This window comes from Vibrio sp. L5-1 (genome assembly GCF_021728315.1).
GTDB classification, from domain to species: Bacteria; Pseudomonadota; Gammaproteobacteria; order Enterobacterales; family Vibrionaceae; genus Vibrio; species Vibrio splendidus_K.
Map to the genome: position 1 here is coordinate 115,344 of NZ_JAKKCQ010000005.1, position 57,671 is coordinate 173,014.

Below are 57,671 nucleotides of genomic sequence, written 5' to 3' on the forward strand. Positions count from 1 at the left end.
GGCCGCAAGGTTGGTGTGTTTGCAAGTTTGGGTAACGCGACTTCTGGAATTATCCTGACAGTATTGGCAGCAATGGGTGTTTCAGCATTGATTGCAATGAGTCCAGTGGCTTTAAAAGCCCTTCATCTGTTAGGCGGTACCTACTTATTAAAAATGGGGTGGGATTGTCTTCGAACAGAGCAGGGCAATGCGCCTGAGTTAAGTGACAACTTTGCTGCAAAAGCCTACTATCAACGAGCATTGATTAGTAACCTGCTTAACCCTAAAGCGTTGGTTTTCTTTGTGATGTTCTTACCACAGTTTGTGTCGACGAATATTGAAGCGACTTCTGGTGAACAGATGCTCGTTCTGGGTTTATTGTTAAATGTTCTCGGCTTAACGTTCAACTTTTTGCTGGTGGCTTTAGTGGGTACGATTGGTAAGTCTCTCGTAGAGAATGCTAAGTTTCGTACCTATCAACAGAAAGTGATGGGCGGAGTCTTCATCGTGCTGGCTATCTGGATGTTGTCCTCTTTCTTTACTTCGTAGACGAATCAACCCAAACATCTTCTCGCGGTTAGCCGCTGAGACAAAAATGGACGCTTTGAGCGTCCATTTTTTATTCCTAGCAGTTACATATTGCACCTTATAGAACGATGTTTTGAAAACGATGATTCACTAAGCGTTCAACTCTTGCTGGTGTTGTTCAATCAGTTTATTCATGTCTTCTTCACCGCGTAGGCGAGTGTCTTCGTATGTTTCTGTCCCTTCGAACTTTGTTACCGTCTCATAATAGACTTTCACTTTTGGTTCTGTGCCTGAAGGTCGGACGATAATGCGTGTGCCATCTTCTAGGTGATAGATGAGAACATCACTTGAAGGCTGGTTAATCGCTTCAGTATTGCCACCAATGACGAAGCGCAAAGAAGACTGCAGATCTTCAATCACAGAGATAGCAACACCGTTTATTGCTTTAGGTTGTGCCGCTCTGAGTTTAGAACCTATTGATGGTGAATCTGGGTCAAGAGCAATGCTTCGCTGCGCGTTGGTATGAACACCATGTTCAAATGAAATTTGAGCGAGAAGATCCCAAACGGTTCGGCCTTGAGATTTTAACTCCTCAACTAATTGAGCAAACACGACGATAGCCGATAGCCCATCTTTATCTCGTACCTGAGTGCCGATTGTGTAGCCAAGGGCTTCTTCATAGGCGAACAAGAACTCATTCTGCTCATCCTCCAACTGCATCCCAATATTCGCCAACCATTTAAAGCCCGTTAGCGTTTGGAAGTAAGTCGCACCGTGGGATTGAGCCACTTTTTCAAGCAGAGTTGAAGACACGATGCTGTTACCAACTAACTGGTTTTTGGTATGCGGCTTCGACAACAAGTAATGCGCGAATAGCACGCCGACTTGATCGCCCGTTAGCATTTTATAGGAAGCATCATCAGTTCTAGCTGTATCGTCAGTTCTGACCGCAACGGCGAATCGATCTGCATCTGGATCGTTGGCACAAGCTATGTCGGCATCGACACTTTTTGCGAGGTTAATAACGAGATCCATTGCCCCTTTTTCTTCGGGGTTCGGGAAGTTCACGGTTGGGAAGTTACCATCAGGCTCTCTTTGTTCAGCCACACTGAATACCTTGTGGAATCCAGCATCGTGAAGAAGATCTTCCGCCATTTTTGCCCCCACCCCATGCATTGCAGTGTAGGTGATGGTGGTATTCGCCGATTCAAGAATGTTATTCACGTGCGGACTTTGATTAATAGCAGCACGGTACGTTTGATAATAACCTTCAGTTAACCACACCAGCTTACCTTGCGCTTCAGCATCACTTAGGCTCATTAATGGGATTGGCTTGGTTGAAGCGACATCGATTTCGCCGGCAATGCCTGCATCGTGAGGGGGAATGATTTGAGCGCCATTCTCCCAGTATACTTTGAAGCCATTGTATTCCGGCGGGTTGTGGCTCGCCGTAACAACAACAGCGCCAGCTGCGTTGAAATGCTCAATACCAAAAGCAACAATAGGGGTTGCTGCGACATCGGAGGTTAGGTACACCTTAATGCCCAATGCGGTAAGCACAGAAGCTGTATCAATGGCGAATTGTTTTGAATCTAAACGCCCGTCATAACCGACAACGACGCCACGAATCGAGGCATTGGCGACATGTTCAATCAAGTAATGGCCAAGGCCTGTTGCCGTTTCTTGTATCACCAAGCGGTTCATTCTGTTTGGACCGCATCCTACTTTGCCTCTTAACCCTGCGGTTCCGAATTCTAATCGTTGAGTAAAGCGGTCTTCTAGTTCGTCGTGCATTCCCTCATCGATGAGGTGTTGAAGCTCTTCACGAGTTCTTGGGTCTGGGTCTCTCGCTAACCAGTTCATAGCATCTTGCATAATTACTAAACCTTTTCATATCGGGATGTCTTTCTGTTGATTTAATTTAAGTGATATTGATTATCATTTCCATGAAAGCAATCGTAAAACTCGATTTAAAATAAATTCCAACAGCAAGGGAAGGGCATATGGATAAAGCAACTTCAAATAATTGACTGTTTAGTAAGTAAACTTACCTTGAACAATTGGATATCACTAACTAGCCTTTTACATAAATATAACAAAATTTAACAAATTCGCCGTTTTTGAATCTTTCATGGAAACTTCCAACGCTTATGAGCCGTATTAGATCTTAGGTTGATATGAGGTCAGCAGCCCGTTTACAGGCTAGTTCCATGTGAGTTGTAGATTGAGATTCAGCCTTTCATGTGCAGCCGGGATAACAATGAATGTTGTTCAGCTCGCAACGACATTTAGGTCGCAAGTATCCAATTAGGAAGGATAAGGAGAGATCTTTTGAAAAGATTACTGGTTAGGCTAGGGTGGCTTTTGAAAAGTTTTGTTGTGGTTTTGGTATCGCCTTTGGTGCATGCCAGCACTGAATACAACATGACTCAAGGTGTCACTGAGATCAGCGGTAAGGTGTATGAACTTCATATGTTGATCTTCTACATCTGTTGCGCGATCGCTTTCGTTGTTTTTGGTGTGATGTTTTATTCGATTCTGAGACACCGTAAGTCGAAGGGCGCGGTTGCAGCTCATTTTCACGAAAGTACCAAAGTCGAAATTCTTTGGACCATCATTCCTATTATCATCCTCATCGCTATGGCGATACCCGCCACTAAAACCTTGATAGCGATGGAAGACACCTCCCAATCAGATCTGACCGTTAAAATCACAGGGTCACAATGGAAATGGCATTACAGCTATTTTGGTGAAGACGTTGAGTTTTTCAGCCTCCTAGCAACCAGTGACAAAGAGATTGAAGGCATCGAAGTGAAAGGCGCGCATTACCTGCTAGAGGTTGATAAGCCGCTTGTACTGCCTATCAATCGTAAAGTCCGCTTTTTGATGACTTCCGATGATGTTATTCACTCATGGTGGGTGCCTGCTTTTGCGGTTAAGAAAGATACCATTCCCGGTTTCATTAATGAGGCGTGGACAAAGATCGATGAGCCTGGCGTATACCGAGGTCAGTGTGCTGAATTGTGTGGTCGTGCTCATGGCTTCATGCCGATTGTGGTACGTGCTATGGAAGAAGACGATTTTGACGCATGGTTAGCGGAGCAGAAAGAATTGGCGATAGCCGCACAACAAGCTGCACAAGATGCGCTAGATGCGTCACTTTCCTTAGAAGAATTGAATGCCATCGGTGAAGAAGTTTACAAAACCCGTTGCGCCGTTTGCCATCAAGTCAACGGAGAGGGTATTCCCGGCGCATTTCCTGCCATTAAAGGAAGCCCTATAGCACTTGGTGATGTGGGTGTTCATATCGATACCATTGTTTATGGTCGCGGAGGCACCGCAATGCAGGCATTTGATAATCAATTAACCGAGAAAGAGATCGCAGCGGTAGTGACCTACCAACGAAACGCTTGGGGTAATGATACGGGTGACATTGTTCAGGCTTCAGATGTAAACGCTTATAAAGCCAAGCAAGAAGGCGGAGGCCAAGCAGCTGACGAACAAGGCTCAACGGATGAAGCACAAAACGATGCTAAGGGGCAGTTATGAGTTCACCAATCAATAAGCCGGTGAAATCGGCTCCTGCAGAAGACCAAGTTCTGAGCCATTCTGTGGAAGGTATGCTGGGCAATGATGATTTGCCTGTTGACGATAACGACTCACATGCGGCACCTAAAGGCTGGGCTCGTTGGCTTTACTCAACCAATCATAAAGACATCGGTACACTTTATCTGTGGTTCAGTTTTGCGATGTTCTTAACGGGTGGTGCCATGGCGATGGTGATCCGTGCGGAGTTATTCCAACCGGGGTTACAGCTCGTTGAGCCAGATTTCTTCAATCAGATGACTACAGTCCATGGTTTAATCATGGTATTCGGCGCCGTGATGCCTGCATTCACAGGTTTGGCTAACTGGATGATCCCAATGATGATCGGCGCTCCAGACATGGCGCTGCCGAGAATGAACAACCTCAGCTTCTGGATTCTGCCTTTTGCTTTTCTAATCTTGATCGGATCTTTGTTTACTGAGGGAGGCGGCCCAAGTTTTGGTTGGACCTTCTACGCGCCACTCTCGACAACTTATGGTCCAGACAGTACCGCGCTATTCGTATTCTCAGTTCATATTATGGGGATCAGTTCGATCATGGGGGCGATTAACGTGATCGTAACCATAGTGAACATGCGTGCGCCGGGAATGACTTGGTTCAAGCTACCGATGTTCGTATGGACTTGGTTGATTACCGCTTTTCTGTTGATAGCCGTCATGCCCGTGCTCGCGGGAGCCGTAACCATGGTACTGACGGATAAGTACTTTGGGACGAGCTTTTTTGATGCCGCGGGGGGCGGGGACCCGGTGATGTTCCAGCATATATTCTGGTTCTTTGGACACCCTGAAGTATACATCATGATTTTACCGTCTTTTGGTATTGTCTCTGCGATAATCCCGGCATTCAGTGGCAAGCGTTTATTTGGTTATCACTCGATGGTGTACGCAACATGCAGTATCGCACTGCTGTCATTCTTAGTGTGGGCGCACCACATGTTCACTACCGGTATGCCAGTATTTGCCGAGCTGTTCTTCATGTATTGCACCATGTTGATCGCAGTGCCTACGGGAGTGAAGGTGTTTAACTGGGTGGCGACGATGTGGCGGGGTGCTTTGACCTTTGAGACACCAATGCTGTTTGCGATTGCCTTCATTGTTCTATTCACGATTGGTGGGCTATCTGGATTGATGCTCGCTATCGTACCTGCCGATTTCCAATACCACGATACCTACTTTGTTGTGGCTCACTTCCACTATGTTCTGGTGACAGGTGCTGTGTTCTCAATTATGGCCGCCGCCTATTATTGGTTGCCGAAATGGACAGGGCATATGTACGACCACAAGCTCAGTCTGTGGCATTTCTGGACATCGGTAGTATCGGTCAATGTGTTGTTTTTCCCAATGCACTTTTTAGGGTTAGCCGGAATGCCGCGTCGTATACCGGATTATGCGATTCAGTTTGCTGATGTTAACCAAGTTGTGTCGATAGGTGGTTTTGCCTTTGGTTTGTCTCAGTTGATCTTCTTATGGTTAGTCATCAAGTGTGTGAGAGGCGGGGAGACTGCGCCAAGCAAGCCTTGGGACCGAGCTGAAGGTCTAGAGTGGACAGTTCCTAGCCCTGCCCCTCACCACACCTTTACTCATCCACCTAAAGTTGATTAAAGGGAAGAGCCATGAGTGATAAACAAAGCGGCCTAAATCAAGAGAAGCAGCAGCCAAAGCACCCTTCTAAGAAGCGATCGACTAAGAAGTTGACAGGTTATTTAGTATTGGGTGTGGTTGCGATGTTTGGTTTCGGCTTTGCTTTGGTGCCGCTCTACGATGTGATGTGTGATGCTTTGGGGATTAATGGCAAGACTAATAGCGTTTCTGTGGTTCAACCTCAAGGAATGCAGCCTGACTACTCTCGTACTGTTCGAGTGGAGTTCATGTCGCACATTAAGCCAGATATGCCGTGGCAATTTTCGCCCGAAGTTCGTGTTTTAGAGGTTCACCCCGGTGAGGTGGTTCAGACTAACTACATTGCCAAAAATCTTTCTGGATCCTCATTGGTTGGCCAGGCTGTACCATCGGTTTCTCCCGGGATGGGAGCGACTTACTTTAATAAGATGGAGTGCTTCTGTTTCAATCAGCAGCCATTGGACGGGCACAAAACCGCCGAAATGGGGTTGATATTTTACATTGAGCCCGATATTCCAGAATCGATACATACGCTTACGCTCTCTTACACGCTGTTTAACATCACGAGTCAGGTGAGTGGAGAGGCAAGTAAGCCTGAGCCTAACGCACTCGCAAGTAACTAGGGATTTACAGAACCAGTATCAACATAAGGAGTTGGCGATGAGTTCTAAAAAGGAAGTTTATTTCGTTCCACATCAAAGCCACTGGCCATTGGTGGGTGCCGTTGCATTGTTTTTGGTCGCGGTTGGGGCCGGTTTAACGGTGCAAAACATGGGTACCGATGCGGCTGGTGGTGTGTTTGGAAAAGCAGTGCTGTTAGTTGGGTTTTGTGTGTTGCTTTACATGCTCGCAGGTTGGTTTAGCAATGTGATCACAGAATCATTGAGTGGTCTCTATTCTGAGCAGATATCTCGATCCTTTAGACAGGGCATGAGCTGGTTTATTTTCTCCGAAATCATGTTCTTCGGCGCTTTCTTTGGCGCGCTTTTCTATGCTCGCATGATTTCTGTGCCTTGGATTGGTGGGGCTGGCAACAATGCTATGACTCACGAAGTGCTGTGGCCGATGTTTCAGTCGATATGGCCGCTGACCACCACTCCAGATGGTGTGACGACGCAAGCAATGCCTTGGCAAGGTATTCCGCTAAAGAACACCATTATCCTACTGCTTTCCTCTGTGACGCTGCATATGGCACATATCAGTCTTGAACAAAATAAGCGTATGGCTTTGATCGTGTGGTTAGAGATAACCATTGTTCTGGCTGGCTTCTTCCTGTTCTTCCAAGTTGAAGAGTACCTTCACGCTTATCAAGAGATGGGGCTGACGCTTCAATCCGGCATCTACGGCAATACCTTCTTCTTACTGACCGGATTCCATGGTTTGCATGTGTGTTTAGGAACGATTTTTTTGATTGTGTTACTGGCGAGAGTTGCGAAAGACCACTTCACTCCGAAAGACCACTTTGCGTTCCAAGCGGGCAGTTGGTATTGGCACTTTGTCGATGTGGTTTGGTTAGGTCTATTTGTGTTTGTTTATGTGCTCTAACGAAATATATCGGTCTAGCTGTTAGGTTTGTATGGGCTTAATAAGGGCGAGGGTTGGGAGTTATCATTCCTGAACCTAACGCCAGTAATAACAGTAGCACGACAACGGCTGACCACATGACTCGACGACCCAAGAAGTGACTCAGTCTTTTGCCATTGTGTTTACCTGATGCGATTTGGATTAGACCTTTCATCAAATTGAAAGCGATAAAAAACAGCAAAGCGACCAATACAATTTTAAACAACAACACAAAGGTAGATGACGCCATAGTGATAACTCCAAATCGATTGATTGATGATGAACACAAGTTCCGCAGTAAAGGTTTTTGGATAGCGGTTGTTTTAACTGTGGTTTCAGTCGGCATTTTAATCAAGTTGGGTTTGTGGCAGTTAGAACGAGGTAACGAGAAATTGCGTTATGAACAGCAGCTATCAGAAAGAGCCCAGCAATCGTCTAGGTCATTGGATGCGGTTATCTCTGAATGGAAGTACTCGCGTATACAAGCGCAAGGTGCATCTGAACAGCCGTCTTTAAATGGTTTGAAGGTTGATGTGGATCTGGAAATGCCAAGTGGTTTAGTGGTCTTGTTAGACAATCAGATTAATCAAGGAACAGTGGGGTATGTGATTTACATGTTGGGTGAGGTTCGCTTTAAAGATGAAAACGAGTCTTTAGTGGCCGAAAAGCAGCTATTGATCGATCTGGGGTTCGTTGCGGCAAGTAATGACAGAAGAGAGCTACCGCAACTAGGAAATATCACATTACCAACCAATATGTCAGGGCGTTTGTACACACGTTCGGTGAACCCTCTAAGTCATGAGTTGGCTTTAGAAAACACAACGCCTAAAAGAATTCAAAACATCAACATCACAGCGTTATCAGAGTACACAGGGCAAGAAGTGCTGCCCTTTGTTTTCCAACCTCAAAGCTTAGATTCATGGCCTTATGAGTTGTTGTGGCGACCAACGGCGATGAAATCTGAAAAGCACTTCGGTTACTCATTTCAATGGTTTGTAATGGCAGCGGTACTTTTGTTTTTGATGTTGTTAATTGGCTATCGGTACCTAAAAGCGACACCTATCACGGAGAACAACGATGGATAAATCTCAAGCACAAGTGAACAGGGAAAGTACCGAGGCAAACATGGCTGAGCTTAGAAGCCGTCGTACTAAGGGACGTTTGGTATTAATCGGACTCGTTCTAATTTTCGCTTTGCCAGCGCTTATCGCCAAAACTGTGTTGGACCAGAATTGGTATACGTCAGGTGTCACTAACTCAGGCGAATTAGTAGAACCAAGAGTCACGCTAGCGGATTTTGGCGTAACGGTACCCATGGCTGGAGAGGGTTGGTTCGTGGGTTATATCGCACCGATGGAGTGCGAAAGCTTGTGTGAACAACAGCTTCATTATTTGAATCAAAGCTACTTAGCGTTAGGGAAAAACAAAGAGCGCGTGACCGCCGTTGTTTTTGTTTCAGAAGGTAACTCGTTGTCGGGGGCGCTCAACAAGCCTGATTTGTCGTTTTTAGCTGGTGGTGATCAACTTAGTACTGTGTTTGCGCCTGCTTCAATTGTCATTATCGATCCTCTTGGGCAACTGGTGATGGAATATAAGAGCGTTTCGGACTCTTCGGAGTTAGTCAGCCAATCGAAAGGCATGATTCATGATTTACGAAAACTACTCAAGCTGTCTAGAGTGGGGTAATGGCGAGTAATCATTAGGTGTTGATGGTTCGTATAGGGAGATAAGCGATGCAAAAAGGAGCTCCAAAGTTACTCATGTTTATTATGAGAGTGACTATCTTGCTAACTCTGACTGTTATTGTGCTCGGTGCTTACACGCGTTTGTCTGATGCTGGCCTTGGCTGTCCTGACTGGCCTGGGTGCTATGGAAAGATCACCGTTCCCTCGAATACCCAAGCCGTTAATCAAGCCAATCTACAATTTCCAGAACGAGCTCTCGAAGCAGACAAAGCTTGGATAGAGATGATACATCGCTACTTTGCAGGAACATTAGGGCTGCTTATCTTAGTCGTTGTTGCTTGGTGTATTAGTAAGAACATCACACCAGTTGGTCTTCCGTTACTTATCTCTGCAACCGTGATATTTCAGGCTTTGCTTGGAATGTGGACGGTGACTCTCAAGTTGATGCCCGTTGTGGTTATGGCGCATTTGATGGGGGGCTTCACGTTGCTGTCACTGTTGTGTCTGCTCTACTGTCGTTTGTCTCAATTCCAAAGCCGTTTCGGCGAGGCTTCCTATTCTTCACCACTTAAAGTCTCGGCACTATTCGGATTACTCATTGTGGTTGGGCAGATACTGCTCGGTGGCTGGACATCGTCAAACTATGCCGCTCTGGTGTGCACCCAATTACCCATCTGTGAGGGAAACTGGACAAGTTACCTCGATTTCAAAAATGCGTTCGATTTTGCTCAACGCGGACATGATAACTATGAGTTTGGTGTGTTGGCGTATCCAGCAAGGCTCACCATCCATGTCATGCATAGGTTCGGGGCTATTGTGGCGACGTTAACGGTGCTGATGATCGTGTACCAGCTATGGAAATTTGGCCAAGCGCCTCAACAAAAGTTGAGCGTGATTGTCGCAATAGTCCTGTTTACCCAAATCAGCCTTGGGATCAGTAATGTATGGTTTCACCTGCCAATATCAGTCGCGGTTTTGCACAACCTAGTCGCAGCGATGTTGCTCATCAGCATGGTTGTCACCAATTTTGTCGTGTGGCAACGCAAACCAAGTCAGAGCTTGGTGAAAAACAGTGTATTACAAGGAGGTAATCATGGTCAGTAGAACGTCAATACAACATGAAGTGGTGGTTAAAGACGTAGCCTCAAGTCATAAGATAGCAGCCAACAATGACATAGCTTTAAGCCATGAAATGGCTGCAAAAAACAAAGCTGTTTGGAAGGTCTATTTAACCCTGACCAAGCCCAAGGTGGTGGCTTTGATGCTGCTAACTGCACTGGTTGGAATGTGTTTGGCTGTACCTAATGGATTACCTTTACAGCAAACTGTGTTTGGGATGATTGGGATAGGGCTGATGGCAGGTTCGGCAGCTGCATTCAACCACTTGATCGACAAAAAGATTGATGGGCAAATGACTCGAACAAATCGACGCCCTTTACCATCCGGTGAACTGAGTAGTGTACGTGTGTTCAGCTTTGCCGCGGGTATCGGCTTACTTGGGTTTGCCACGTTAGTGGTGTGGGTCAATCAACTGACCGCTTGGTTAACCTTTGCAAGCTTATTAGGTTACGCAGTGATTTATACCATGTATCTGAAGCGAGCGACGCCGCAAAACATTGTGATTGCAGGGATCGCAGGCGCAATGCCACCTCTACTGGGCTGGACGGCGGTCACCAATGAACTGCATTCAAACGCTTGGTTGTTGGTGATGATCATCTTTATCTGGACGCCTCCGCACTTCTGGGCATTGGCGATTCATCGTCGTGATGAATACGCTAAGGTGAACATTCCGATGTTGCCTGTGACTCATGGTATTGCCTACACCAAAACATCGATTCTGCTCTATACCTTGCTGCTAAGCATCGTATGTGTGCTTCCAGTATTAGTTGGGATGAGTAGTTGGATATACCTGAGCGCGTCTTTGGTACTAAACGGTGGGTTTGTCTATCACGCGTGGGTTTTAAAATATCGTGATGAACCCAACATGGCGATGAAGACATTCAAGTTCTCCATCTATCATCTCATGATCTTGTTTGTTGCTCTGTTGGCAGACCACTATCTACTTTAACAACTGGCGTTTCTACTTTTACTGAACAAGAAAACGGATGCTTTGGGCATCCGTTTTTGTTTGGTTGATGACTAAAACTCACTTAATACAAAGTAAGTATCTAGCGAGTACTTAGTCCACTTTGTTCCAAGCACTTTGCCAGTGTGAACCGACACCTGGTTCGTACTGAGTTGCTGTTGGAGCCCATTGAACACAGTAACCAGAGTATGGGAACTCTTTACACTGATAAACGCCGCCGTCGCTGCTCAGAACCTTTGTTCCTGCTGTGTAAGACTCAATGCTTTCTGGGAATATGAAGTCATAATCGCCTGCTGGTGGCGGTGTTTGCTCGTCCATTAGGTGGAAATCAAGCGTGTTCTGATCCACCAAGTTACCTTGGTCATCTTTCGTCACGACCACAAGCATGTGGTGGCCAGCTTCCGACTTAGATAGAGTGAGTTGAACATCTTCAACTTGTCCGTCTGATAACTCAGATTTCTGAGATGCAAGTGCTTCACGATGATGGTTGTACACAGTCAATTCAGCTTGAATATCGCCTGTTGCTGCAAGAGTAAGATCAAGCTGTGTCGGCTGGTTTTCATCAATAATGTACTCAGACTCTAAGCCTGTGACTTCTAGCTCATGATCTGGCTCTGGAGTATCAATCTTGTATCCGATTTCTACGCTCTTAAAGCCTGAACCTGATTTTAGATAAACAGGGTTCGTGCCGTACACTGGCGCGAAATCGTTTTGATCGTTTAACTGGCCCGCTTGGATTTGCGTTTGCTCTTGATTGATCTTCGAAGCAAGCGCGTAAGACCAGTTGTTTGCTTTACCTTGTTCGTTGTTCTCAATCACTAGCTCTGTACTGTATGAAGCGTTCTCACCAGATTGGTCGAAGACACGAGTGTAAACTGCGTCGCCTACATTCAGGTCTTGAGTTGGATTGATTTGACCGCCTTGATCCCAATCAGGAATGATAGGGCCGTCGCCATCAAACTTCACATCGATAACATTGTAGAAAGCCGCTGCAGTGTCACCTACATCCCATACCGCAAGGATCACTTGATAACCTTCGCGTTCTGGCACATTACACAAGTGGCTGACTTGCATCGGTGGTTGTTCCATGTTGCCTTCAATAACACAGAATGGCGTTAAGTCGAAAGAGCTGCGCGCCAAAGGTTGGTTCGGGTTCCAGTCGGGTTGCGTAATATAGTATTTCCAGTCGCGAGTTTTGTGGTTCGCTGTGAACGTCCACTCAAAGTATTGAAAACCAGACTTGATCGGGCGTTTAACCCAGCGATCGGCTGTTTGCTCGTCTAGCGCTGCTGCTAAAGAAGATTGCGCACTGGCGATTTTACCATCGGCAGGGCCGCTTTCAGGGAAGCCCTCAGGGCCTTCTACACTTTGTGGTTCATATTGAATACCACCACAGCCTGTGTTTTTTTGTTGTGTATCACTCGCTGGGAATTTACACAACGCGACACGGCTTTCTGCTACGCCATTATCGTATGCCGAGACATAACCGTGACCGAAGCTTGCTCCACTGACGCTAAGTAGCGATAGCGCGATGAGCGATTTTTTTGGGAGTTGTTTCATTATTTGTCCTTACTGTATTTGGCCGACAAAAAAGAGAACACTCCGGCATGCATTTACACTTAAATTCTATTAAGTGGCGGCCCCGCTATCATAGACAGAATATATGTCGACAGACCGGTGGCTTTGCGTCCTATTCTTTCAAATAGTTTGCCAGAAGTGCGTTTGAGCAAGCGAAATGTAGCCAACCAGTTTTATAAATGCGAATCAATAGATTGAAATGTGGAATGCCAATCTCGAACTTTTAATTCTTAATACAAATTAACTTGCTATATGTTTAGTTCGCTAACGTATAAATTATTGATATAAATGAAGAAAGTATTTGCTCTAATCGCTTTTGTGAATGTTTTTCGATTGTGATGTTTTGTTCTGCACGACAATTGCGCGCATATCAAAACCAAACCTTTGGTTTCCACTAACCAAACCCTGACATGCTATGTATGAAAAGCCGGACAATTGATTGGTATGAATTATATAAAGGAGTCGGTATGGAATTCACAGAACTAGATAGAGACGCGTTATATCAAACGTGGATGTCACAAAAATCGAGAATGCGTATTACGCAGATGGAGTTTTCAAAAAAGCTTGGAATGAACCAGCTTGATTTCTCTAGAGTGCTAAGAGGCGAGACGCCATTAACGATGTCTTTCGTTAGTCACTTTTGTCGTTTACTTCATTTAGAGCCTAGGAATGTGTTTCCTTCACTTAAAGAAGGTAATGAGTCAGGGCCAAAAGTGGTCTACCTGAAAAGTAGAATGAGCGTTGATGGTGAGATCCAAAATGCTTATATCGAAGGAAATCAGGTAATCGTAGAGTATGCACACACCGTTCAGCATGATTAATTTTAAAGCTAGCTCTGAGTTTTAACTCCCCCTTTTCTACAAACTTTTCATATAAGGTATGACTTACTCAATTAAATTCCTTAATTTTAACTAAGTGCGTCATGAAAACTCTAAAAGTCTTTTTGCTTGTTGCAACCAGCATCTTCTTGTTTGGTTGTGCAGGCGGCCCAATTAAAACCGCAACTAAATTCACCAGTTATGAAGATTTTCAACCATGATTGACTCGCTTGGTGATGCCAAAGATGCGATCAACTATTGGGTTGAACGTTTAGGTGATACTCTACAGAATATCGATGACGCTTAGAAAGAGCCTGTAATGCTAGAGAAAGAGAACCTGATTAAACTTGCTAGAATGCAAATGCCATTTGGTAAATACGCTGGTCGTACGTTGATTGACTTGCCTGAAGAATATTTGCTGTGGTTCGACAAAAAAGGGTTCCCCTCTGGTGAGCTAGGCGACTTATTAAAATTGTGCCTTGCGTTGAAAATCGAAGGGCTTGATAGTGTCGTCAAACCTTTGAAAAGAATGTAATTTAATTGAAGCTCACGCTAATAACGTGAGCTTTTTTATTTTAGATTATCATTAGATATTACGTGTATAGTGGGATTTGAAAAACAATGGACCTTATCCCGAGATAAATTGCGCAATCGATAGCGTGTAAATAATGTTATACGGGGTGTTTTAAATATAAAACACAAAAAAAATTGCGTTTTTTTTGAATTAGTGATTGAAACTAGAGTTTTTACTAGTTAAGTTACAGGGAACAAGAAGATAAGTGCTGATGGAAAGTTACGTGAGATAACCTACATTCAGCTCAAGGATAGAAAATAGGAAGAAGTAAGCGATGTTTCAGACTGATGATGTAAGAATTAACAAAGTAAAAGAGTTATTACCACCTGTTGCTGTTTTAGAAAAGTTTCCAGCGACAGAAATTGCTTCTTCTACAACCTTTGAAAGCCGTAAAGCGATTCATAATATTTTAGAAGATAGCGACGACCGCTTACTTGTTATCGTAGGCCCATGTTCTATTCATGACACAGAAGCTGCACTTGAATATGGCAAACGCTTGAAAGTGTTACGTGATGAACTAGGCGACAAACTTGAAATCGTAATGCGTGTTTACTTTGAAAAGCCACGTACAACTGTTGGTTGGAAAGGTCTGATTAACGACCCATACATGGATGATACGTTTAAGCTAAACGATGGTCTTCGTCTAGGACGTAAGCTACTGCTTGACCTAACTGATATGGGAATGCCGACGGCAAGTGAATTCCTAGATATGATCACGCCTCAATACGTTGCTGACTTAATCAGCTGGGGCGCAATTGGCGCACGTACGACTGAATCTCAGGTTCACCGTGAACTTGCTTCAGGTATTTCTTGCCCTGTAGGCTTTAAGAATGGTACTGATGGCAACATTAAGATCGCAACCGACGCGATTCGTTCAGCGAGTGCTTCTCACCACTTTTTGTCTGTAACTAAGTACGGTCACTCCGCTATCATTGAAACTGCAGGTAACCCTGATTGCCATATCATCCTACGTGGTGGTAAAGAGCCAAACTACAGTGCAGAGCATGTAAGCAAGATTAAGGAAGAACTAAAAGCTTCAGGTCTTCCAGAGAAGGTGATGATTGATTTCAGCCATGCGAATAGCTCTAAGCAGTTTAAACGCCAAATTAACGTATCTGATGACGTAAGTGCACAGATTTCAGGTGGTGATAAAGCTATTTTTGGTGTGATGATTGAATCTCATCTTGTTGAAGGTCGCCAAGACTTGGTTGACGGCAAAGCAGCGACATACGGTCAGTCTATTACCGATGCTTGTATTGGTTGGGAAGATACTGAAACAGTACTTCGCCAACTGGCAGATGCTGTTGAAGCTCGTCGCAACAAGTAAACTAATTACAGTCAGCGACTAAGCGACTGAAAATTCAAAGCCCTTATTAGCAATCGCTAGTAAGGGCTTTTTTGTGGCTCTTAGTTGAAAATTAGTTAAAAACTGGAAGTGCTTTGTATTCTTAAATGAAAAAAGACAGTAGCTCGTCGACTTTAAGTGACAGTAAAGTTCTATCTTGCTTGGTTTCCACGTTGAGGCGTATCAACGGCTCTGTATTGGACTTTCGTAAGTTGAAGCGCCATGTCCCCATATTCATGCTGAGCCCGTCTGTGTGATCGATATCAACGGCATCAACTTGATAGTGCGACAACACATAAGCGATGACTTGTTCTGAGTCTGAAGCTCTGCGATTTATCTCTCCGGAAGAAGGGAATCTATCCATACTTGCGCTGGTCAATTGGTGAAGAGATTGTTGGGTTTTCGACATCAATTCAATAACCAGTAGCCAAGGAATCATTCCTGAATCGCAGTATCCAAAATCACGAAAATAATGGTGCGCACTCATTTCACCACCGTACACAGCGTTTAATTCTCGCATCTTCTCTTTGATGAGCGCATGCCCAGCTTTGACTGCAACAGCCTTCCCACCAAGCTTATTGGCGACTTCAATCGTGTTCCATGTCATACGCATATCGTGCAACACAGTCGAGTTAGGTTCTTTTAACAAGAAGGCTTCTGCTAGCAAGCCAACAATATAGTAACCCTCAATATAATTGCCTTTTTCATCAAAGAAAAAGCAGCGGTCAAAATCACCATCCCACGCAATCCCTAGATCGGCCGAATGTTCTAACACAGCATTTCGAGTCGCTATTTGGTTTTCTATAATCAATGGATTGGGAATACCATTAGGGAAGTTTCCGTCAGGAGTATGGTGAACCTTGATGAAGGTGATAGGGGCACTGAGCTCTTTAAATTTCTTCTCTAAAGCATCAATGACATGTCCTGCAACCCCGTTTCCTGCGTTAACCACAATCTTCATGGGTGAAAGTTTAGAAGGTGTTATGTAGGAGAGTAGGTGGTCTACATAAGGGGCGAGAATACTGGTCGATATGCCTGAGTTATTTGATTGAACATGAACGATCGGCAAATCGGTGTTCAGCTCTTGATTCAGTACTTTAATACGTCGTTTGATTTTATCTAAACCACTGTTTTTACTGATGGGGCTAGCATCTGCACCGACCAATTTCATTCCGTTGTAATTGATTGGGTTATGGCTGGCTGTGATTTGTATTCCGCCAATCGCTTTTAGGTGACGAGTCGCAAAGTAGACTTCTTCAGTGCCAGTCATCCCAAGATCAATGACGCTTATCCCGGACTCGATTAAGCCTGCAGTAATGGCTTCTTGCAGTGACAAAGACGTTTCACGGTTATCTCGACCAATAACGACTGGAGGCCATGCACTTGGAGTCTTGGCATTTCCTGACAGGATATATTCACCAAACGCCTTTCCAAGCAGATAGGCAAACGGCTCATTGATTTGGCTACCAATGATGCCGCGAATGTCGTTGTTCTTAAAGCAGCTAAGATCTAATGTTGGTTTCATTTGATTGAAGTCGCTTCTATTTCTATTTTTTGTTCTGAGACGAAGAAGCTTGTTCGCTTCGAACGTCTCGCCCATAGCTGTCTTGATATCGAATGATATCGTCTTCACTTAAATGGCTGCCGGTTTGAACTTCAATCATTTCAAGAGGTGTCTCGCCAGGGTTCTCTAAGCTGTGGATGTGACCTAAAGGGATGTAAGTCGATTGATCTTCTTCGACGAGATAGGTTTTCTCATCGTTGGTCACCTTCGCAGTGCCAGCTACTACTACCCAATGTTCCGCTCTATGATAATGCATCTGTAGTGAAAGCTGATGACCCGCTTTTACGGTGATACGCTTAACTTTGTCTCGCTTTCCTAAATCAATCACATCGTATTTACCCCAAGGCCTCAATACCTCACGATGATGAATATGCTCCGTTCGACCTGCTTGACTTAGTTGACTAACAATCGATTTTACACCCTGAACCTTGTCTTTATCTGCGACTAATATGGCGTCTTTGGTCTCGACAATAATCAGGTTATCGACACCTACAGTAGCAACTAGCTTGTTTTCAGCATGGATGTAGTTGTGTTGAGAGTCGACGGTTAACACGTCACCTTCAATGACGTTGTTATGCTCATCTTTGTCGCTTACATCCCAGATAGCAGACCATGAGCCAATATCATTCCAACCGACATCCATCGGGATCACAGCTGCGTGCGAGGTTTTCTCCATCACGGCATAATCGATGGAATCGCTTGGGCTACTTTTGAATGCTTCAGCGTCGATACGGATAAAGTCGAGGTCGGTATTTTGCTTTGCAAGAGCGAGTTTACAAGCCGCTAATATATCGGGGTGGTGTTCGGCGAGTTCTTCAAGATAGCGTGATGCCTTAAACATGAACATGCCACTGTTCCATAGGTACTGTTCTGAGCGGATGTATGCTTCTGCGGTTGCTTTATCGGGCTTTTCTACAAAGCACTCAATGTCGTAAGCATAATGGGTTGGTTGGTCTGTAATGTTGGTTTCTAGTTGTAGGCTAGAGATAAGAGGTTGCCCTTGTTTGATGTAGCCATAGCCAGTCTCTGGAGCATTTGGGGTTATACCGAATGTCACCAGTTTGCCTTGTTTTGCGTAATCAACACCACGGTTAATCGATTGTTGAAATTCAGAGGTTTTAGCGATGTGATGGTCGGCAGCAAGCACTAATAAGATTGGGTCAGCCGCTTCTCTTTTAGTCTCATGAGATTTGGTCAAAGCTTGCAAGGCTGCAAGTGCGATGGCTGGCGCAGTATTTCTACCGACAGGTTCTAACAGAATGCCACTGTGCAGGACGTTAGCTGAGCGAATTTGTTCAGCAGCGATAAAACGATGCTCTTCATTACAGATGATGAATGGCGCATCGCAGCTGCTATCCGTTAGGTGTGCGTCGATACCTTGCAGGCGTTGAAGTGTCTGCTGAAGCATCGACTGTTCGCCAGCAATATTCAGGAATTGCTTAGGATAGAGCTCTCGAGACAGTGGCCAGAGGCGGCTTCCAGAGCCGCCAGCTAGGATGACAGGTAAAATCATAGAGTGGTAATTGTGTGCATTAGAATACTGCCATCATATTACCACGCTTCACGCTTATTACTTATCGATAACCAAGAAGGATGCTGACTATCGATGACCTTCCGTAGGAGAGTTCAACATATCTTTGGGATCGCTAACATTCTGATTATCACCTAGGCTCTGAACGCTGTTATGACCTTGAACATTAGAAAAGTCTTGAGGGTCAATCTTGAGTGTCTGTGTTGGGAACGCGATGTCTGCATTGTGTTTATGAATAATCGCCAGAACCTGTAACAGAACGTCTTGCTTCACTTTGTGGTACCTGATCCAGTTGACCGTTTTTGTGAAGGTGTAGATAAAGAAGTTCAGTGTTGATGGTCCAAATTTGTCAAAGTTAACGATTAACGTCTGTTTGGCATCAATATCTGGGTGGGCCTCGAGCATGGTTCTTACATCATCAACAATGAGCGCCAATTTGTCTGCATCTTGATAACGAAGACCAAAGGTTTCATTGATTCTACGATTTAACATTCTCGATGGGTTCTCTACCACAATACTACTGAACACCGAATTTGGAACGTACAAAGGACGCTTATCAAAAGTGCGGATAATCGTCATGCGCCATCCAATGCGTTCGACCGTACCTTCGATTTGACGATCGGGAGAGCGTATCCAATCTCCGACTTTAAAAGGGCGGTCGAAGTAAATCATCATACCGCCAAAGAAATTCGACAGTAGATCTTTAGCGGCTAAACCGACGATTAAACCACCGACACCACCAAAGGTAAGCAAGCCCGATAGGCTCAGCCCAAACGCCTGCATGATGGTTAAGCCGCCCATCACCATAAAGAACAGTCGAGCCACTTTCGCGATAGCTTGTACTGTGGTTTCGTCTCTGGTTTTCTGCTCTAAGACATACTCTTCAGAGTTACTGATCATTCGCAGCGTAAACCAAACAAACGTAGATATGATCAGTATGTGTTTGAGTGTTCTTAGCCAGTTGATTTCATTACCAAACTGGTCTTGAAGGATCAAGCCAACAGACACGGTAGCAGGCCAACACCAAAGCAACGTACTGACAGGTGTTTTTAAGGCCTCTAGCAGTAGGTCATCCCAATGAAATTGGGTCTTTTTGACCAAGATTTCTAGGCGATTATGGACAATTCGCCAAGCGACCCAAGCGAAAAAGCTCGCAATAGTGATGAATAGGACGCTATTTGCCCAATCGCTATGGCTCTGGTTGATGTAGGTTTGTACTTGGGTTATGAATTCATTCATTGTGTGTACTGCCGCAGAAATTATGGGTTAGAAATTAGCAGAAATCACTTTTGTTCTCTACCTTTATAAATCAATCGATTAGCTGACAATTGTATCTCTATATGGATATATAGTCGTTTTTTTGTATGAAGACAATTTTGTTATTTGTTTTCGATGCTACGTAGCTTTGTAAGTGGAGCAATAAATGAGTGACAAACAATATGCAGTTATCGGCTTAGGGCGTTTTGGGTTATCTGTATGCAAAGAGCTACAAAGTTCAGGGGCGCAGGTGCTCGCTGTCGATATTGATGAAGAGCGAGTGAAAGAAGCGGCCAATTTTGTTTCACAAGCGATTGTTGCGAACTGTACGAGCGAAGAGACAGTTAAAGAATTAAGGCTGGACGATTACGATATGGTGATGGTGTCGATTGGCTCTGATGTTAACTCCAGTATTCTAACGACGCTAGTGGTAAAAGAATCAGGCGCAAAAGCCGTTTGGGTGAAGGCGAACGATAAGTTTCACGGGAAGATCCTTTCTAAGATTGGTGCCGATCATATCATCATGCCGGAGCGAGACATGGGTATTCGTGTTGCGCGTAAAATGTTGGATAGACGCGTTCTTGAGTTTATCGACCTTGGCAGCGGCTTAGCGATGACGGAAATTGTTATTGGTTCCAATTTTTTGGGTAAGAAACTTGGTGACCTTAAGCTGTGCAAAGAAAATGGTGTTGAGGTACTTGGTTTCAAGCGAGGCCCGAACCTAACTAAAGCACCTGAACTGGATGTGAGTTTAGAAATTGGGGATGTGGTGATCATCGCTGGGCCGAAAGAGACCTTATCTAGAAAGCTACGCAATTGGTAACTGGCAATCGGAAATAAGGTAACAGTATGAATTCGTTAAAACGAAAAGGTACTTTCTACACGCTTAAGAGTGATCAAAAGCCACGTAAAGGATCTGAACCTAAGATTATCCTTACGAGCTTCTTAGGCGTACTTATCCCTTCTGCAATATTGTTGACGCTACCCGTGTTTTCTGTGACAGGTCTAAGCTTTACGGATGCACTGTTTACTGCCACGTCGGCGATCAGTGTGACAGGCTTAGGTGTTGTTGATACCGGTCAGCATTTCACCTTGGCAGGTAAAATCTTACTGATGTTCTTGATGCAAGTCGGCGGGTTAGGGCAGATGACCCTTTCTGCGGTGCTGCTCTATATGTTTGGTGTTCGGCTAAGTTTGAAACAGCAAGCATTAGCGAAAGAAGCATTGGGGCAAGATCGTAAGATTAACCTCCGAAAATTAGTCAAGAAGATCATCATTTTTGCATTGGTGGCGGAATTTATAGGTTTCGTATTGCTCTGTTTTCGTTGGGTTCCTGAAATGGGATGGGCAACAGGGAGCTTTTACGCGTTATTTCACGCGATTTCTGCATTCAATAACGCAGGATTTGCGTTGTTCTCAGACAGTATGGCGAGCTTTGTTGACGATCCACTGGTGATCTTTACCTTAGCAGGCTTGTTCATTTTCGGCGGATTAGGTTTTACGGTCGTGGGCGACCTGTCGACTAACTGGCGGAAAGGCTTCCAACATCTGCATTTACACACCAAGATTATGCTAACGGCGACACCGACGTTATTGGCGGTGGGCACGGTGATGTTTTGGTTATTGGAGAGAAATAACTCAGCGACGATGGAGGGCTTGTCGACACAAGGGCAATGGTTGGCGGCTTTTTTCCAGTCAGCGAGTGCTCGTACTGCTGGTTTTAATAGTGTGGATTTGTCTCAATATACACAACCTGCATTATTGGTGATGATAGTACTGATGTTGATTGGTGCTGGTTCAACTTCCACTGGTGGTGGGATTAAGGTTTCGACCTTTGCGGTCGCTTTTGTAGCAACGTGGACCTTCTTACGTCAGAAAAAGCATGTCGTGATGTTTAAACGTACTGTGACCTGGCAAGCGGTAACAAAGTCATTGGCCATTATTGTGGTAAGTGGAGCACTGTTAACCACCGCAATGTTTTTGTTAATGCTTACTGAAAAGGCGGCGTTTGATCGAGTGATGTTTGAGGTGATTTCGGCCTTTGCGACGGTCGGACTGACTGCAGGGTTAACCGCAAACCTAACTGAACCTGGGAAATACATCATGATTGTGGTGATGGTGATTGGACGAATTGGACCTTTGACTTTGGCTTACATGTTAGCTCGCCCTGAGCCTTCGTTGTTGAAATACCCAGAAGATACGGTGTTAACGGGTTAATAAGGTTAACAGGCTAAGATTAACCCTTCTTGTTAGTGCGTTAGAAAAACAAAGCCAGCGTTATGCTGGCTTTGTTGGTATAGGTGTAGCACTAATTTCTTAGTACTTAAGCTTTAGCCTTCGAACATTTCCATATATTCTTCGTAGCCTTCTTCGGCCAATTTATCTGCTGGGATAAAGCGCATAGCGGCTGAGTTCATGCAGTAGCGTAAACCTGTTGGCTTTGGACCATCTTTAAATACATGCCCTAGGTGAGAGTCACCAAATTTACTGCGAACCTCTGTTCTTGGGTAAAGCAGCTTGTAGTCAGTAGTCGTTACGACATAAGCCTCGCTGATTGGCTGTGTAAAGCTAGGCCAACCTGTACCTGATTTGTATTTGTCTTTTGAAGAGAATAGAGGCTCACCCGTCACGATATCAACGTAAATACCTTCTTGCTTGTTATCCCAGTATTTGTTGTCAAACGGGCGCTCTGTCGCGTCGTCTTGTGTGACATCGTATTGCAGTGAAGTTAGAGAAGCTTTGATCTCTGCATCAGACGGCTTGCTGTATGTCTTAGTATTGGCTGTCGCATTTTTGCCATCGATGATTTGGCGGATCGTTTTCGGATTTTCTTTTCTATCATCGCCGAAGACTTTATCAAGGTACTGATCACGACCAGAAGCGTAGCGGTAGTAGTTATAACGAACCTTACTCTTCTTGTAATAATCTTGATGGTAATCTTCTGCTGGCCAGAATTTCTCAAACTTAATCAGTTCTGTTTTTAGTGGTTCACCAAAGATCTGAGCTTTGTCGATCTCCATCATGAAGTTTTGAGCGACGTCTTTCTGTTCTTGGTTATGATAGAAAATAGCAGGTCGATATTGTGGACCTCTATCTACGAAAGAGCCTTTGTCGTCAGTTGGGTCGATGTGTCTGAAGAATTGGTCAAGCACCTGTTCGTAGCTAACCACATCAGGGTTATAAGTCACGTTGATCACTTCGATGTGACCAGACTTACCTGATGAAACTTGTTTATAGGTTGGGTTTTCTAGTTCACCACCAGAATACCCAGAGATAACGTCTGTCACGCCTGTCAGTTTTTCTAGATCGGATTCTGTACACCAAAAACAACCACCAGCCAGTGTCGCGATTTCAGTTTTACCTGAATTAGCCGTTTTATCCATTGTATTGGCAGTGCCAGTCTGGCTTACAAACAGTGAAATCAGTGGTAGTGCAACCACGAGTGATACCAATATTTTAGATAATTTATTCATAGATACCTCATCTTGACGTTTTTCTCATTCGATTTTGAATGTACGAATAGAGACAGGTTTTAGATGGAAAAAATTACACTATTCATGAAAAAAATATCTCAAATAGAAAATCTTGCTCATAAATGCTGCCAGTAGTAGGGTGTAGGCATTGATATAAAATACTAGATAATGATGACGTTTTCGTACATCTAAGGAACAACATGCAAGCAGAAGTTAAATGGGTCGAAGGCTTTAAATTCCTAGGTCACTCTCAATCAGGCCATTCTATTGTTATGGATGGAAGCGGCGGTGCTACAGCGCCAAGCCCTATGGAGATGGTGTTAATGGCTGCAGGTGGTTGTAGTTCTGTTGATGTAGTGGACGGTTTGAAATCTGCGGGTCAAAGCATCACTGGTTGTAATGCAAAACTAGAAACAACACGTCGTGAAACAGCGCCGAAAATCTTTACTGTGATTAATATTCACTTTGAAGTGTCTGGTGACAACCTTGATCCTGAGCAGGTTGCTAAGGTGTGTGCGGATTCATTAGAAAAGTACTGTTCTGTATGTCTAATGTTGGGTGCCGGCATAGAGATGACTCATAGTTGGGAAATCGTCTAGTCTTCTGATTGTACAGCTTGGCGGTAGGCTGATTTTTACGGCTTACGGCTTACGGCTTATCGCTTACGGTTTATAGGCATAGCCAGATAAAGAAAAGGGCGGAACACTTTACAGTGTTCCGCCCTTAATTATTCTAGTTAGAGTAGAGTGCTATTATTCGGCCGTTTCTACAATAACTTCTTCCATTTGCGCTTCTTCTTGGTATTCGAAGCTTGGGATTGTTGCGTCGACACGACGGTTTTGCGCGCGACCTTCAGCTGTAGCGTTTGATGCAATTGGATTCTCTTCGCCTTCACCTGAAGCTGTAATACGGTCTGCTTCAATGCCTTGCTCTTCAATGTACGCGGCTACAGCAGCAGCACGCTTCTTAGAGATCATCATGTTGTACTCAGCCGCACCTGTTGAATCCGTGTGACCAACAACATTAACGGATGATTGAGGATGAGCTTGCAGCACTTCAACTAATGGCATTAGCGCAGTTTTACCGTCTGAAGATAATTTAGTGCTATTTGTCTCAAACATACCTTGAGAGAAGCTTTCAGTCTGAGCTTTAGTAACAACAACTGCTTCTTCTTCAACAACAACGGTTTCTGGCTCGGCAATAGGCTCCGCAGGAGCTTGTGTTACTGCTGCCGCAGAAGCTACTGTTACGGCTGATGCCGTTGTGTTACCTGTACCGAAATTGTAGCTTAGGCCGACAGTAACAAGGTTAGAGTTAAGATCTTGAATAATCTTATCGTCAAAATCATCAAAGTATTGGTATTCAACTCTAAGCGCCCAGTCGTCTGATAGTTGTTTCTCTGCGCCGATACCTAAGGCTAATACAACGTCGTCTTCGTCATCGTGCATGATGTAAGCAGGACCAGCTTTGAAGAAGATATCAAACTCTTGTTTAATCGCTAGTCGATACATTGGGCTCAAAGAAATGGCTACGATAGAATCGCTGTATCTTTGAGTCGCTCCGTTGTTGTTAAAGCTCGTGTCATAATCACCTAAGTAATCCGCATTTAATTCAAGAGCAATGTTATCGGTAAAATTGTAACCACCGTAAACACCACCCGCAACTGAATCATCTTCACAGTCAACGTTGTCGACACAAGCGCTATCTAGCCACCCCATTCCGACTTTCGCACCCACATAAGTGGTTGCGGCAATTGAGGGAGCAGCAGCGAAGCCTGAAGCTGCGATCACAGCACACATGATTTTTGAAAGTTTTTTCATAATCTTATCCTTGGATTAATTTTTATTGTTATCTGAACTGGCCTTTAAAGCGAAAACTTACCGGGTGGGACACTGCAAAAGTAAGTAAATCAAGGCGTTGATTCAGGCAGAACCTTTTCAAGAACTGTTAATACATTGTTAGTCTGATTGCTTATGAGAGTCAATGTGATTGTTGGGATTTATATTTTTCAAGGTGCTATTTATAACTTTTTTGTCGAACAATTGCTGTCTCAAATGTTGGAAACGACGAAACCTCGTATCATTTTTACGTGATACGAGGTTTCATTTTTTATGTGCTCGGATTATTTGCTTATATAGCCTGAATTGCAGGCGTTAGAGGAGGTATAGCCGTTATGGGCGTTCACCGGCTAACAAACGTTTTTCAATATCGGTAATGACATCTGGCAGATCTGCAATAGTATCGATCAGGTAGTGCGGGTTTGATTTGTTTAGCTTAACGCTTGCTTTTTCACGTGCAGCTGCAAGTGTTGACTCGTCTGCATCTAAATATTCTTGGTATGTTAAGCCTGCTTCGTTCCCCGATAATACAAGTCCAACTGTCCACATGCCTGCGTTGTGACCTTCATCGATGCCAGGTGCTGCATCATCCACTTTCACACATGCTGAAACGCTGGTTACGCCAAGGTCGATTACGTTTTTAAGTGCCATAAATGGAGCAGGGCGACCGCCTTGAGGTAGGTCATCGGTTGCTACGATGTTGTCTGGGTGGTAACCGTAATCTGCAGCAGCAGGGATTAGCACATCCATCACTTCTCGTGGGTAACCTGAACAAGAACCTATTTTTACATTCTTCTCTTTTAGGTCATTTACCACTTCAATTGCGTTTAAAATAGGCGCTGCGTGGTCGGCTACTTTCGCTTTTTGAAGAGGCATGAATGCCGCGTAGATCGCATCAACGTCTTTACTGGTCATCGAGCGTCCGAATTGAGCATTCCAACGAGCATCAACTACAGGGATTCGACCCACTGCTTGGATGTGATCCCATTTGCCGATACCCATAGGTTCACGCGCTTCTGCTAAGTCGATGTCAAAGTCGAAACCTTGCTTGAATGCTTCTACAAAAATACTGGTTGGAGCAAACGATCCAAAATCAACGATAGTGCCAGCCCAGTCAAAGATAACCGCTTGGATAGGTGATGTTGTGTTCATAATAATGTCCTATTGTGTGTCACTTCCCGCCTGTTTAATTCTCAAAGGTTCAGTCGGGAGGTTACGGATTGTTTTAGGTTATTGGTTGCTTGAAATTATTGCTTCAAGGCATGCTTTCCACGGTGGTTCAAAGGTATTCAAAGTCCTTGCTGACTTTGGCTATCGCTTTTTCGAATACAGACAGAGCGACTTCTAGCTCGCTACGGCTGATGATCAATGGTGGGCTCAACTGAATCACGTTACCTTGTGACACCTTAAAGCTCAGGCCATCGTTCAGACATTGATAAAGTACCGCTTCTGCTTCGTCGAAAGCTCTGGTCTTAGTGATATGGTCGGTGACCAACTCAACGCCCCAAAGCAGGCCGATGCCGCGAACGTCACCAATGACTGGGTATTTCTCTTTCATTTGAAGTAGTTGTTCACGCACGAACAGGCTGTCCGTTTGTACTTTTTCGAGTAGATTCTCTTGTTCAATCACTTCTATGGTCGCGAGTGCTGCCGCGCAGCCAATTGGGCTTTTCTCATGGGTGTAGTGTCCAAGTGATACCTGCGCTGCCGTGTTGTATTTGTCTTTAGTGATCATGGCTGCGATTGGTACTAAGCCGCCGCCAAAACCTTTACCGATACAAAGAATGTCAGGTTCGATATCAAAGGCTTGGTGAGTGAACCATTCGCCACTGCGACCCATGCCATTTGGAATGTCGTCGATGATCAACATGACGTTATGCTTATCGCAGATCTCACGGATGCGCTTCCAGTAAGCTTTGCTTGGTACTTGAACGTCTGTGTTACGCACTGCTTCCGCAATGAAGGCACCAATGCCACCTTCTTTTTCAATGACGTACTCAAGGTAATCTGCATAGTGCACATCACATGCAGTCTCATTGTTATCGCCTGCGCTACTCCCACTTAACGGAAAACTATCGCGAGGCGAAAAAGAGTCTCTAAGCGGGAAAGCACCACGATAAGAGACGGCTGGTGGAATACGTTCTACGCCAGCCATTAACGGCCCCATGCCTTCACGAAAACAAGCTTCACCGCCGACAGAGATCGCATCAAGTGACGCACCGTGGAATGAATCCCACAATGAAACGACTTTGAAGTTGTTGGTGACATGTCGCGCTAATTTGAGTGCCATGCCAATAACCGATGTACCACCGGGAGCAAACAACACGCGATTCAAATCACCACCGCAGATCTGCGTGAGTTTCTCAGCACACTGAACGGCCGTCTCATTGGTAAAGCGACGCGGTGAAAACGGCAATGATGCCATTTGTTGAGTCACTTTATTAATGATGTGTGGGTGGCCATAACCTAGCTGGTGAACATTGTTGCCGTGAAAGTCCATATACTTCTTGCCAGTCGCATCTTGAATGTAGATGCCTTCTGCAGCTTCAAGTGTGTCTAGGCAAGGCGTTGACATCGCTTGATGAAGAAATACGTCAGAGTCACGTTTCAACATCACTTGTGTCGCATCATCGTTTAGCGATTCGTTCCATTTCTCACGCGCTGGCGTGGTGTTCACATCGCCTTCGCTTCGAAAGTGCGTCGCCTTCAGAACTGGCTCTGGATTGGTCGTCGTCATTATTTGATGTCCCAGTACATAGCGTTTTTCACTGCGCCAATGAGGGCTTCAATGTCGGACGGGTAAACTTCACCGATGTTACCTATACGGAAGCAGTCTGCGTTTGAAACCTTGCCTGGATAAATCACAAACCCTTGCTCTTTCAAACGGTCATAGAATTCCTTGAATTGGTAATCGCTATGAGTTGGAGAATAGAAAGAGGTGATGATAGGTGAATGAAGCTCATCATTAAGCAGTGGTTCAAAGCCAAGAGTGCGCATGCCAGCAACCAATGTGGTTTGATTGGTTTGGTAGCGATTATGACGAGCTTCGATACCGCCTTCTTGCTCCAATTCAAGTAGAGCTTGGTAGAAAGCGCGGACTGTATGAGTCGGGGAGGTGAAGCGCCATTTACCGTGGTTGTTTTCCATGCAGTGCCATTGGTCAAACAGGTCAAGGGTTAATGAGCGAGCTTGGCCTTTACATTTCTCAAGTTGCGACTGTTTAGCAATAACAAAGCCGAATCCAGGTACACCTTGAATACACTTGTTTGCTGAGCTGATCATGTAATCGATACCCAAGTCAGCAATATCCATAGGGATACCGCCAAAGCTCGACATCGCATCAAGAATGACGGTTTTGTTGTGCTGTTTTGCCAATTTGGCAATCTCTTCAATTGGATTCAGCATGCCAGTGGTGGTTTCACAGTGGACAATTGCCACGTGAGTAATGTCTGAATCCATGGCCAATGCCGTTTCCATTTCGTTCAAGTCAGGCTGTGATGTTTCACCTAGGGAAACGACATGGCATGGAATGTTTAAATATTCTGCGATTTGAGCAATACGAGCACCATACGCACCGTTATCAACAACAAGAAGCTTACCGTTGTTAGATATAACACTACCAATCGTTGCTTCAACTGAAGCGGTACCGCTACCTTGCATTAATACGCTTGTGTAGCCCGGTTGCTTAGTGGCTAAAGTCACTAGCTTGCTACGAATCACTTCAACAACGTCTTTGTTGTATTCATCATCCCAAGTACACCAGTCTTTTAGCATCGCTTGGCGGACGGTTTCAGAAGTAGATAGAGGGCCTGGTGTCAGTAGTAAGTATTCGTTTCTCATGTTCAATTCTCGTGATTTTCATTTTGGACTATACCAATATTTAAGGTTACTTTAACAACCAAATTAAACGGTCGTAAATAGCCCAAACGTCATTTTCACAAAAGCTTCATATTCAAATTCGCCACTTGCTTTGAAAAGTTTTTCGATCTTGAAACTGCCATTTTTTGTTCATTTAACCGTCACAAAAGTCGATTAGGTTAATACTCGTTATCTGGTACATACCAAGTTGTGGGTGTGTGCTAACAACCTAAATGAATTTATGGATATAGGTGCCTTTTAATGAGGCTTCTAGCTTTAACAACCTTAACCTTGGCAATTTTTAATTTTGGCAACTTCTCATTTTAGAGTTGAGCCTGACTGGAGAAAATGATGAAAAACCGTTTTATGAAAGGATCACTTGCAGCATTAGTTACGCTATTAGCTGGTAACGCTTATGCAGCACAGGAAGTGACGGTTTACACTGCTTTTGAAACTGACATTTTAGCTAAATACAAAAATGCTTTCGAAAGTGAAAACCCAGACATCAACATCAAGTGGGTTCGTGATTCAACTGGGATCATGACGGCAAAATTATTGGCTGAGAAAAACAACCCTCGTGCAGAAGTAGTTTGGGGACTTGCGGGTTCTTCTATGGCTCTGCTTAAAGAAGAGGGCATTCTGAAACCTTACACACCTCAAGGTGTAGAAGCGTTACGCGCTAACCTTAACGATCCACAATCTACTCAAGCTTGGTATGGCAATGATGCATTCTTTAATGCCGTTTGCTTTAACGAAATAGTTGCTAAGCAACTGAACCTGCCAGTGCCTAAGTCTTGGGATGATCTAACGAAGCCTATCTACAAGGGCCACATTGCGATGCCAAACCCAGCGTCTTCTGGTACGGGTTACATGCAGGTTTCAGCTTGGTTACAAAACATGGGTGAAGACAAAGGTTGGAACTACATGCAGAAGCTAGACCAAAACATTGCTCACTACACGCACTCAGGTTCGAAGCCATGTGTTCAAGCGGGTATGGGGGAAGTGGCTATCGGAATTTCTATGGCGAGCCGAGGTGCGAAGCTAAAAACTCAAGGTGCGCCACTTTCTGTGATTACGCCTGAAGGTATCGGTTGGGAATCTGAAGCGGTAGGTCTTGTTAAGCCTTCCGATGCAGCACAACGTGTTATCGATTGGTCAATATCTAAAGCAGCGAATGAACTTTACATCGAAATGTACCCAGTTGTTGGTCACCAAGATGTAACAGGTAAAGCAGAGAACTTCCCGAACGTAGAGAAGAATATGGCAAAAATGGACTTCGCTCGCATGGGCAGCGAACGTGCAGATGTTCTGAAAACATGGTCTGAGAAGTTTGACGCTAAATCAGAGCCAAAATCTTAATCGACTGAGATCTTTAGTCTATTAGCTACTTGGTTCATTAACTACTGAGCTTATTAGACACATAGTTTATTAAGCACATAGTCCATTAGATATGCAGCTCATTAGAAATTAGAAATCAGTAAAGGAAGGCTTCGGTCTTCCTTTTTTAGTTTTACGCCTTTAGGTTTTTAGTAAGGTACAACAAATGAAAAAGCACTACTCATATTGGTTCAAGCAAGCATTGGAACAGGAATTTGGCAGCATCAACGCGGGGCTAGAATCCGCTAAACCGCTTCAAAAAGACGTTAACTGTGATATCGCTATTGTCGGCGGTGGCTATACGGGTTTATGGACGGCGATTTTAATCAAACAACAGCAACCCGAAAAACATGTTGTAGTGGTTGAAAAAGGCCTATGTGGTAGCGGTGCTTCTGGTGCGAACGGCGGATGTATGTTGACGTGGTCAACGAAGTATCCAACGCTGAAAAAGCTCTACGGAAAAGAACAAGCGAAATGGTTGGTTAAGGAATCTGAAAAGGTCATTTACGAAATAGAAACTTTCTGTAATGAACATAACATCGATGCGCATCTGTATCGCAGTGGGACTTATTACACCGCGACCAATGAAGCGCAAAAGGGTGGAATGGAACCTGTTGTGAATGAGTTGGTCAAGCAGGGTATCAACAGCTGGAAGAAGTGTGATCAGTCCTTAGCTGATAAAGCGGGGTCGGATCGTCATATTGAAGGTTACTATTCAGAAGCTGCGGGTAGCGTTCAGCCAGCGTTATTGGCGAGAGGCTTACGCCGCATTGCGATCGAATTGGGTGTCGAAATTTACGAAAATACAGAAATGACTTCTCTTGATTACGGCTCACCAGCTCGCGTCCAAACTAAGGCTGGGACGATAACTTCCGATAAAGTGATCTTAGCGCTCAATGCATGGATGCTCGATCACTTTAAAGAGTTCAAACGCAGCATTGTGGTTGTCTCGTCTGATATGGTAGTGACCAAGCCTATTCCAGAAAAACTCAAGCAGTTTGGCCCCGAAAAAGGAGCGGCGGTGGTGGATTCTCGTATCTTTGTTCATTACTACCGTGACACCCAAGATGGACGACTCATGTTGGGCAAAGGCGGCAATAAATTCTCGTTTGCGAATCAAGTCGAAAGCATGTTCAACCAGAGCACCAACTATCTGCCGATTCTCAATCAATCATTCCAAAAACTGTTCCCTAAGTTGGAGCAAAGTGAATTCGATTACAATTGGTCAGGCGGCTCAGATCGTTCGGTCACAGGTTTGCCATTTTTCGGTAATCTAAAAGGCCAAAGTAATATCTATTATGGGCTTGGTTACTCTGGTAATGGCGTTGCTCAAACCCGTATAGGCGGGAAGGTTTTGTCAGCAATGGCACTCGATATCGACAACGATTGGACACGAAGCGGTTTAACTAAAGGCCCGTTAGGACACTTCCCGCCAGAGCCATTCCGTTGGGTAGGTGCGATGATGGTTCGTGATGCGGTACGAAGAAAAGAGAACGCGGAAGATTCGGGTAACACGCCATTGTGGCTTGATAGGCAATTGGCAAAGTTGGCGGGTGCAGCAGGTAAAGCCGACAAGGTTGAATCGTAAACTAATCTAGCGTTCAAGTTTGAGGTACACACGAAGGCTCTCAGTGACTTTTGGGTTGGTCATTGAGGGCGTTCAACGTTGAATTAACTTTCAATGCTGAACAAGTAGCAATCTTTAATGCTTATTATATCTGCAATATAACTGTCATTTAGCTTCTATAAATTTGTCACTCAACTGCAATATTCTCAGTTTAAATTTGGTATATACCATATAGAGAGTGCTGTAGTATGAGCAACCAAACTTATTTGAATATTGAAAACGTTGTAAAGCAATTTGGCCAATTTACAGCGTTAAAAGACATTTCCTTATCAATAGATAAAGGCGAGTTCGTCTGCTTCCTTGGCCCATCTGGCTGTGGAAAAACCACCTTATTACGTGCGATTGCAGGTCTAGATTTACCAACTTCAGGCTCTATTGAGCAGAACGGTAATGATACGACCTTCCTGCCACCAGAAAAGCGTGACTTTGGTATCGTGTTTCAATCTTATGCTTTGTTTCCCAATCTCACAGTGGAAGAAAACATTGCGATTGGTCTGAAGAATCAAGGGATGTCGACCAAAGAAGCTCTGGAAACAGTAGAGTCTTGGTTAGAAACGATTGGTTTACCGACGTCTGGTCAAAAATATCCGAATCAACTGTCTGGTGGACAACAGCAGCGTGTTGCTCTGGCTCGCGCACTGGCTCTTTCTCCAGGTTTGTTGTTACTCGATGAGCCGCTTTCTGCGTTGGATGCGAAGGTAAGAACACACTTGCGTGATGAGATCTGTCAGCTGCAACGTAAACTGGGTATTACGACCATCATGGTGACGCACGACCAAGATGAAGCCTTGACGATGGCAGACCGAATAGTGGTGATGAACCATGGTGTCATTGAGCAAGTAGGTGCCCCACAAGAGATCTACCAAAAACCAGTCAGTCGTTTTGTGGCTGAGTTTGTTGGCAGTATGAACTTCATTCAAGCTTCTGTCGCAGCGCAAGGCAAGATACGTATTGCTGAGTCGATGTTACCGTTGCCGGGTTTAGATAACCTCACTCCAAAACTTGGTGATGTTTTCGATATTGCCGTTCGTCCAGAACAAATTCAGTTTGTGGATCGTTTTAGTGAATCCTTGCCAGTGAGAATTGTATCAAGCGAATTCTTAGGGGCGTTTTATCGTGTTGAGTGTCAATTGCAACATGACTCAACGGCGAAAGAGATCATCGTTGATGTATCAGTCAAAGAGTTCAATCGATTGAAGCTCCGCCGCAGTGATATTCGTTATGTCGCGTTTGACCAAGATGGCCTGAGAGCTTACCCAACGAAAAGCCTGCAAGTGATGGAAGACGAGGCGGCGTAAACAATCATGGAATCGACTCAAATGATGCAATCTAAACTGTTAATTAAGCGACGAGTACAACCGTTCCTTGCTCGGTTAAGTAAAGACAACGTAATTCTATTTGGGCTGTTGGCATTTTTGTCTGTGGTCATGACACTGTTTATTCTGATGCCACTATGGGCAATGTTGAAAAAAAGCGTTCAGAGCGCTGACGGTGAATTTGTAGGTTTACAGAATTTCGCCACCTACTTCGCTTCTCAAAGCCTTTGGCAATCTGTAGGGAACACTTTTACTTTGGGTCTACTAGTCACGGTCGTAGTTGGTGTATTAGCGTTTGGTTATGCTTATGCTCTGACCCGTTCATGTATGCCATTCAAGGGGCTTTTTCAGGTGTTGGGTTCAGCGCCGATTCTTGCTCCGTCACTGCTTCCCGCGATTAGTCTTATCTTCCTGTTTGGTAACCAAGGTATTGCTAAGGAAGTATTAGGGGGTAATTCGGTCTATGGTTTGATTGGCATATCATTGGGCTTGATATTCTGGACGTTTCCACATGCCTTAATGATTTTAACTACTTCATTGAGAACCTCTGACGCGCGTCTTTATGAAGCGGCACGAGCCTTAAACACTTCACCTTTGAAAACCTTCTTTATGGTGACGTTACCAGCAGCAAAGTATGGTTTGATCAGCACTTTGATCGTTGTGTTTACATTGGTCGTTTGTGACTTTGGCGTACCGAAGGTGATTGGTGGTAGTTACAACGTGTTATCGACCGACATATTTAAACAGGTGGTCGGGCAACAGAATTTCTCGATGGGTGCAGTGACCAGTATCATCTTGCTGTTGCCTGCATTATTGGCGTTTACCGTTGATCGCTGGGTTCAAAAGAAGCAGAAGAGCCTATTTGATACTCGCTCTGTCGCGTACCAACCAGAGCCAAGCACTATGCGTGATGGGTTGTGCTTTCTTTATTGCGCCATCATATCGGCGGCTGTGATTATTGTGTTGGGTATGGCGATATACGGGTCAATGGTCACGTTCTGGCCTTGGAACAAGGCGTTAACACTAAATAACTATAATTTTTCTGAGATGAGTGCTTACGGTTGGACGCCATTCTTCAACTCTTTAACGCTAGGCGCATGGACATCAATTGTCGGCACGGTATTGATTTTCTTGGGTGCTTATTGCATTGAGAAAGGCAGAGCATTCGGCCCTATTCGTCAAGCAATGCAAATGCTCAGTGTGGTACCGATGGCGGTTCCGGGTATGGTACTTGGTTTAGGGTATATCTTTTATTTCAACGATTTAAGTAACCCTTTAAACTTCCTATACGGAACAATGGCGTTCTTGGTTATTAACACCGTGGTTCACTACTACACAGTCGGTCACATGACGGCGTTGACTGCATTAAAACAGCTGCCTGATGAAATTGAAGCAACCGCAGCCTCGGTGAACTTACCGCAATACAAGCTGTTCTTTAAGGTGACGGTGCCAGTTTGTCTGCCTGCGATTTTAGATATTGCGACATACCTGTTTATTAATGCACTTACCACGACATCTGCGGTAGTATTCTTGTATTCTACCGATACGATACCTGCGTCAGTTTCAGTACTGAATATGGACGACGCGGGGCAAACGGGTGCAGCAGCAGCCATGGCGGTGATGATCATGATATCGGCAGCGAGCGCGAAGTTGATTCATATGTTAATCAATAAGTTATTCGAGAAGCGCACCCAAGCTTGGCGTAAACGCTAGCAAACCATTTTATATTGCAGTTGGCCAAGGAGTGGCTGACGACAAGAACAAGAATAAAAGGAAATGAAGTGCAGTACGTAAAAATCAAAGATGTCATCGTTGAGCAGATAGAGTCGGGGATGTTAACGCCACGACAGAAGCTGCCTGCTGAGCGTAAACTGGCTGAATCGTTCGATACCACACGTGTTACGTTGCGTGAAGCCTTGTCTTCACTTGAAGCGGAAGGGCGTATTTATCGAGAAGATCGACGTGGTTGGTTTATCTCTCCTGATCCGCTTCGTTACGATCCTACGCAAACATTGAATTTCACTAACATGGCTTTATCTCAGAACCGCAAGCCGAAAACAGAGTTGGTGTCGGCAAAAGGGATGTTAGCAACCAAGGAAGCGACAAAGCTTCTTAATCTTCAACCGTTCTCAGATGTTTATCGAGTGGACAGAGTTCGCTACCTGGAAGACAGACCGGTTGTGTATGTGACGAATTATATTCGACCTGAGCTGTTCCCTAACTTGCTTGAATACGACTTGTCTAAATCGTTGACGGACATCTACCGCGAGCACTTTGGCGTGGTGTATCAGAAGATCCGTTACCGCGTGAGTACAACGTCTTTGCTTGGCGAAACAGCACAAGCACTGCGTGCGACCTCAGGGTCTCCGGCTATGGTGGTCGAGCGTGTTAACTACAATCAAGATGGTGATTTGATTGATTGCGATATTGAATATTGGCGCCACGACGCGATCAGTATCGAGTCGATAGCGGAGTTAGAACGTTAAATGTGCTAGTTACTCCTTAGTTTTTATAGATTCATTGGAAAGCCTCTTACTCGGAGGTTTTTTTATCACTTATGTTTAGCCATTCGCTGATCAATTAATAGAACAGGAACGAAATGGAAGTCTCTGCCATTGTTATCGTGATTATTTCAGCTTTGCTGCATGCGGGTTGGAATGTTCTAGGCAAGTCTAATCAAGGATCGGGCTCGTCTTTCTTTCTGGCTTCTGGCTTTGCCGCCGCAGCGATTTTGACGCCATATTTGATTTGGTATGTTTACAGTGTTGGCCTGTTAAATATCTCACTTCCATTTTGGCAACTGGTTTTCTTGAGCGGGATCTTCCAAATCGTCTATTTGATTGGGCTAGGGACTGCCTATAAACAAGCAGACATCGGCGTGATTTACCCAATGGCCCGAGCTCTTCCGGTTCTAATGGTCGGCTTGGGTACAGTGTTGATTGGTTATGAACTGTCGTCTAATCAATGGATTGGGTTCACCTTGATTACCTTGGGCTGTTTGTTTGTCCCGTTGAAGCAATTCTCTGAGTTGAGGCTTAAGGCCTACCTAAACCTTGGCGTGTTGTGGGCGCTCATCGCCGCAATAGGTACCACGGGTTACTCGATTATTGATAAAGAGGCACTTCTATTATTGGAGCCTCTAAGCACGCCTAGTATCACTAACAAGCACACCGCGATTTTCTACCTAGGTATTCAGTTTTGGGCGATTGTGATTCCGCTGAGTGTTTGGTTGCTTGTGTCGAATCAAAGAATCGAATTCCATAACGCTTGGATACTGCGTAAAAGAGCAACACTTGCTGGCATTATGATGGCTTCGACTTATGGCTTGGTGCTGTTTGCGATGACTATGACAGAGAACGTCAGCTTGGTTGTTGCACTTAGGCAAGTAAGTATCATCTTCGGCGTAGTGATGGGGATCTACTTTTTAAAAGAAAAGTGGCACGTTACACGTGGTGTAGGCGTCATGTTTATCATTGCTGGCTTAGTTATCTCACTGACTTAAAAAGAAATTAAATCCTACCTCCAACCTATAGTGTGACTTTTCAGTCGCATTTTTCTTATTGATAGCAAACGTTTTACTAATGTTAAAGATGTGATCCTTCTCATAGACAATGCTGTAAAGTTACCGGTAACATCCATCTCAACGTTACCGGTAACATATAATTACAAACCGGACTCTGTGAAACTCATAAGGATACCCAAATGAAAGCTCTGACTAAAACGCTGATTGCTGCCTCCCTCACTGGTCTATTTGCTACTTCAGCAATGGCTGCTGACTTTAAACTTAAAATTCAATCTTCAGATCCTTCTGGTGACTTGAACTTCAAAGTTCAGCAGAAGTGGGCTGAGCGCGTAGAGACGATGTCTAACGGACGTATTGATATCGATCTTCTGCCTGTAGGCGCTGTGGTTAAGCACACAGAAACGCTAGGCGCGATCAAAATGGGCATCCTAGATGGTCACATCACAGCAACAGGTTACTTCTCTGGTAAAGATCCAGCATTTGGTCTTATCGGTAACATGGTTGGCGCATGGTCAGACACAACACAACTGCTTCAGTACATGAACTACGGTGGTGGTAACGAACTAATGACTGAACTGTACAAGCCTTATGGAGTTCAGTTTGTTGGTGCTTCTACGACGGGTGTTGAATCTTTCATTTCTAAAAAGCCAATCGATGGTGTTGCGGATCTTAAAGGCCTGAAATTACGTGCGCCTGAAGGCCTAGTACAACAAGTATTTGCAGCCGCGGGTGCGACACCAGTAAACCTACCGGGTTCTGAAGTATTTACTGGCCTAAGCAAAGGCGTAATTGATGCCGCGGACTACACGGTATTCTCTACCAACCAAAAAGCGGGCATGAACGACATTGCAACACATCCAGTTCAACCGGGTTTCCATTCACTACCGCTTATCGATATCTCTATTTCTCAGAAGAAATGGGACAAGATGCCAGCTGATCTACAAACAATGCTGCAAACATCAGTGCGTGACTTCTCTTACGACATGACAACTCAGCTGAAAATGGCTGACCAAGCTGCACTGAAAGAAGCTCAAGCGAACCCAGAAATCACTATCCATGACTGGTCTCAAGAAGAGCGTAAGAAGTTCCGTGAAATCGCGAAAGGCCAATGGAAGGTATTTGCAGAGCGTTCTGATAACGCAGGAAAAGTTTACACCTCAGTGACTGTGTTCCTAGAAGAAAACGGCTTACTGTAATTCAAACTTAGTTTACTGACGGGGGAGGGCATTGCTCTCCCGTATTCTCCCAGGATATTTGGCCCATGACAGACAAAACTCCCCATGCCCCAGCTGAAAACGACGAGCAACCAAGAAATGCGCTTGATCGTTTTGTTATAAAGTTCAGTAATCTCGTGAGCTGGTTTTTTATCTTTACTGTATTGATTTCATTTTATGAAGTTGTGATGCGTTACGCATTCGATGCCCCGACCACATGGGTACATGAAACAGCTTCTTTCATCGGTGGTTCTTTATTCATTATTGGTGGTATCTACGCGTTTGCTGCGAATAAGCACGTGCGTGTGGTTCTTATTTACGACTCAGTGTCTAACCAAGCACGTAAATATCTTAATCTCGTTCACCATATTGTGGGTTTGGCCTTTGCTGGCATGCTCGCTTACGCGGCTTACTTCACTGCGGAAGAAGCGTGGTTTGCACCATGGGGTGAATTCCGCCTTGAAACATCAGGCTCAGTGTTAAACGCGCCTTATCCTGCATTGTTGAAAGGCCTGATCTTTGTCGTTTTGTGTGTTCTTGTTGTCCAGTTTGTATTGCACCTAATCCAAGAGTTGATGGGTCTAAGGAAGAATGACGATGTTTGATTTATCTTCTATTGGTATCGCATGGGGCAGCTTGCTCATGCTGGTTATGATGATTGGCTTGCTACTGACCGGTATGCAGTTGGCCTTCGTAACAGGCTTTGTCGCGATTTTCTTCACTCTATGTTGGTTTGGTCCTGATGCTTTACCTTTGATTGCGAGCCGTACCTACAGCTTTGCTTCTGGTTATGTGTTCCTCGCGGTTCCCATGTTCGTATTGATGGCGGCTCTCTTAGACCGTTCGGGTATCGCGCGTGACCTGTTTGATGCAATGAAATCGGTCGGACGTAAGGTTCGTGGTGGTGTTGCAGTTCAAACGCTATTAGTTGCGGTTCTATTGGCTTCGATGTCGGGCGTTATCGGTGGTGAAACGGTACTATTGGGTATTCTCGCACTGCCACAAATGCTTCGCTTGGGTTATGACCGTAAGCTTGCTATCGGTACAACCTGTGCGGGTGGCGCACTTGGTACCATGCTTCCGCCAAGTATCGTATTGATCATCTACGGCATGACAGCCAGCGTATCGATTGGCGACCTGTTTAAAGCTTCTTTCTTGCCAGCGTTTATCCTTGCGGGCTGTTACATCGGCTACGTATTGATTCGCTGTAAGCTGAACCCTGCTCTTGCGCCAATTCCAAGTGATGATGAGACAGAAGAAGACATCGCCAATCAGCCAAGCTACTTCAAGGCTCTGTTCTTCCCACTCCTTTCAGTAGCAACGGTTTTGGGCAGTATCTACACGGGTATCGCTTCAGTAACAGAAGCGTCTGCTTTGGGTGTAGTTGGCATCATGATCAGTGCGCTAATCCGTGGTGAACTGAACTTCAGCATGTTGAAAGAGAGTGCCATCGCAACCATGCGTACCTGCGGCATGATCATGTGGATTGGTATCGGTGCAAGTGCATTGGTTGGTATCTACAACTTGATGGGCGGTATTGATTTTGTTGAAGAAACCATCCTTGCGCTCAGTGGCGGTAACGCGACAGTAACGCTATTAATCATGATGGCTATCTTGTTGGTACTAGGCATGTTCCTTGACTGGGTAGGTGTGGCACTTCTAACAATGCCAATCTTCGTTCCAATCATTACTGGCCTTGGTTTTGATCCAGTATGGTTCGGCGTTGTGTTCTGTCTAAACATGCAGGTGTCGTTCTTGTCACCACCATTTGGTCCCGCGGCCTTCTATCTGAAATCGGTAGCGCCAAAAGACATCAGCTTAGGTGAGATATTCTCTTCACTACTGCCGTTTATTGCACTTCAAGTATTGGTTCTGGCACTGGTTATTATCTTCCCTCAGCTCGCGCTTTGGTGGCAATAACAGCGAAGGTTCTTGAGCGAGTTTAACGTTCAGGAACCTATCAACAGCAACACAAGTTTAACTATTAGATTCGATTGTCAGCCCCTGTTTTGGTTGGGGCTTAGGGAAGGCTTGCCTTATGAAAAGCAAAAAAATACTCGTGATGGGCGTATCTGGATGCGGGAAAAGCCTAATTGGTAGCCGTATCGCACAGGCTTTAGAGCTTCAATTCTTTGATGGCGATGACTTCCATCCGCAAAGCAACGTAGAAAAAATGCGTCAAGGTATTCCACTGACTGACGAAGATCGTCAAGGATGGTTAGAAACACTGAATAAGCAATATATCGAACAGCCAAGTGCTGTGATTGCTTGTTCTGCATTGAAACCTCAATACCGCAACATTCTGCGAGAGAACAATGAAGGCTTGGTTATCGTCTACCTACAGGGTAGCTTCGACACCATTTGGAACCGCCATAAAGCGCGCGAGAACCATTACTTCAATGGTCAAGAAATGTTGAAAAGCCAGTTCGCAACCTTGGTTGAACCGAATGAAGCCGATGCGTTGTTTGTTGATATCTCACAAGATGTTGAACAGGTAGTAGAAAGTGCACTCAAACAAATTAAGCAGATAGGCTAAACCATGACTCAGTTAAAAAACGACATTGCGATGATTGGTTTAGGCGTTATGGGCAAAAGCCTTGCACTCAACTTACTGGATAACGGCTTTAACGTTGCTGGCTTTGATTTGAATACAGACAACATTGAGCGCGCTAGTTCAGAAGCAAAGCTGCTTAATGAATTGTTTACTGGTAAAGGTCAGTTCACACAAGGGACTAGCCTTGAGCATGTACTGCAAGGGCTAGCGAAGCCGCGTGTAATCGCTTTGTCGGTTCCTGCTGGAAAACCTGTCGATATCGTCGTGAATAGCTTGCTTGATGCTGGCTTAGAAAATGACGACATTGTTATCGATACGGGTAACAGCCTTTGGACAGATACCGAGGCGCGTGAAGTGGGCTACAAAGGCAAACTGCGCTTCTTTAGCACCGCCGTTTCTGGTGGTGAAGAAGGCGCTCGTGTTGGCCCTGCGCTCATGGCGAGTGGTGACCAATCGGCTTGGCAATATGTGAAACCGATGTGGGAAGCGATTGCTGCAAAAGTGGATGCTAATGGGCTACCGGTTGCTCAGTTTGAAGCGGGTGAAGCATGCGCTGCCTATGTTGGTCCTTCTGGTACAGGGCACTATGTGAAAATGGTACACAACGGTATTGAATATGCCGACATGCAGCTCATCTGCGAAGTGTATCAGTTCATGCGTGATGTACTTGAAATACCAGCTCAAGAGATTGGCCAAGTTTTCGAACAGTGGAACAACGGTGTACTTAATAGCTACTTAATGGAAATCAGTGCCGACATTCTTCAACAAGAAGATTTGGCTACGGGTAAACCATTTGTTGATGTTGTGCTTGATAAGGCTGGCCAGAAAGGCACAGGCTTATGGACAGCTGTTAACAGTCTTCAGGAAGGCTGCCCAACTCCAACCATTGCACAGGCGGTTTATGCGCGTGCAATGAGCGGTCAAAAATCACAACGTATTCAAGGGAGAAAACTGCTAAAAGGCAATGTTGCCGATGCGAGTCAGTTGGATAAAACAGAGGTTATTTCTGAGCTTCATGATGCTTTGTATTGCGCCAAGTTGTCTGTTTATGCGCAAGGTTTTGATTTGTTGAAAACAGCGTCAGACAAAGAGGAGTGGAATCTCGACTTTACTCAGATAGCTAAGATCTGGCGCGCGGGTTGTATTATCCGTGCTGCTTTCTTGCAAAGTATCACGTCGGCTTACCAACAAAATAGTGAGTTAGCGAACCTGTTGTTTGATGAGGCTTTCATCAAACAAGTGGAAGAGCGTGAGTTGGCTTGGCGTATCGCCGTTGCTAATTCTGCTTTGTATGGTGTGCCGATGCCGGGAATTAGTTCAGCATTAAGCTACTTTGATTCTCTGCGCTGTGAAGTGCTACCAGCGAATCTATTGCAAGCGCAACGTGACTATTTTGGCTCACATACCTATTCACGAGTCGATAGAGATGAAGCTGAAAAGTTTCACGTGACTTGGAGTCAGTCTCCGAGAACTGAAGTAAAAGTAAACGCTTAAACAATCAATAACGCCCTCAACAAGAGGGCGTTTGTAATTTTGACGCTGTATCAACATTTTACTAAATTAGGCTTCAAATTCCACGTCAGTCGGATACACTGTTACCAGTAACATAACTCAAAAATAATAATTACTAATTATGTCGAATAAGAAAAAACGTCCAACATTACAAGATGTTGCCAACTTAGTTGGTGTCACCAAAATGACCGTCAGTCGCTGCCTGAGAGACTCTTCTCAAGTATCAGAAGCACTGCGAGATAAGATCAGCGCTGCAGTAGACGAGCTAGGTTATATCCCTAACCGCGCACCAGACATTCTTTCCAACGCAAAAAGCAATGCGATTGGTGTTTTGGTCCCCTCGTTAACTAACCAAGTTTTTGCTGAGGTTATCCGTGGTATCGAGCAAGTCACCGCACCTGCGGGTTATCAAACCATGATTGCTCACTATGGCTATAGCGCTGAACTGGAAGAACAAAGCATTGCTTCGCTGCTCTCGTACAATGTTGATGCGATTATTCTGTCTGAGAATGTCCACACAGATAGATCTCGAAAAATGCTGCAGACCGCTTCAATCCCCGTGATTGAGATTATGGACTCGGTATCGCCAAGAATTGAACAAGCCGTCGGCTTTGATAACTTCGAAGCGGCTAGAGCGATGACCAAAACCATGCTTGATAGAGGGCGCGCTAATATTGCTTACTTAGCAGCTCGTATGGATGAGCGTACTCGCTTAAAAATGGCCGGCTATGAACATGCGATGCAGGAAGCTGACAAAACGCCTGTAACACTGCAAACGGAAGACGCTTCCTCGTTTACTCTCGGTGCTAAACTGATTGGTGAGCTACTTGAGAAACACCCACAAGTGAATGGCATTTTCTGTACTAACGATGACTTGGCGATTGGTGCCTTCTACGAATGTATACGTCGTGGTATTCAGGTTCCAGAACAGATGGCGATAGCCGGTTTCCACGGACACGACATTACAGTGGCGATGACGCCTCGTTTAGCTACTGTGCTAACACCTAGGGAGCAAATAGGTAAAGTCGCGGCAGAGCAAGTTGTAGCGCGTTTACAAGGCAACAATGAATGGGTGGCGAAGCTGGATCTTGGTTATGAGATTGAAGTAGGTGAGAGTATCTAATCTTACACTTCGGCTTTGATCTTCATCGGATTGAAACTAAAACGCCCTTAACGAGATGAACTTTGCTAAGGGCGTTTTCAATTTGTCTTTCTATACTTTTAGCATCGAGGCTTTTGTTGCAACGATCTTTAGCTAGCTAAGGCCTGAGCATCCTGTTGTTTCAACACTTTGTGACCATCTTCAGTCACGCCACGTTTCCAGTAACTGCTGATGTAGATGTTCTCTTTGGTTACTTCTTTTTCGTTTCGGAAGTACTGTCTTAGTTCACGCATGCTTTCAAATTCACACGCCGTCCATACTGAAACCTGCCCCTCTAACCATCCAGTGTTACGCACGGTTTGTGAAAGGGATTCCGAGGTTTCATCTTCAATTAACCAAGTAACTTTGATGCCTTTGGGTGCTTCAAGTTGTTGCTTGTCTGCTGCTGAATTAATCTGAATGACAGCGTGGCCCGTTGCGTGCTCTGGAAGTGATTTTACTTTTGCAGAAAGAGCAGGGAGCGAGGTCATGTCTGCGACTAAGAAGAACCAATTAGACTCCAGATTCAGCCCTTGAATCAAACCAGGGCCTGCCACTGAAACTGAGTCACCCACTTTTGCGTTCATCGCCCATCTTGCAGCGAAGCCACATTGCAGATCTGTGGTTATGTGGCGTACAAAATCAACTTCAATCCACTTTTCTACTGGGTTGTATTGACGAATGGTGTAAGTGCGCATGGTTGGGCGCTCACCGTCATTCAGTTGGCTTAAATCAGTGGTGCCGAGTGGCGAGAACAAAAGCTTGATGTAGCCGCCGGCACATTCGATTGGGTACTTACTTAATCCTTCACCGCGAAGCGTTATACGCTGCATATTCGGTGTAATTGTTGAGGTTTGAGTAACGGTTAATGTGATAGGGCTAGGCTTGCTCATATAAGGCTCTCTTAGATTTTGATTTTCACATCATAATCCTGAACAGGAAAACACTCAATACTAATGGTTATCATTTACTTTTATTTACACAGCGCAACCTGAACCTCCATCTATTTACCTACCAATCCTGACATCTATTTATCTTGATATCCATATCGAGAAAAAGCCCTTTAGAAAACTAAAGGGCTTGATGAACGAGCTTGTTGAATAAGAGTGTTATTAGCTGTTTGCTTGCTCTAGTTCAATCGTTTCATCAGCGGCTTTCGCAGCGTCTAGCATCTTACGAATAATGAACGATGCTGCCATTGCGATACCAACCATTACTACCGCTAGGATAGTTAATAGTTGGAAGTAATCACCGTAAACCGTTTGAACGATCTCTTGTGTGATCTCTTGGCCTTTCTCAAGTGCAATAGACGTTGAGAATACCGCGCCAACAATGCCTGATAGTGCGATTGCGACAGAGAATAAGCTTACTGAGAAGTTCTCGATGTGCTTAGGTGCAACAGACAGAATGAATGCAACAACCATAGAACCAACAATAACCTCACCAAATGCTAGGAAGAAGTGGATTGCTAAGAACACTTCAGGGCGAATCAGAATATCTTCACCAACGGTTGTTACTGCCATCGTTAAGATACCGAAAGCGATCGCCGTCAGAATGAAAGAGAAACCTACTTTGGTTGCGGTAGAGAAATGAATGTTTTTCTTTTCTAGTTTAGAGAAGATGCCCGTAATGATAGGGCCTGCAACCATACACCAAAGTGGGTTCATTGCCATCGACGCTTCAGGTGCTACAGGGATGAAACCGAATAGATCGCCACGCATTGTGTTGATTGCAACCATTGTCATCGATGTCATCATTTGACCGTAGTACACGAAGAAACATGTCGTCAGGAATGTGATGATTAAGATCGTGCCCATTTTCAGCATGTCTGACTTCTTCGATTTCATCATCAAAGAGACAAAGTAGATGATCGCTGCACCACCAATTGCGTACACGATGTTCTGGCCGATATCCATGTTAGAAAACATGAAGAATACCAAACCAATCATTGCAGCTGAAAGGCCAAGGAATGCAGCCCAGTGTTTAGTGCTTACTGGTTTTTGGTCGATTTCAGCACTTGCTTCAACAAGGCCTTTGCGAACAAAGAGCATCATCAGAAGTGCGGTACCTGCTAGAGCAGCTGAAAGAAGGAAGCCACCGTGGAAACCAACAACAAGCACTAGCATCGGGAACAAGTACTGACCTAAAAGCGCACCAATATTGTTGACTGAGTAGTTGATAGGGTAGCAGTTTTCGAAATCTTCCTGAGTTTTGAACGTGCGTTTGTAAAGACTTGGGTAAGAAGGGGACATCAAACCACGCGCATAACTCGCTAAAGCAATACCACATAATGCCATTGGAACATTGGTCGCCGCGGCACCGAGTACCAGTAGAGCATAACCACTTGCGAACCCTAGAAAGGCAATGGTCAACGATCGGTATGCGCCTAAAAATTTGTCGGCGATAAAGCCACCTGCAATAGCAAATAGCGGTCCGATTGCAGAGAAAGCACCAACAACCATCATTGTGTCGGCTTCATTGTAGTTAAGATCTTCAAGGAAGAAACGAGTCAAGATCACCATGACGCCATAGAACGAAAGTCCAAACATCATTTGGCAGAACATCATTGATTTGTTTAATCTATTCCACATTATTTTATTCTCACATTAGTATTAAGATGTAGTGTAATAACCTAATTATAATACCATCACTAGCAATACATAAAATGAAACATGCATCCCAAACAGAACTTTACTCGATATACCTTTTCTTATGAGTGCATTGATATTTCTCATGAATGAAATTTGCAATGTTAGATTTTGATAATGGATACATAACTGTGAGAAGTTCAACTACCTTCATTTGTGGCTAAGTAATGAACGGATAAAGGAAAAGTTAACATTGGTCATCTTGTAAAATGTTCAAGTGAGTGTCACTTTTTATTGGCTGTTGGATTTTAGCCAATAAAAAAGCCAGCTTGGTGGCTGGCTTTTGTTTGGATATCGAAAACTAAGTTTACAATAACGGTTCTGAGTGAGGCGATTTCTCGTCGTGCGTATCAACGATGTCTTGCGTTTCAACTATTCTCTGTATCTCGACTATTCATCGCATCTAGCTAGTCACCGCATCTAACTGGTCACCGCATTTAATTGGTCACCGCAACTAGCTATTCACACGGTGGCGCCATGTGGATCACCGCTAAACCACCTAAAGACGTTTCACGGTACTTCTTGTTCATGTCTTTACCTGTTTGGTACATGGTTGCGATAACCTTGTCTAACGAGATAAGGCACTTGCTGGTACGTTTTAGCGCCATACGTGATGCGTTGATGGCTTTCATTGCACCCATAGCGTTACGTTCAATACACGGTACCTGAACAAGCCCACCGATCGGATCGCATGTCATGCCTAGAGAGTGCTCCATTGCGATTTCAGCTGCGATACAGATTTGCTCGTTGCTGCCACCGCGCAAAGCGGTTAAGCCAGCAGCAGCCATTGATGAAGATACGCCGACCTCACCCTGACAACCTACTTCTGCTCCAGAAATTGAAGCATTAGTTTTGTATAGGATGCCGATAGCACCAGAGACTGCCAAGAAGTCTTTCAACTGCTTGGTGTCGAGCTCTTTAATGAAACGATGGTAGTACATTAATACCGCAGGAATAACGCCAGCCGCACCATTCGTTGGAGATGTTACCACTTGGCCACCCGCTGCGTTTTCTTCGCTTACAGCAAAGGCAAACAGGTTAATCCAATCCATGATCTCCATTGGATCATTTTCAATCGAAGCATTCGCCTCAAGCTTTTTCAGAAGAGCAGGCGCTCGACGCGTCACTTCTAAACCGCCATCAAGAATACCTTCGGTGTCAAAGCCACGCTGCATGCACAGAGACATCACCTTCCAAATTTGGTCAGCTTTTTGGTCAATCACATCCATGTCTTGGAAAGACACTTCATTGCGCAGGATTAAGCCACCAAGGCTAAGCCCTTGCTGCTCTGACAATTCAAGTAGTTGGTCGGCAGAAGAAAAAGGGAACTCAACTTGTGTTTCTGCTTCTTGCTTGCCGTTTTGTAGCTCATCAGCGGTTGCGATAAAGCCACCACCAATTGAGTAGTACGTTTCCATATCTAGAAGACTACCGCTTGCGTCAAACGCAGAAATAGTCATGCCATTTTCATGAAGCGGAAGATTAGTTTTATGGAAGAGTAAGTCGCTTTCTACATCGAAGTGAATTTCATGGTTACCGCTAACCAGTAGAGATTTATCTTCAATCGCTTTACGCATTGCTTGGTTAGCACTGGTAATCTTAATAGTGTCGGGGCGGTTACCGAGCAAACCTAACAAAGTTGCTCTGTCTGTGTGATGACCAATACCCGTTAATGATAACGAGCCGTATAAGTCGATTTGAATACGGTTCACTTGCTTAAGCTGAGCATCAATTTTTTGGGTAAAGTTAAACCCAGCGATCATTGGTCCATTTGTGTGGGAGCTGGACGGGCCAACCCCAATTTTGTAGATATCAAAAATAGACAGCATAGTAACTTCCTGTGAAGACGGTTCGATGAACGAACTCTGGTTAAAGTATATCTTTTGTTAACCTCACTTCTTTGAGTGAGCGTATTCTTTCAATGAGATTAGTGTTAACAAGCGTGTAGTTCGATGAAATACAAGACCGTGCTATTTTTGCTTTATATAGCTGCACGTTGATTCTTGTGTACCATAAGATGTTGCTATCAATAGTGAGCATTATTGCGAGCTACATTTAGGAATTTAAAAATACTTTTGTTAAGAACTATTGTATACATAATTCACTCCATCTAATCACTAAAACGAGACTTGAACATAAAATGAGCATTAATCACCTCCTTATTGTGCTAGGTAAGCGACTTAATGGGAATAAATTGACTGATGAAGGCATCAGTCGAGTTGATGCTTTGGTGGAGTATCTGGCGGGGCCTTTGGCAGAAGAGTCTATTCAGAAAACGGGTGTTGCATTTTGTGGCGGGGTGACAAAAGGTCAAACCACCTCTGAAGCGGATGCAATGCACCAGTATTTTCGAATTCTGGAAAGCCAGCGAGAATATCCGTTTTCCTTGGGGGCGATTTTGCTAGAGCAGAACTCGACAAATACGGTTGAGAACATTCAGAACTTAGCTTCAGAGATGATTGAAAGTGGACTGTTTACCCGTGGGCAGAGTGTGCAGGTGACGTTTGTTTCGAATGACTACCATTTACAACGTATTTTCGAGATCCAATCGCTCATGGACGAACAAGGCTTGCTTAAGGTTTTGGTTGAGAAGTGCTCTGCACTTGGGGTGGAACTACAAGTCGATCCTCAGCTAGAAGCTCATGTTGCGGTGCCATATCCTCATCAAAATACTCAAGGGCAATTGTTTCTGTTGATGGATGTGCTGACAACCTATCGAGTTTATCTTGAAGGTGTTTCTGCGGGCACATTCAAGCGAGATTTGGAGTTAGTTAGGGGGGAGCCTAAAAGACTGTCGTTGGAGGCACTGATAGCGGTAAAGGCGTTAGTAGAGGGGGCGCCTCATTTTGACATCGTCGACAGCTTACTCCCAGTATTGGAGCGCTGTATCCAGCAGACTTCAGTGGGTACCGACATAAAACAAGTCAGGGAGTACCTAGCATTACTCGATACTAACCTGACTTTATTGAATCGTTATTTAGACCCAGAATCGGATCACACACATCGCTGGTGGCGATAGATCTTTATTTCTTTCTCGTGATGCCAATAACGGTCTTTAAGCTCGCAAACGCAATCAGGCAGTAAGCCAAAAGTTCAGTGCCTTCTTCTGCGATGTTTTTAACCACGCGAACATAATCATCGCCCATAACATTGTGCCAAAAGCTGCCCATGCCAAATAGACGAGAGAACACCAACAGTAGCATTACGCCAGTAACGAGTAAGTTCATGTGTGGGGAAGCAAGAATAAGCGCAAGCTGATCAATGGTTCTTTTACCATTCTTAATCGCATAGAAAATTGCACTGCCAGCAACCAATAGGGCAGGGACAACCCATGCACCATGTACGATCTTGTCGAACCAAAAATCCATTTCACGAATGAACAACACTGCGAAGAATGCGCTGATAAGAAGAGCTGCGTGCTTAACTTCGCGCCTCTTTCTTGCTAAATAAGCAAAAGAGCCAGATGTCACGATAAGCAGTAACTGTTGCAGCATCTCGGTCGCCGAGACCTCACCAACATTGCCATTTAGCAATACAAAATCAATTCGAAGTGCAAGGTTTGCGACAATGCCTATCGCTAAAACAACGAGAGCTGTTTGGCATCGTTTGTAGATCACTTGAGATGTCGATTGGGAAAGGGTGAACTCTGGCAGTTCAAACGACATTGGAGTTTGTTCATTGGTTTTAGATTGGCTTTTCATAGTAATTCGATGTGTAAATATTTGTAACGGGCAGGCATTCTATCGGCCTCGGTTAGGGCTATGTCAGGGAAATGTCATAAATAAAACGCCGTTCAATTGGTGTGGGAATACGGTAAACTGCCGCTTGGTAGCGGTCAGTCTACGTAATGTAATAGGATTTGATTAGGTGGGATTCGTGACAGAATAACGTCGTTTACAGGTGTGACGTCATCAGTTCACGATGTCGCAGTTTAGCTTTCTTCTTTTTGCTCATGGTTGTTGCGGTAGTATTCCCATTGCTCGATACGTTCACCGTCATCAAACACACAATAAGTGGTGCGTTGATTGTTTTCAGTTACGGTTTCTAATTCACCATCTTGTTGAACACAATAAACCGCGGCTGGGTTAGCGACTGAAACACGTTGGCCTTCGCTATATTCTGCATAGTCGTTTGCACAACCGCCCAACACAACGGCAAATACAGCCATCAAACCAAGTTTCTTCATGTTTATCTCCTATGTGATAACTCTATAATTGAATGCGTTAAGTTCTACAGAACCAGATTAGAAGCTCTATGAAATTAGTATATTTTAGATTTCAGAAAAGGTTGTCCTAATTTGGTCAAGATATTGAAATAGGTTGATATTTCGCTATTTTTAAGTGCTTTTTGAGTGTTTGATCAAGCTGACATAGCTGATTTTATAACAGGAACGGTTTCCGTCAATAAGGCGCTACTTGATGGTTATTTGGACTCGATAGCCGTGGGCGAACAGCGATCAAAAGCAGAGGGTATGTGTTCTTGTGGGGGACGGAGAACCTCGAATCTATTGATGATTATGATATGATGCCGCCAAATTCAGTAGAGCAGTCAGAATCATGAGACACCTAAAAACCACCATCCACCCTGATATCGATCATCTAGACAATAAAACGGTATACAAGCGTAATGCTGCCCGCGCCATTGTATTAGATGGTGAAGACATTCTGATGCTCTATACAGAGCGTTATCACGACTACACCATTCCTGGTGGTGGTTTGGATGAAGGTGAAGATGTGATTGCTGGTATGGTGCGTGAACTCGAAGAAGAGACAGGCGCGAAGAATATCCATAGCATTAAGCCGTTTGGCATTTTTGAAGAGTTCCGTCCTTGGTATAAAGACGATGCGGATATGATGCATATGATCTCTTACTGCTACTCATGCAAGATCGATCGTGAGCTTGGTGAAACGGCTTACGAAGATTATGAAGTGAAAAACGGGATGAAGCCGATGTGGATGAATATCCATGAAGCGATCGCTCACAACGAAAAAACCATGGCTGAGAGCTCTAAGAAGGGCATGAGCATTGAACGTGAAACCTTTTTGCTGCATTTGATTGCCAAAGAGATGCTTTAACCGTTATCAATACAAGCCTGTTTAGCTATTTATTTGCCGCCACTTTTGGCGGCAAAGTTGTTTCTAGCAATGCTAAAATGTAATAGCAGTAATAAATCACTGAATGTAGTTGATATTGTCAACCAAGTGGTTTTAATGTATCTTTAGCTCAGTGATGACCCTAGCTAGCTGCCCGGTCATATCTCTAGTTCTCGCTGTGAGCCTGCCCTAAACAAAGAATACTATGAATAAAAGACAGTTTATTGCCCATTATCTGCGCATGAATCGCACCTCGTACTTACTAGCGATTGTGTTCATTTTTCTCGTAAATTGGCTTCAAGTTGAAATACCACGCTATATCCAATTGGCGATAGATCTGATTGATGATGCTTCCTCAAGCGGTCATCAGCAGCTTCAAACCTATGTTTGGATTGTGGTTGGCATGTCAGTCGCCATGGTTGTGGTGCGTATATTGTCTCGTATCTATGCGCTTAACCCTGGGCGGATTACAGAGGCGGCGCTTAAGACGACACTTCTCCAAAAGTTAAACCGTTTACCTAACAGCTTTCACCAGATGTTTGCGTCAGGCAGACTGATCTCCATCATCAATAATGACCTCAGTGGCATTCGCTTACTGTTTGGTGTGGGCTTTCTGCAGTTCTTTAATGCCCTGTTGGCACTGTCATTAACACCGCTCTACATGTGGCGCATATCGCCAGAACTCACACTGTATTCGATTATTCCTATCTCAATCGCTTTTGTGATTTTTCGTGTGGGCTTCAAGCGTATGAAAATACTGCATTTAGAGCACATGAAACGTTTACAAAACTTGTCTGCTCAGCTAATGAGTTACCTGTCTGGGATTGATTTGATTAAGAGTCAGCAGATGTCACCTTGGGTGAAAGCCGAAACTGAAAAGCTTAACCAGTTATTGCTTGAGTGCCGCCTTAAAATTACACGTATTCAGGTGTTCTTTATGCCAGTACTCGATTACGCCAATGACTTGATGAAAATCATCATTCTTGGGCTTGGTGGCTACATGTTAATGAGACAAGAGCTAACCCTCGGTGAGATCACTGCTTTCCTAACTTACTCGGTTTTACTCGCTATGCCATTGATGCAGCTTGGCAGAATCGCGACCATTTATCAGCGTGGCATGGTAGGTATTCAGAGCGCACAGACTATTCTTAATGCCAAAGTTCCCGAGCTTGATGAAGATAAGCTCACGGAGTTAGATGTTGAATCGCTAAGGGGAAAAACGTTTTCCGTTCGCAATCTCAGCTTCAGCTATTCGGGTGAAGAGCGTGTGATTCTTGATGACATCAGTTTTGATATTCCTGCTGGTAAGAAAGTGGGTGTGCTAGGTGGAATCGGAGCGGGTAAAACGACATTAGTGAACTGCTTGAATCATCATTTGGATGTACCAGAAGGCTCGGTTTTCCTTGGCGAAAGGGATATCACTAGCTTCTCACGCAGTGACTTGCGCCGTTATGTAAAAACCGTGACTCAAGACCCTTTCCTGTTTTCAGCAACCGTCGAGGATAATATTCGTTTTGGTAGCTTAGATACTGACTTGTCAAAGAATCAGGTTGATGAAGTACTTGAGCTTAGCCAGTTGGCGAGTGACGTTACTCGTTTTGAGCATGGTGACCAAACCTTAGTCGGTGAGAAAGGGATCATGCTGTCAGGCGGCCAGAAGCAGCGCTTAAGTATTGCGCGTGCTTTATTGCAACCCACAGACCTGATCATCATGGATAACGTTCTATCGGCTGTCGACTATGAAACAGAACGTAAGATTTTGGAAGGCCTGTTTAAGCGCTTGGAAAATCAATCGGTACTTGTGGTTTCACACCGTGTTAATGCCCTTGAATATATGGACGAAATCATCGTGTTGAACGAAGGTAAAGTGATCGCGAAGGGTGACCATGCAACGTTATTGAAAACATGTGATTACTATTACGATACATGGCAGTTACAGCAGAATGAAACGGAGGCAGTAGCATGTTAAAAGGTGTTGATCTTAAGTACCTCAAGCACTTTTTAAAGTTTGCTAAGAAATACAAACGCTCTGCGATTCTGGGCATCGCTATGCTTCCGCTCTCTGTAATTACAAGCTTATTGTTTCCTTGGCTGATCATTCTAGTGATTGATGTACATCTGAGCCATGGGGATATGGATGGACTGCTCGAGTACGTCTTCTATCTAGTCGCAGTTCTGGTGGCTAGTTATGTGGTGGATACTATCTATTCATATAACCTGCGTAAAACGGGTCAATATACGATAACCGACATGCGTTCAGTGTTGTTTGCTCGCGTGCTTAAATTGCCACGCAGCTATTTTGATAACACACCGATTGGCGTCACGCTTTCACGATTAACCAGTGACTTGGAAACCATCGGTGAGACATTTGTTCAGTCGGTTGTAGGTCTAGTTAAAGACAGCATCAATACCATTGCTCTGTTGGTGATGATGTTCTTCATTGACTGGCAGTTAACGATGATTGTGTTGATTATCATGCCGCCAGTGATGTACTTGACGGTGTATGTGAGAAACCGACTTCGCGCTTTGTATAAGGTGACTCGTTCTTCGCTCGCTCGTGGTATTGGCTTTTTACAAGAAGTCTTATTTGGTATGAAAACGGTTCAGATGTATCGAGCCGAAGAACAAGTCGAACAACGCTACCAAGGCTATACTGATGAGTTTCTGAGAGCACAGAAGAAAATCAATAAATACGATGCGATTTTGTTCTCGTTTATCTCGGGCATTACCTCAATCACGATCGCAATTATGATCTGGTATGGCTCTGAGCAAGTGATAGAAGGGGCACTCACCTTGGGTGTGCTGATTGCGTTCATCAACACTTTAGAAAAAGTGTTTGTTCCGATCCGTGACTTTACTTCACAGATTGCTTCGATTCAGAGTTCATTTGCAGCGTTTGACCATATTGAAGAGCTGTTTGTTGAGCCGACTGAAGAGGAAGGGCGCAACCTGCTGCCATCTAACAAGGTTGAAAAACAGCTCGAACAGTTTGTGAGCCTGGAGTTTAAGAACGTGAGCTTCCGTTACAAAGACGACTCTCCCTACGTTCTAAAGAATGTTTCGTTTGTATTGGAGAAAGGGCATCAAATCGCGCTTGTGGGTTCTACGGGATCGGGCAAGTCGACAATTCTGCGTCTAATCTCTAAAACCTACCAAGACTATGAAGGCAGCATTCTACTGAATGGAATAGAGCTGTCGCAGATCTCAAGCGAAGACTCTGCTCATTTGTTCTCAATGATGATGCAAGACGTGCACTTATTTGAAGAGACAATCCAATTCAATATCGCGCTGGGTAAAACGCATTTATCTAGAATTGAGGTTGAGCAGGCAGCGCGCTATGTTTATGCCGATAAGTTTATTGAACAATTGCCACAAGGTTATGACTTCCACTTGGAAAAGAACGGCTCCAATTTGTCTGTGGGGCAAACGCAGCTTATTTCGTTTGCTAGAGCGGTTGCACAGGGTGGTCAATTGATGATGCTCGATGAGGCGACCAGTTCGGTAGATTCAATCACCGAAGACCTCATTCAAAAAGCGATGCAGCGCCTGTTCAAGGAAAAAACCGTGATTGCGATTGCGCACCGTTTGAGTACCGTTCGTCACTCGGATACGATTCTGGTATTGGAAAAGGGTGAAATTGTTGAGCAAGGTAATCATCAACAGCTGGTGGCATACAATGGAATTTACGCAGGGTTGTTGAATGAATCGATTGTCGAAACGGGCGATTCCCAAGTTACGGTAGCCTGATTGCCTCAAATTTAGGCTGTTGCTTTCGATGAGATAAATTGGCCTTGTCTATGCTTCACCAGTTTCTATTGTTTTCTAATACTCCCAAGAGGTTAGGGAAATTAAACATATTTTTCGATTATTAATATGTTATGATCTCCCTACTACTAAAGGGGTGTCTTCGTACATCGGGATGTATGCGAGCAAAACGTAAGTGCTTGTGTCAGTCACTTTCTGGCGAATATGGAATCGAAAATGTTGTTGGAAGAAGTTGTAGAAATTATCGAATTAACCGACTCAGACCATTTATCTCAAGCAATGGAACTGTTTAACGAGCATGGTTTTGTTGATGCTGAGTCTTTACCTTTTATGGATGTTGTTTTTGAAACAGCACCGGATCACCTTGCGAAGAAGTTGTCGCAGGTTGGTTTTAAAGGTTTAGTGCAAGTCGAAAAGAATGAAGATGCATCGGGCTTCACCATTATTGATGCTGACCGCGTTCTGCTAAAAGACTCTGCTTAGCTGTAAGACTTTGCTTAGATACAAGACTCTGCTTAACTGTAAGATTCTTCTTAATTACAAGAATAAGATTCAGCGTAATGAAAAGGCTCTATCCAGTTCAGTAACCCCCGTTATGATTATTTGAGGTTAACACAGTGACAACAGCAACCGCTTCATCAACAGAGCAACACATTTCCAATGAACATGCGCTTTTAGGGGCATCGTTATTAGCGTCTCAAAAAGTTGAGTTGGCTCTGTTCAGTGTTATCTCTAAATTAGCTAAAGCACTGCCAAAGGAACAACAGTCACTAGGCTTGGATTTGGATACCTTTTTAAGGGAAAAGCCAAGTGAGCAAGCCTCTATGCTGAGCCTATACGAACAGACGTTTGGTGAGCAACTTCCTTTGAAGACAAATGAACTCAACGATTTTATTTACCACCGAAACTTGGTAACTCGTGGCTTTTGGCGAGTGACTGGGGCTGATGTTAAAGGCGGTGAGAAGCTTGCGAACCCAGAGCTATATTTAAAAGAGTTCTTGGCCAAGTGTGAATACTGGCAAGTGATGCTTGATACCCAAACCAAGTAATCAAATTGAAATAAGAAAGCCATAGCGAAACATGCTATGGCTTTTTGTTTGTGTAAACCATGCTGAATTTTTTAAAGCAGATGATTACCTCGAATACTGAGAACATCACTTATATTACTTAAATATCCCTCCAAAATTTAAATCATCATCTTCAATACATAGTTCCTAGAGACAAAGTGGTGTTTAAGTGCAGCACAAACATGAAGAACAACTAAACAGGCTAGGGCAATACAACTGGCACGATGTAAATAGAAAAAGAAGCCGTTGATTGCAGGATCGGTAATTGGGTTATTCACGATCACTAACCAGAATAACGAATAAGGTTCTTTCAGCATCAAATAACCGGTGCTGAAAACCATAAACATCACTAGATACATCAGGGAGTGAGCAAGTTTAGCAACGCATTTTTGCCCTTCAGGCACAGACAGTGGCATAGTTGGTGATGACCGGAAGTGGCTCCAGACATAACGAACCACGAATAATGGCGTCGCAATGGTCGCCAATGACATGTTGAGCACTGACAGAAAAGAAAATAGCTCTGGATGACTGGTGACATAGTGCATCACATACCCTGCGACTGTTGCATAGATGATGACAGATGCCATGACCCAGTGCAGCACCCGGCTCATTAAATCGTATCGTGGATTGTTCAAATTAACCTCGCTCTGATCGTTATTAATATAAGATTCATCTCGATGCAATAAATCAACTCTTGGTATATTCGCATCGCGAATTAATTATATAGAACAGTATTACGCGGTATTTTTATAATTTAGAAATTAATGATGTTGCTTCAGGTGTTTTATAATAATCAATGATGTTTTAGAGTGTTAATTCCAATAAGGAGAAGGCAGAATTGCCAACTTTCTAGCTTGTCTTGCGATTAAGAGATACAGTTAACAAAGATTAAATATATAAGGAATGTATAAATGCTTCGAACCCTATTGATTGCAGTGTTATCACTGGTCACGACCATGAGCTTTGCAAGCGAGGAGGTTAAATACTCAGAGAAAGAGTATGTAGACCGACCATTGATGGAACGCTACATCTTAGATGAGTTGAAGCAGTTGCGAATGGAACAGCAAGATCTGGAAAGGCGCTTGACCATTCAGATGACCGATCGTGAGCTTACAGTCGCCGATAAGTCATTGAATTATGCCAATGTCACGGTCACGTATTTCTTCTATATTATTGCGGGTGTTGCTTCTCTTATTGCATTGGTTGGTTGGCAATCACTGAAAGACCTCAAACACACCACCAAAGAAATGGCTGACCAGCGACTTAATTCGATTGCTCAAGACTACGAGAAGAAATTCAATGTTCTTGAAAGGGATCTTAAGCGTAAGACCAGAATTATCTCAGAGAACAACCGAGAAATCGAAATCATCAATGAGATTCACAATTTATGGCTCAGAGCGCAAAACGCTCAAACCGCCGAGCAGAAGATTGAAATTTACGATGAGATATTGAAGGTTCGTCCGGGTGATTTAGAAGCGTTGACCTATAAAGCGGATGCTGCGATGGATATGCAGGAATACCACTGGGCAATGAGCCTATGTAACCGCGTGTTAGAAGTGGATGACCAAAATGCCCACGCCTTGTATCAACGTGCTTGTTCGTATGCAAGGTTAGGAGCAGAAGGTCAGGCTATCGATGACTTAGAGCGTTCTATTGAAGCGAGTGGTTCAATGAGAGAGTTGCTAGCTGAAGAGCCAGACTTTGAGATGCTGCGCGGCTTAGATCGTTTTGAAGCGCTTTGTGAAGAGTAATGTCACTTAAGGTGGTGGGCTTCACACGCCCACCATATTTTGGCAACTTTTGTGGAACGGTTTCTTACATTTCGTTTATTCTTTTGAATTAATTGTTATGTTATAACACTTGCCAAGTTCCTTGTTATAACCGCTAAGTATTTTATGAAGTTCCTCCCTATTGGCCTGATCGTAATCGCTA

Annotated in this window: 52 protein-coding genes and 1 riboswitch (2 of these 53 cut by a window edge); of the genes, 35 read left to right on the plus strand and 17 right to left on the minus strand. The window is 44.3% G+C overall.

Going from position 1 to position 57,671, the window contains the following annotated elements; genetic code table 11:
* On the plus strand, nucleotides 1-528 hold the 3' portion of the coding sequence (locus L3V35_RS18200; RefSeq protein ID WP_004730073.1) for a LysE family translocator. Its footprint begins 105 nt before the window's first position; only the last 528 of its 633 coding nucleotides appear in the window; the start codon falls outside the window, past its left edge; it ends in the stop codon at nucleotides 526-528.
* 129 nt (nucleotides 529-657) lie between these two features.
* Here the strand turns inward: L3V35_RS18200 and L3V35_RS18205 are convergent, their stop codons facing one another.
* On the minus strand, nucleotides 658-2,382 hold the full coding sequence (locus tag L3V35_RS18205) for a phospho-sugar mutase (protein WP_237300403.1): 1,725 nt from the start codon (nucleotides 2,380-2,382) through the stop codon (nucleotides 658-660).
* Between the two features lie 456 nt (nucleotides 2,383-2,838).
* Here L3V35_RS18205 and coxB point away from each other — a divergent pair, with 456 nt between their 5' ends.
* The 4 genes from coxB to L3V35_RS18225 are packed head-to-tail and all read left to right on the plus strand — an operon-like array spanning nucleotide 2,839 to nucleotide 7,277.
* Nucleotides 2,839-4,056 carry a cytochrome c oxidase subunit II gene (gene coxB, locus L3V35_RS18210; RefSeq protein ID WP_054547109.1) on the plus strand — a complete coding sequence of 406 codons (1,218 nt, stop codon included), beginning with the start codon at nucleotides 2,839-2,841 and terminating at the stop codon, nucleotides 4,054-4,056.
* Entirely contained in the window at nucleotides 4,053-5,714 is a 1,662-nt protein-coding gene (gene ctaD / locus L3V35_RS18215) for a cytochrome c oxidase subunit I (protein ID WP_054547108.1), read from the plus strand. Before coxB ends, ctaD begins: the two co-directional genes overlap by 4 nt.
* An 11-nt stretch (nucleotides 5,715-5,725) precedes the next feature.
* The gene (locus L3V35_RS18220; RefSeq protein ID WP_054547107.1) at nucleotides 5,726-6,355 is read left to right on the plus strand and encodes a cytochrome c oxidase assembly protein; all 630 of its coding nucleotides are present in this window, start codon (nucleotides 5,726-5,728) and stop codon (nucleotides 6,353-6,355) included.
* Between the two features lie 37 nt (nucleotides 6,356-6,392).
* On the plus strand, nucleotides 6,393-7,277 hold the full coding sequence (locus tag L3V35_RS18225) for a cytochrome c oxidase subunit 3 (protein ID WP_054547106.1): 885 nt from the start codon (nucleotides 6,393-6,395) through the stop codon (nucleotides 7,275-7,277).
* Between the two features lie 37 nt (nucleotides 7,278-7,314).
* Here L3V35_RS18225 and L3V35_RS18230 read toward each other — a convergent pair whose 3' ends face one another.
* Entirely contained in the window at nucleotides 7,315-7,545 is a 231-nt protein-coding gene (locus L3V35_RS18230) for a DUF2909 family protein (protein ID WP_029225153.1), read from the minus strand.
* A gap of 1 nt (nucleotide 7,546) precedes the next feature.
* Here L3V35_RS18230 and L3V35_RS18235 point away from each other — a divergent pair, with 1 nt between their 5' ends.
* From L3V35_RS18235 to cyoE, 4 genes are read left to right on the plus strand one after another with little or no spacing between them, the layout of a single operon-like run.
* On the plus strand, nucleotides 7,547-8,380 hold the full coding sequence (locus L3V35_RS18235; RefSeq protein ID WP_171315687.1) for an SURF1 family protein: 834 nt from the start codon (nucleotides 7,547-7,549) through the stop codon (nucleotides 8,378-8,380).
* Nucleotides 8,373-8,981, plus strand: a complete 609-nt coding sequence (locus tag L3V35_RS18240) for a hypothetical protein (RefSeq protein ID WP_237300404.1) — start codon at nucleotides 8,373-8,375, stop codon at nucleotides 8,979-8,981. The genes L3V35_RS18235 and L3V35_RS18240 overlap by 8 nt, the downstream gene beginning before the upstream one ends.
* Nucleotides 8,982-9,028: 47 nt before the next feature.
* Nucleotides 9,029-10,084, plus strand: a complete 1,056-nt coding sequence (locus L3V35_RS18245) for a COX15/CtaA family protein (RefSeq protein ID WP_237300405.1) — start codon at nucleotides 9,029-9,031, stop codon at nucleotides 10,082-10,084.
* Nucleotides 10,074-11,048: a heme o synthase gene (cyoE, locus tag L3V35_RS18250; RefSeq protein WP_237300406.1), complete on the plus strand. Its 975-nt coding sequence runs from the start codon at nucleotides 10,074-10,076 to the stop codon at nucleotides 11,046-11,048. The genes L3V35_RS18245 and cyoE overlap by 11 nt, the downstream gene beginning before the upstream one ends.
* Before the next feature lie 111 nt (nucleotides 11,049-11,159).
* On the opposite strand, the gene gbpA is transcribed toward cyoE, so the two are convergent.
* Nucleotides 11,160-12,626: an N-acetylglucosamine-binding protein GbpA gene (gbpA, locus tag L3V35_RS18255; RefSeq protein WP_237300407.1), complete on the minus strand. Its 1,467-nt coding sequence runs from the start codon at nucleotides 12,624-12,626 to the stop codon at nucleotides 11,160-11,162.
* Between the two features lie 72 nt (nucleotides 12,627-12,698).
* A riboswitch (cyclic di-GMP riboswitch) is annotated at nucleotides 12,699-12,788 on the minus strand.
* 323 nt (nucleotides 12,789-13,111) lie between these two features.
* On the opposite strand from gbpA, the gene L3V35_RS18260 reads away from it, so the two are divergent.
* The 3 genes from L3V35_RS18260 (at nucleotide 13,112) to aroG (ending at nucleotide 15,363) form a co-directional block, all read left to right on the plus strand.
* Complete coding sequence (locus L3V35_RS18260) at nucleotides 13,112-13,465, plus strand: hypothetical protein (protein WP_017066796.1); 354 nt, start codon at nucleotides 13,112-13,114, stop codon at nucleotides 13,463-13,465.
* A 316-nt stretch (nucleotides 13,466-13,781) separates the two neighbouring features.
* Entirely contained in the window at nucleotides 13,782-13,997 is a 216-nt protein-coding gene (locus L3V35_RS18265; protein ID WP_004730103.1) for a DUF3820 family protein, read from the plus strand.
* A 313-nt stretch (nucleotides 13,998-14,310) separates the two neighbouring features.
* A complete protein-coding gene (gene aroG, locus L3V35_RS18270; protein ID WP_017075824.1) occupies nucleotides 14,311-15,363 on the plus strand; it encodes a 3-deoxy-7-phosphoheptulonate synthase AroG in 1,053 nt (350 codons plus the stop codon).
* Nucleotides 15,364-15,484: 121 nt separating this feature from the next.
* On the opposite strand, the gene L3V35_RS18275 is transcribed toward aroG, so the two are convergent.
* The 3 genes from L3V35_RS18275 to L3V35_RS18285 all read right to left on the minus strand — a co-directional run bounded on the left by L3V35_RS18275 (nucleotide 15,485) and on the right by L3V35_RS18285 (nucleotide 19,715).
* A complete protein-coding gene (locus L3V35_RS18275) occupies nucleotides 15,485-16,906 on the minus strand; it encodes a phosphomannomutase CpsG (protein WP_237300408.1) in 1,422 nt (473 codons plus the stop codon).
* A gap of 22 nt (nucleotides 16,907-16,928) precedes the next feature.
* The gene (locus tag L3V35_RS18280) at nucleotides 16,929-18,458 is read right to left on the minus strand and encodes a mannose-1-phosphate guanylyltransferase/mannose-6-phosphate isomerase (protein ID WP_171307991.1); all 1,530 of its coding nucleotides are present in this window, start codon (nucleotides 18,456-18,458) and stop codon (nucleotides 16,929-16,931) included.
* Nucleotides 18,459-18,545: 87 nt separating this feature from the next.
* Entirely contained in the window at nucleotides 18,546-19,715 is a 1,170-nt protein-coding gene (locus L3V35_RS18285) for a mechanosensitive ion channel family protein (protein ID WP_017094663.1), read from the minus strand.
* Nucleotides 19,716-19,899: 184 nt separating this feature from the next.
* On the opposite strand from L3V35_RS18285, the gene L3V35_RS18290 reads away from it, so the two are divergent.
* Both L3V35_RS18290 and L3V35_RS18295 read left to right on the plus strand, forming a co-directional pair.
* Nucleotides 19,900-20,556, plus strand: coding sequence for a TrkA family potassium uptake protein (locus L3V35_RS18290; RefSeq protein WP_017079662.1), 657 nt, complete (start codon nucleotides 19,900-19,902; stop codon nucleotides 20,554-20,556).
* A gap of 26 nt (nucleotides 20,557-20,582) precedes the next feature.
* Nucleotides 20,583-21,950 carry a TrkH family potassium uptake protein gene (locus L3V35_RS18295; RefSeq protein ID WP_237300409.1) on the plus strand — a complete coding sequence of 456 codons (1,368 nt, stop codon included), beginning with the start codon at nucleotides 20,583-20,585 and terminating at the stop codon, nucleotides 21,948-21,950.
* 113 nt (nucleotides 21,951-22,063) lie between these two features.
* On the opposite strand, the gene msrB is transcribed toward L3V35_RS18295, so the two are convergent.
* The gene (gene msrB, locus L3V35_RS18300; protein WP_237300410.1) at nucleotides 22,064-23,206 is read right to left on the minus strand and encodes a peptide-methionine (R)-S-oxide reductase MsrB; all 1,143 of its coding nucleotides are present in this window, start codon (nucleotides 23,204-23,206) and stop codon (nucleotides 22,064-22,066) included.
* A gap of 200 nt (nucleotides 23,207-23,406) precedes the next feature.
* On the opposite strand from msrB, the gene L3V35_RS18305 reads away from it, so the two are divergent.
* Complete coding sequence (locus L3V35_RS18305) at nucleotides 23,407-23,805, plus strand: OsmC family protein (RefSeq protein WP_054547092.1); 399 nt, start codon at nucleotides 23,407-23,409, stop codon at nucleotides 23,803-23,805.
* A 153-nt stretch (nucleotides 23,806-23,958) separates the two neighbouring features.
* On the opposite strand, the gene L3V35_RS18310 is transcribed toward L3V35_RS18305, so the two are convergent.
* The 4 genes from L3V35_RS18310 to phnW form a co-directional block, all read right to left on the minus strand.
* Nucleotides 23,959-25,026 carry an OmpA family protein gene (locus tag L3V35_RS18310; protein WP_237300411.1) on the minus strand — a complete coding sequence of 356 codons (1,068 nt, stop codon included), beginning with the start codon at nucleotides 25,024-25,026 and terminating at the stop codon, nucleotides 23,959-23,961.
* A 351-nt stretch (nucleotides 25,027-25,377) separates the two neighbouring features.
* Entirely contained in the window at nucleotides 25,378-26,196 is an 819-nt protein-coding gene (phnX, locus tag L3V35_RS18315) for a phosphonoacetaldehyde hydrolase (protein ID WP_054547090.1), read from the minus strand.
* Nucleotides 26,197-26,323: 127 nt separating this feature from the next.
* Nucleotides 26,324-27,781 carry an aspartate aminotransferase family protein gene (locus L3V35_RS18320; RefSeq protein WP_054547089.1) on the minus strand — a complete coding sequence of 486 codons (1,458 nt, stop codon included), beginning with the start codon at nucleotides 27,779-27,781 and terminating at the stop codon, nucleotides 26,324-26,326.
* Nucleotides 27,781-28,884 carry a 2-aminoethylphosphonate--pyruvate transaminase gene (phnW, locus tag L3V35_RS18325; RefSeq protein WP_237300412.1) on the minus strand — a complete coding sequence of 368 codons (1,104 nt, stop codon included), beginning with the start codon at nucleotides 28,882-28,884 and terminating at the stop codon, nucleotides 27,781-27,783. Before phnW ends, L3V35_RS18320 begins: the two co-directional genes overlap by 1 nt.
* Nucleotides 28,885-29,250: 366 nt before the next feature.
* On the opposite strand from phnW, the gene L3V35_RS18330 reads away from it, so the two are divergent.
* The 12 genes from L3V35_RS18330 to gntR all read left to right on the plus strand — a co-directional run bounded on the left by L3V35_RS18330 (nucleotide 29,251) and on the right by gntR (nucleotide 43,148).
* Nucleotides 29,251-30,261 (plus strand): putative 2-aminoethylphosphonate ABC transporter substrate-binding protein, encoded by a 1,011-nt coding sequence (locus tag L3V35_RS18330; protein WP_054547087.1) that lies wholly within the window; start codon nucleotides 29,251-29,253, stop codon nucleotides 30,259-30,261.
* A gap of 184 nt (nucleotides 30,262-30,445) precedes the next feature.
* Nucleotides 30,446-31,867: an FAD-dependent oxidoreductase gene (locus L3V35_RS18335; RefSeq protein ID WP_237300413.1), complete on the plus strand. Its 1,422-nt coding sequence runs from the start codon at nucleotides 30,446-30,448 to the stop codon at nucleotides 31,865-31,867.
* Nucleotides 31,868-32,094: 227 nt separating this feature from the next.
* Complete coding sequence (locus tag L3V35_RS18340; protein ID WP_054547085.1) at nucleotides 32,095-33,204, plus strand: putative 2-aminoethylphosphonate ABC transporter ATP-binding protein; 1,110 nt, start codon at nucleotides 32,095-32,097, stop codon at nucleotides 33,202-33,204.
* Nucleotides 33,205-33,210: 6 nt separating this feature from the next.
* Nucleotides 33,211-34,935 carry a putative 2-aminoethylphosphonate ABC transporter permease subunit gene (locus L3V35_RS18345; protein WP_054547084.1) on the plus strand — a complete coding sequence of 575 codons (1,725 nt, stop codon included), beginning with the start codon at nucleotides 33,211-33,213 and terminating at the stop codon, nucleotides 34,933-34,935.
* Between the two features lie 68 nt (nucleotides 34,936-35,003).
* Nucleotides 35,004-35,708 (plus strand): phosphonate utilization transcriptional regulator PhnR, encoded by a 705-nt coding sequence (gene phnR, locus L3V35_RS18350; RefSeq protein WP_054547083.1) that lies wholly within the window; start codon nucleotides 35,004-35,006, stop codon nucleotides 35,706-35,708.
* Nucleotides 35,709-35,821: 113 nt separating this feature from the next.
* The gene (locus L3V35_RS18355; protein ID WP_054547082.1) at nucleotides 35,822-36,724 is read left to right on the plus strand and encodes a multidrug transporter; all 903 of its coding nucleotides are present in this window, start codon (nucleotides 35,822-35,824) and stop codon (nucleotides 36,722-36,724) included.
* 200 nt (nucleotides 36,725-36,924) lie between these two features.
* A complete protein-coding gene (locus L3V35_RS18360) occupies nucleotides 36,925-37,941 on the plus strand; it encodes a TRAP transporter substrate-binding protein (protein WP_009845626.1) in 1,017 nt (338 codons plus the stop codon).
* Between the two features lie 65 nt (nucleotides 37,942-38,006).
* Entirely contained in the window at nucleotides 38,007-38,564 is a 558-nt protein-coding gene (locus L3V35_RS18365; RefSeq protein ID WP_017079674.1) for a TRAP transporter small permease subunit, read from the plus strand.
* Nucleotides 38,557-39,879 carry a TRAP transporter large permease subunit gene (locus L3V35_RS18370; RefSeq protein ID WP_017082452.1) on the plus strand — a complete coding sequence of 441 codons (1,323 nt, stop codon included), beginning with the start codon at nucleotides 38,557-38,559 and terminating at the stop codon, nucleotides 39,877-39,879. The genes L3V35_RS18365 and L3V35_RS18370 overlap by 8 nt, the downstream gene beginning before the upstream one ends.
* A 118-nt stretch (nucleotides 39,880-39,997) precedes the next feature.
* Nucleotides 39,998-40,495 carry a gluconokinase gene (locus L3V35_RS18375; protein ID WP_237300414.1) on the plus strand — a complete coding sequence of 166 codons (498 nt, stop codon included), beginning with the start codon at nucleotides 39,998-40,000 and terminating at the stop codon, nucleotides 40,493-40,495.
* Between the two features lie 3 nt (nucleotides 40,496-40,498).
* On the plus strand, nucleotides 40,499-42,007 hold the full coding sequence (gene gndA / locus L3V35_RS18380; RefSeq protein ID WP_237300415.1) for an NADP-dependent phosphogluconate dehydrogenase: 1,509 nt from the start codon (nucleotides 40,499-40,501) through the stop codon (nucleotides 42,005-42,007).
* Between the two features lie 139 nt (nucleotides 42,008-42,146).
* Nucleotides 42,147-43,148 (plus strand): gluconate operon transcriptional repressor GntR, encoded by a 1,002-nt coding sequence (gntR, locus tag L3V35_RS18385; RefSeq protein ID WP_237300416.1) that lies wholly within the window; start codon nucleotides 42,147-42,149, stop codon nucleotides 43,146-43,148.
* Nucleotides 43,149-43,276: 128 nt separating this feature from the next.
* On the opposite strand, the gene L3V35_RS18390 is transcribed toward gntR, so the two are convergent.
* From L3V35_RS18390 to L3V35_RS18400, 3 genes are all read right to left on the minus strand, one after another.
* Nucleotides 43,277-44,059 carry a siderophore-interacting protein gene (locus L3V35_RS18390; protein ID WP_237300417.1) on the minus strand — a complete coding sequence of 261 codons (783 nt, stop codon included), beginning with the start codon at nucleotides 44,057-44,059 and terminating at the stop codon, nucleotides 43,277-43,279.
* Between the two features lie 219 nt (nucleotides 44,060-44,278).
* The gene (locus L3V35_RS18395; RefSeq protein ID WP_346730177.1) at nucleotides 44,279-45,757 is read right to left on the minus strand and encodes a peptide MFS transporter; all 1,479 of its coding nucleotides are present in this window, start codon (nucleotides 45,755-45,757) and stop codon (nucleotides 44,279-44,281) included.
* 515 nt (nucleotides 45,758-46,272) lie between these two features.
* Nucleotides 46,273-47,643 carry an L-serine ammonia-lyase gene (locus tag L3V35_RS18400; protein WP_237300418.1) on the minus strand — a complete coding sequence of 457 codons (1,371 nt, stop codon included), beginning with the start codon at nucleotides 47,641-47,643 and terminating at the stop codon, nucleotides 46,273-46,275.
* Nucleotides 47,644-47,954: 311 nt separating this feature from the next.
* Between L3V35_RS18400 and L3V35_RS18405 the strand changes: the two genes are divergently transcribed.
* Nucleotides 47,955-48,833, plus strand: a complete 879-nt coding sequence (locus L3V35_RS18405) for a YdcF family protein (RefSeq protein WP_237300419.1) — start codon at nucleotides 47,955-47,957, stop codon at nucleotides 48,831-48,833.
* Between the two features lie 4 nt (nucleotides 48,834-48,837).
* Here the strand turns inward: L3V35_RS18405 and L3V35_RS18410 are convergent, their stop codons facing one another.
* Nucleotides 48,838-49,515: a hypothetical protein gene (locus tag L3V35_RS18410; RefSeq protein ID WP_237300420.1), complete on the minus strand. Its 678-nt coding sequence runs from the start codon at nucleotides 49,513-49,515 to the stop codon at nucleotides 48,838-48,840.
* 230 nt (nucleotides 49,516-49,745) lie between these two features.
* Complete coding sequence (locus L3V35_RS18415) at nucleotides 49,746-50,000, minus strand: DUF333 domain-containing protein (protein WP_102442190.1); 255 nt, start codon at nucleotides 49,998-50,000, stop codon at nucleotides 49,746-49,748.
* Nucleotides 50,001-50,370: 370 nt separating this feature from the next.
* On the opposite strand from L3V35_RS18415, the gene L3V35_RS18420 reads away from it, so the two are divergent.
* The 5 genes from L3V35_RS18420 (at nucleotide 50,371) to L3V35_RS18440 (ending at nucleotide 55,721) form a co-directional block, all read left to right on the plus strand.
* Complete coding sequence (locus tag L3V35_RS18420; RefSeq protein ID WP_017082444.1) at nucleotides 50,371-50,889, plus strand: NUDIX hydrolase; 519 nt, start codon at nucleotides 50,371-50,373, stop codon at nucleotides 50,887-50,889.
* 223 nt (nucleotides 50,890-51,112) lie between these two features.
* Nucleotides 51,113-52,876 (plus strand): ABC transporter ATP-binding protein, encoded by a 1,764-nt coding sequence (locus L3V35_RS18425; RefSeq protein WP_237300421.1) that lies wholly within the window; start codon nucleotides 51,113-51,115, stop codon nucleotides 52,874-52,876.
* A complete protein-coding gene (locus L3V35_RS18430; RefSeq protein ID WP_237300422.1) occupies nucleotides 52,870-54,654 on the plus strand; it encodes an ABC transporter ATP-binding protein in 1,785 nt (594 codons plus the stop codon). The genes L3V35_RS18425 and L3V35_RS18430 overlap by 7 nt, the downstream gene beginning before the upstream one ends.
* Nucleotides 54,655-54,888: 234 nt before the next feature.
* The gene (locus L3V35_RS18435; protein ID WP_054547069.1) at nucleotides 54,889-55,155 is read left to right on the plus strand and encodes a hypothetical protein; all 267 of its coding nucleotides are present in this window, start codon (nucleotides 54,889-54,891) and stop codon (nucleotides 55,153-55,155) included.
* Between the two features lie 134 nt (nucleotides 55,156-55,289).
* Complete coding sequence (locus tag L3V35_RS18440) at nucleotides 55,290-55,721, plus strand: hypothetical protein (RefSeq protein ID WP_237300423.1); 432 nt, start codon at nucleotides 55,290-55,292, stop codon at nucleotides 55,719-55,721.
* A 137-nt stretch (nucleotides 55,722-55,858) separates the two neighbouring features.
* Here L3V35_RS18440 and L3V35_RS18445 read toward each other — a convergent pair whose 3' ends face one another.
* A complete protein-coding gene (locus L3V35_RS18445) occupies nucleotides 55,859-56,350 on the minus strand; it encodes a cytochrome b/b6 domain-containing protein (protein ID WP_081279975.1) in 492 nt (163 codons plus the stop codon).
* A 300-nt stretch (nucleotides 56,351-56,650) separates the two neighbouring features.
* Here L3V35_RS18445 and L3V35_RS18450 point away from each other — a divergent pair, with 300 nt between their 5' ends.
* Both L3V35_RS18450 and L3V35_RS18455 read left to right on the plus strand, forming a co-directional pair.
* Nucleotides 56,651-57,490, plus strand: a complete 840-nt coding sequence (locus L3V35_RS18450; protein ID WP_065205922.1) for an alkyl sulfatase dimerization domain-containing protein — start codon at nucleotides 56,651-56,653, stop codon at nucleotides 57,488-57,490.
* 144 nt (nucleotides 57,491-57,634) lie between these two features.
* Nucleotides 57,635-57,671 carry the 5' end (the start) of a peptidoglycan DD-metalloendopeptidase family protein gene (locus L3V35_RS18455; RefSeq protein WP_237300424.1) on the plus strand. The gene runs 1,241 nt beyond the window's last position, so only the first 37 of its 1,278 coding nucleotides appear in the window; the start codon lies at nucleotides 57,635-57,637; its stop codon lies off the right edge, out of view.

What these genes read in the sequence shown, in the direction of transcription:
- L3V35_RS18205 (WP_237300403.1), bottom strand. Translation starts at nt 2,382, where the DNA reads ATGCAAGATGCTATGAACTGGTTAGCGAGAGACCCAGACCCAAGAACT.
- ctaD (WP_054547108.1), top strand. Translation starts at nt 4,053, where the DNA reads ATGAGTTCACCAATCAATAAGCCGGTGAAATCGGCTCCTGCAGAAGAC.
- L3V35_RS18220 (WP_054547107.1), top strand. Translation starts at nt 5,726, where the DNA reads ATGAGTGATAAACAAAGCGGCCTAAATCAAGAGAAGCAGCAGCCAAAG.
- L3V35_RS18225 (WP_054547106.1), top strand. Translation starts at nt 6,393, where the DNA reads ATGAGTTCTAAAAAGGAAGTTTATTTCGTTCCACATCAAAGCCACTGG.
- L3V35_RS18230 (WP_029225153.1), bottom strand. Translation starts at nt 7,545, where the DNA reads ATGGCGTCATCTACCTTTGTGTTGTTGTTTAAAATTGTATTGGTCGCT.
- L3V35_RS18240 (WP_237300404.1), top strand. Translation starts at nt 8,373, where the DNA reads ATGGATAAATCTCAAGCACAAGTGAACAGGGAAAGTACCGAGGCAAAC.
- L3V35_RS18245 (WP_237300405.1), top strand. Translation starts at nt 9,029, where the DNA reads ATGCAAAAAGGAGCTCCAAAGTTACTCATGTTTATTATGAGAGTGACT.
- cyoE (WP_237300406.1), top strand. Translation starts at nt 10,074, where the DNA reads ATGGTCAGTAGAACGTCAATACAACATGAAGTGGTGGTTAAAGACGTA.
- gbpA (WP_237300407.1), bottom strand. Translation starts at nt 12,626, where the DNA reads ATGAAACAACTCCCAAAAAAATCGCTCATCGCGCTATCGCTACTTAGC.
- L3V35_RS18260 (WP_017066796.1), top strand. Translation starts at nt 13,112, where the DNA reads ATGGAATTCACAGAACTAGATAGAGACGCGTTATATCAAACGTGGATG.
- L3V35_RS18265 (WP_004730103.1), top strand. Translation starts at nt 13,782, where the DNA reads ATGCTAGAGAAAGAGAACCTGATTAAACTTGCTAGAATGCAAATGCCA.
- aroG (WP_017075824.1), top strand. Translation starts at nt 14,311, where the DNA reads ATGTTTCAGACTGATGATGTAAGAATTAACAAAGTAAAAGAGTTATTA.
- L3V35_RS18275 (WP_237300408.1), bottom strand. Translation starts at nt 16,906, where the DNA reads ATGAAACCAACATTAGATCTTAGCTGCTTTAAGAACAACGACATTCGC.
- L3V35_RS18280 (WP_171307991.1), bottom strand. Translation starts at nt 18,458, where the DNA reads ATGATTTTACCTGTCATCCTAGCTGGCGGCTCTGGAAGCCGCCTCTGG.
- L3V35_RS18285 (WP_017094663.1), bottom strand. Translation starts at nt 19,715, where the DNA reads ATGAATGAATTCATAACCCAAGTACAAACCTACATCAACCAGAGCCAT.
- L3V35_RS18290 (WP_017079662.1), top strand. Translation starts at nt 19,900, where the DNA reads ATGAGTGACAAACAATATGCAGTTATCGGCTTAGGGCGTTTTGGGTTA.
- L3V35_RS18295 (WP_237300409.1), top strand. Translation starts at nt 20,583, where the DNA reads ATGAATTCGTTAAAACGAAAAGGTACTTTCTACACGCTTAAGAGTGAT.
- msrB (WP_237300410.1), bottom strand. Translation starts at nt 23,206, where the DNA reads ATGAATAAATTATCTAAAATATTGGTATCACTCGTGGTTGCACTACCA.
- L3V35_RS18305 (WP_054547092.1), top strand. Translation starts at nt 23,407, where the DNA reads ATGCAAGCAGAAGTTAAATGGGTCGAAGGCTTTAAATTCCTAGGTCAC.
- L3V35_RS18310 (WP_237300411.1), bottom strand. Translation starts at nt 25,026, where the DNA reads ATGAAAAAACTTTCAAAAATCATGTGTGCTGTGATCGCAGCTTCAGGC.
- phnX (WP_054547090.1), bottom strand. Translation starts at nt 26,196, where the DNA reads ATGAACACAACATCACCTATCCAAGCGGTTATCTTTGACTGGGCTGGC.
- L3V35_RS18320 (WP_054547089.1), bottom strand. Translation starts at nt 27,781, where the DNA reads ATGACGACGACCAATCCAGAGCCAGTTCTGAAGGCGACGCACTTTCGA.
- phnW (WP_237300412.1), bottom strand. Translation starts at nt 28,884, where the DNA reads ATGAGAAACGAATACTTACTACTGACACCAGGCCCTCTATCTACTTCT.
- L3V35_RS18330 (WP_054547087.1), top strand. Translation starts at nt 29,251, where the DNA reads ATGATGAAAAACCGTTTTATGAAAGGATCACTTGCAGCATTAGTTACG.
- L3V35_RS18335 (WP_237300413.1), top strand. Translation starts at nt 30,446, where the DNA reads ATGAAAAAGCACTACTCATATTGGTTCAAGCAAGCATTGGAACAGGAA.
- L3V35_RS18340 (WP_054547085.1), top strand. Translation starts at nt 32,095, where the DNA reads ATGAGCAACCAAACTTATTTGAATATTGAAAACGTTGTAAAGCAATTT.
- L3V35_RS18345 (WP_054547084.1), top strand. Translation starts at nt 33,211, where the DNA reads ATGGAATCGACTCAAATGATGCAATCTAAACTGTTAATTAAGCGACGA.
- L3V35_RS18355 (WP_054547082.1), top strand. Translation starts at nt 35,822, where the DNA reads ATGGAAGTCTCTGCCATTGTTATCGTGATTATTTCAGCTTTGCTGCAT.
- L3V35_RS18360 (WP_009845626.1), top strand. Translation starts at nt 36,925, where the DNA reads ATGAAAGCTCTGACTAAAACGCTGATTGCTGCCTCCCTCACTGGTCTA.
- L3V35_RS18365 (WP_017079674.1), top strand. Translation starts at nt 38,007, where the DNA reads ATGACAGACAAAACTCCCCATGCCCCAGCTGAAAACGACGAGCAACCA.
- L3V35_RS18370 (WP_017082452.1), top strand. Translation starts at nt 38,557, where the DNA reads ATGTTTGATTTATCTTCTATTGGTATCGCATGGGGCAGCTTGCTCATG.
- L3V35_RS18375 (WP_237300414.1), top strand. Translation starts at nt 39,998, where the DNA reads ATGAAAAGCAAAAAAATACTCGTGATGGGCGTATCTGGATGCGGGAAA.
- gndA (WP_237300415.1), top strand. Translation starts at nt 40,499, where the DNA reads ATGACTCAGTTAAAAAACGACATTGCGATGATTGGTTTAGGCGTTATG.
- gntR (WP_237300416.1), top strand. Translation starts at nt 42,147, where the DNA reads ATGTCGAATAAGAAAAAACGTCCAACATTACAAGATGTTGCCAACTTA.
- L3V35_RS18390 (WP_237300417.1), bottom strand. Translation starts at nt 44,059, where the DNA reads ATGAGCAAGCCTAGCCCTATCACATTAACCGTTACTCAAACCTCAACA.
- L3V35_RS18395 (WP_346730177.1), bottom strand. Translation starts at nt 45,757, where the DNA reads ATGTGGAATAGATTAAACAAATCAATGATGTTCTGCCAAATGATGTTT.
- L3V35_RS18400 (WP_237300418.1), bottom strand. Translation starts at nt 47,643, where the DNA reads ATGCTGTCTATTTTTGATATCTACAAAATTGGGGTTGGCCCGTCCAGC.
- L3V35_RS18405 (WP_237300419.1), top strand. Translation starts at nt 47,955, where the DNA reads ATGAGCATTAATCACCTCCTTATTGTGCTAGGTAAGCGACTTAATGGG.
- L3V35_RS18410 (WP_237300420.1), bottom strand. Translation starts at nt 49,515, where the DNA reads ATGAAAAGCCAATCTAAAACCAATGAACAAACTCCAATGTCGTTTGAA.
- L3V35_RS18415 (WP_102442190.1), bottom strand. Translation starts at nt 50,000, where the DNA reads ATGAAGAAACTTGGTTTGATGGCTGTATTTGCCGTTGTGTTGGGCGGT.
- L3V35_RS18420 (WP_017082444.1), top strand. Translation starts at nt 50,371, where the DNA reads ATGAGACACCTAAAAACCACCATCCACCCTGATATCGATCATCTAGAC.
- L3V35_RS18425 (WP_237300421.1), top strand. Translation starts at nt 51,113, where the DNA reads ATGAATAAAAGACAGTTTATTGCCCATTATCTGCGCATGAATCGCACC.
- L3V35_RS18430 (WP_237300422.1), top strand. Translation starts at nt 52,870, where the DNA reads ATGTTAAAAGGTGTTGATCTTAAGTACCTCAAGCACTTTTTAAAGTTT.
- L3V35_RS18435 (WP_054547069.1), top strand. Translation starts at nt 54,889, where the DNA reads ATGTTGTTGGAAGAAGTTGTAGAAATTATCGAATTAACCGACTCAGAC.
- L3V35_RS18445 (WP_081279975.1), bottom strand. Translation starts at nt 56,350, where the DNA reads ATGAGCCGGGTGCTGCACTGGGTCATGGCATCTGTCATCATCTATGCA.
- L3V35_RS18450 (WP_065205922.1), top strand. Translation starts at nt 56,651, where the DNA reads ATGCTTCGAACCCTATTGATTGCAGTGTTATCACTGGTCACGACCATG.